Consider the following 48,777-nt stretch of genomic DNA (forward strand, 5'->3'; position numbering starts at 1 on the left):
CAATTAAGTAGTTAGTCGGAACCATTTTTACACCGTATAAAACAGCCACTTCATTCTGCCATCCTTTTAAGTCTGAAACATGCGTCCAAGTTAAACCGTCTTTTTCGATTGCTTTTTCCCAAAGTTTCTTTTTGTCGTCTAGAGAAACTCCCAAAACGTCAAATCCTTTTTCATGATAGGTTTTATAAGCTAAAACTACATTTGGATTTTCTTTTCGGCAAGGACCGCACCAGCTTGCCCAGAAATCTACTAAAACATATTTACCTTTATAGTCTGAAAGTTTTACCACTTTTCCGTTTACATCTGTTTGAGAAAACTCTGGTGCTGTAACACCCACAGCAGTTTTATCATTAAGATCAATCGCCTGTTTGAGCTGTTTTCCGTAAACCGATTTCTGTATTTCTGGAGTTAAAACTCCGTAATACATTTTTACCTGTTCTGGTGTTCCGTACGAAACAATTCGGTCATTAATTACCAAAGCACCAGCTATTTTATCTTTATTTTTTCTGATAAATTTATCCGTTAAATCATCGGCAAAAGATTGAAGATCTTTCCATTTTTTATCCATTGCCGTTTGCTGTTCTGGAGTTAATTTCACTTTTCCGCCTTGTGTCAACGAATCGGATAATTTATAAATTGGACCAGCAATATTTTGTATTTTTTTGAACTCGTTATCGTAAAACGATTTATAAATATCGTTTTGAGTTGCTCCCGTAACTTTAGCTTTGAAAATAGAATCCTTTTTAGCTTCCACTTTTATTTCTTCATTCGATAAAAGAAAATAAGCACCGTATTCTTCCCCTTTTAATTTAATCGTATGCAATAACGGTTCTGAAACTTTTCCTGCTAGAGTAAAAGTTCCGTCTTTTTGTATTTGCGCTGAATCTGCAATTTTTTTATTTCCTTTTTCATCTGTATTTTCCAGATAAACCATTCCTTTATCCAGTCCAGCGATTGTGCCATTGATTGTAAATCCTTCTTCTTTTTTAGAGCAAGAATTCAGCACGGTCAGTAATGCTAACGCCGATAAACCTGATTTTAAGATTGTACTTTTCATGTTGATATTTTTTTATTTGTTATTTAAACTGCGATGTTTTTTTCAACACATAGAAACATAGATTTTGCAAACTTTAAAAAGTCGTTTCACTTATTTAAAATAAACATAGCTTTTCTATGTATGAGAAATAAATTTCTCTTTTAACTTTATTTTATTTTTCATTCGCATAAAAACTATGTTTCTATGTGTTTAAAAAATTGCAATCGATTTAAGATTTCAAAAGCTCTTTTAATTTCGCTTCCAATTCTGCACCTCTTAAATTGTCGCCAATAATTACACCTTTACTATCTACTAAATAAGTTGCCGGAATTGCTTTTACATTGAATGATTTACTCACTTTATCATCGTCCAGAAGATTGTGCCATTGCATGTTTTCTTGTCCAAGTGCTTTATGCCAAGCTTTTTCGTCTTTATCAATCGACACGCTTAAAATTTCAAATCCTTTTGGGGCATATTCAGCATAAGCCGTTTTTAAGTTCGGAATTTCTTTTCGACATGGACCGCACCAAGAAGCCCAAAAATCTACCAAAATATATTTTTTTCCTGCTACAATATCTTTTGCACTATATGCTTTTCCGTCTTTATCTTTTAAACTAAAATTTGCTATACTTGTTCCAATTAAAGATTTAGGATTCAAATCTTTATCTAAAATTTGTCCGTAGTAGCTTTTCTTTGCCACATCAGAAAATTGATCGTAAATTGGCTTTTGTTCTGGAGTAAAATAACTGTAAGAAGTCATCATAAAGAATGGCCCCCACCAAGTTGCTTTATGTTTTGCAATAAGAGCTAATGTTGTTTTTTCGACATTTGTAAAAAATGCTTTTTCATCTGCTTCAAATTTTTTCCAAACTGGAAGATTCTGAAGTGAGTCTACCGCTTTTATATTTTTATCGCGTCTTGCCGCACCGATTAATTTACTTAATTCATCCGAATCTTTTGTGTGATACGCTTTATAGTCTTTATCAAGCTGATCTTTATAAGCAATTTCTTTGGCATAGTAATCATGTGATTTAGAGCCCGTAATTACTACATCTTTAAATGTTATCCACTCTCCTTCTTTATCTGAAACTGTACCAGCTGCTGATACTTTTATTTTTGCATTTTCGACCATTACAGAAATATTTCCTTTGTTTTTACCAAAGACAACATAGAAAAAACGTGGTTCGTTTAATTTTCCTGAAAAAGTAAATTTCCCTTCTTTTAATGTTGTTTCAGCAACTGGCGGTTCAGAAGTATGTGTTGCTCCTGGAATTAATTTTACAGCTGTTCCATCGATTAACCCTGTAATATTTCCTTCAATAGAATAAGACGTTGCTGCAGGAGAAGCTGTTTTTTTCTTTTGTGCCTGACCGTTGTTTGAAATCATAAACAAACAGATACACAATCCTAATATTTTATATTTAATTGTATTCATTTTTGATTGATATTTTAAGAAAAGCTTCCTTTTTGGAGTTCCTAATCAGGAAGCTTTACAGTTATTATTTATCTACGTTTTGTGTTATTGTTCCGTTTCCTGGATTATTTATTGCTCCTTGAGGGAACGGAGACGTCCATAAATGAGAGTCTGAAGAAAGTGTGTATGTTTTACCACCAGCTACTTTTGTGAAACTAACTTTGTAGATTCCTTCTGCATTTAAACGGCGTGCATCTGCATATGGAATAAGTGTCATAATCAGTTCATTGTTTTTTGTTCTATAAATGGCATTCAAAGCTGTTGTTTTATCAGTAGTTGAAATATCTTGATAAGAAGCTGGAAGAATACGTGTTTTACGAACAGTATTTAAAACTCCCAACGCTTCACTAATTTTATTATCGCGAGCCAGACATTCTGCTTTAATTAAATAAACCTCTACGGTTGTGATTCCTCCAAAATTGAAAGCTCCAGTCAAAGTTCTTCTATATGAAGTCTCAGCGCCTACTGTTCTAATTTTCCATCGGGAAATAAATCTTGCATCGCCTGTTTCAAAACGCTGTGCACGTTCTACCGGAATGTCAAATTCTGCTCCTAAATTTGAAGAGCTTCCGTGACGAAACGTATAATTTTCGACATAATTGAATCCCATTGGAGATGGAGTTGTAGTATAAGAATTGGGAACATCGATCACTGCTTTATTGGCATTGTAATATCCAATCCAATCATATAATTTATTATTTTCTGTCAAAGCTAAATCTGCATTTTTTAACGCTTCTGCATAATTATTCATCTGCAGATTAACTCTTGCATTGAAAGCATAACCAGCCCCTAAATTTGGATGCAGCGCCGTCTGAGAAACTTTCGGCAGATAAGGCAGCGCCTCTTTAATATCATTTAAAATAAAATCATATAATTCCTGAATAGTTACTTGTTTGCTTGGCGCATTAATGTTGGCGCTCGTAATTAACGGAACAGATAATTTTGTCGATGCTGTTGAAGCCACATACGTATCTGCGTAAAAATTTACCAGATTAAAATAATTCATGGCACGCAACAATTTTGCTTGAGCCCAAACAACTCTTTGCTCCTGTTCTGTTGCTTTTGTTGTTGTTAAAGCATTTTCGATTATTAAATTAAAAGTAGAAATTCCTTGATAACCTCCATAATAAGTTCCTTCATCTGATGGTTTCAATTCGATACGATTTGCATTTTCATCCCACATATAGTTTGCATTATACAATCTATTGCTTGATAAAGTTGCAGCGTTTACAAACTGATCGTTTAATACGTGCAAAGCAGGTAAAACGTCTACTCTCTGGTTGGTGTATTCATCTCTCAAAAAAGCTTCAAAATCTGCCAAGGTGGTTGGTGTTTTTGATCCTTTAGGAATATCGTCTAGATAATTTTCGCAAGATGCCAAAGTCAATCCTAAAGCTAATAGGCACACTACATTTCTATATATATTTTTCATTGTCTCGTCTTTAAAAATTAAAAGTTAACATTTACACCAAAAACAAAACTTGGAGATTGGAAACCATTCAATAAGAATTTGGCATCTCTGCTTTTTGCTGCAGTAAACACGTTTTCGGCATTTAGATTAAAACGAACTCCATCTAATTTTACTCTCTTCATCAATTCTTTTGGCATTTGATAAGCTAATGAAACGTTGCTCAATCTAATATTTGAAGCGTCTAAAATGTTAATATCTGCGTATGAATAAATAGTTTGTGAATCTGAACTAAAATCGGGTTCATACTCATAAACAACTCTTGGAACATTTGTAAATGCTTCGTCTCCTGGCTGCTGCCAACGATCTCTAATATGATTGTTTACAACCGTAATATCTGTTACATAACCACCCATTGCGCTATTATAATTATTGCTTAGCATTGGCAAGTAGCTATTTCTAATTTTATGTCCTAACTCGTAAACGAAAAGTGCTGAGAGCGAGAAATTTTTGTAATTAGCTGAAGTATGGAATGATCCGCTGTGAGTTGGTACTGTTGAACCATAATCTTTAATAGCATCAAGTTGCCCCGGATTGTATTTTACAGCTGTTCCGTTTGCGTCATAAACCTGCGGCAGTCCTGTACTGCTTAGTCCTGCCCATTTGTAACCGTAAATAGAGTTAAAACTTGTTCCAACTCTCGGAAAAGATTGTGCTTGATCTAACTGTAAATAATAAACTGGTGCTTTTACATTTATAAAATCTACTTTATTTTTATTATTAGCATACAAAATAGCAGCATCCCATGAGAATGAAGGTGTTTTTACGATTGTTCCTCTCAAAGTTACCTCGATTCCTTTATTTGTCATTCCTCCATTGTTGATGGTATAAGTAGAATACCCCCAGCCTTCTGTTGGAATTCCCTGACTGCTTGCCAATAAATCTTCTCCTTTTTTGTTGTAAAGATCTAAGCTTCCGCTTAATCTGCTTTTGAACAATGAAAAATCCAAACCAATGTTGGTTGTTGTTGTTTTTTCCCAAGATAATTCAGGATTTGGTCTTGATCTAACAGTTCCTTGAGTTCCTCCAACATTTGAATTAGAGTTGTAATATGCTGTTAAATAAGGCGCTGTATCTTTAGCAACATTTCCTAAAATACCATAAGAAGCTCGTACTTTAAGCGCATCTACCCACGAAACTTTGAAGAAAGATTCTTTGTCAATATTCCATCCTGCTCCAGCAGACCAAGTTGGTTTATTTTGATATTTACTGTCTGTTCCCCAAAGATTAGAACGATCCATACGTATACTTCCAGAAACGGTGTATCTTCCATCATAGGTATATCCGCCTGTTGAGTAAACAGAGACAAAACGGTTTAGCATTTCTTTTTCTAGTGAAAAATCGTCTTGAATCATGTAACCTCCAAAAACTCCTCCGTAAACTTTAAGTAAATCTGCTTGATTTATTGGCGCAAAACCTAAAGTTTGAGAATCATAACCATAGCGTGTATTATTGCTGAATTCTAATTTTGTATGACGAATTTCCATACCTGCAATGGCAGAAAAATCATGTTTTTCATTAAAAGTCTGATTGAAGTTTAACTGCTGACGGAAATTGTAAGCGTTTGTAAACTGATTGGTTTCTTTTATAATATCGCCATAAGGAAGATTGTAAACCGCTTTATTGTTTACAATAGTAACCAATTCGTTTACTCTCTTTCTTACGTAATAAGAATCTTTGCCAGAAAGCTGTTCTGCACGATCTGCGCCATATTCGTATTGGAACATCGCATTGTATGTAAAGGCTTTGCTGAATTTAACGTTAAACTTTGCGTACGTTCTGTTTAGAAAGTTTTTATTTTCAACAAGATTTCTTCCAAATTCATCCATCGGCGTAATATCCATATTATACAGTCCGTAATTCTGCATAGACTGAAGCGTAAAATTATTGTAGCGAGACGCCGCTGTAGAAACAAAATTACTTCCATCATTATTGACCAATTGATTGTACGCCTGAAATTTAAATCCGGGAGCTGATGCAAAATAACTTTGTGTATCTCCTGTTCCGTAATTTAAATAAGTACCTAAATCTAAAGAAAGCCAGCTGTTAATTTGAGTAGAATTCTTCAGATTAATTCCCACTGACTGATTCTCAGAATACATATCTTCAAGCTGATTGTCTTTGTAAGTAATCGATGCATTAAAAGTATTGTTTTCGCTTGCTTTACCTAAACTAAGGTTGTGCTGCATAAAATACTGATCACGTTTAGCATATTTTGCAATATCATCATAATATTTATATCCCTGTGCACCAAGTGTATTTAAACGATTATTCATTTCTGCCATAGAAATTTTACCTGCATAACCATTTAATAAAGTATTCATTCCTAAACTTGTAAATGCAGCATTATTTAATAATGATTGCGCATAAGTTCCAGCATTTGCTCCTTGCAGATTTGGGTTTCCTGCCGCCCAGCCTTTTTCTAAACCAATAATATCACCAGAATCAGTAAGATTTCCAGTATAATTTCTATAAGGCTTAACGGTTAAATTGCTTGAGAACGAAATATTTGTTTTTCCCGCTTTTGCTTTTTTTGTTGTAATAACTACCACTCCATTTGCTGCACGAGAACCATAAATAGAAGCCGCTGCCGCATCTTTTAAAACTGTAATCGTTTCGATATCCTCTAGATTCAGATTCGGCACATTTTCTTCTATAGTGGCATAAGGCGTTAGTTTTGTACTTTCTACAGGAAATCCGTCAATAACGTATAGAGGATAAACTACACCTCTCATAGTTGTAGTACCACGAATTTTGCCATCCTGATATCCAACAATACGTCCTTCCAAAATTTTATCCATACTGCTCAAACGCTGCTCCTGAAACTCTTTTGCTTTCAGATTGGAGAAAGAACCTGTTATTTTTTCAGCCGAAATATTCTGATATCCAGTTGTTAAAACCAAACCTTCTAATTGCTGCACATCTTCTTTTAAAACAACATTGATAACACTTCTTCCTTCAACTTTTATTTCCTGTCTTACATATCCTAAATAAGAATAAGCCAAAGTCGTTTCGCTACTTACTGCAATAATCTGATATTCTCCATTAAAATCAGTGTTTACACCTCTTCCAGAGCCATTATCAGCAACTGCTGCACCAACTAAAGGCATTCCTTTTTCATCTGTAACCCTACCTTTTACGATAAAATCAGCCACTTCCTTTTTTGTTTCAATCGGTTTTTCGGCAGTCATTTTTTTAGGCGTCAGAATAATATGATTTCCTGATACTTTAAAATCGGTACTGGTATTATTAAAAATTTTGTTTAAAATAACTTCGATCGAAGTTTCGTATGCATTTACGTCGATTACTCTGTTTAAATCTACAGATCTCACATTGTACACAAATCTGTAATCTGTAGTATATTCAAGTCTTTCAATCACTTTGGCAACGGTCATGTTGCTGGCATTAAAAGAAATCTTGTTTTTTTGAGAATAAGTGGTTCCGGCGTGCATTACTGTTAAGGCAGTTAGCAGAAATAATGTGGTCAATTTCATTTTCAAATCAAATTTCAAAAAAGGCTTATCAAACCTGATTCTGTTCAAGAGTTTTTTCATACTTTTAAAATGTTTTTTAATGTTGGTTGGTTAATTAACTGACCGCATATACTCTGCCGGGAAATGTTGGCGCATTTTCCGGTTTTTTTATAACGATCCTTTTCATTTTTGGATTTTGTTACATAGGCTTTTTTTTAATTGTTAATTATGAATTATTAATTGATAATTTATTTTATCGTAATTCTGTCTCGGTCAATATCATAATCAATCTTATAGCTGTCACTGAAATATTTTAAAACCACCTCAATCGGTTCGTTATCAAAACGAGCATTAAAAATTTCTTTCCCAAGCGTTTTATTTTTATTAATGAAAGTCACATTATACTTGCGTTCCAGCTTTTTGATAATATCATCAAAAGAGGCATTTTTAAAAACCAAGCTTCCTTTTAACCAATCAGTATAATAATCTGTATTAACTTGTTCTATTTTTATATCGTCTGCACCTTTCTGATTCGAGCCTTTATAACCTGGCATTAAATAAACCTGATTTTGGTTTGTTTTCTGATTTTTATAAAGCGAAACTTTTCCCTCAACCAAAACCACATCTGTACTACTATTGTTGCTATAAGAATCAACATTGAACTTGGTTCCCAAAACCTCAACATTTACTTCCTGCGCCTTTACCGTAAACGGATGCGCTTTGTCTTTACTTACTTCAAAATAAGCCTCTCCTATTAAGTCCACTTCTCTGCTTTTGTTTTTGACAAACTGCACCGGATATCGTAATGAAGTTCCAGAATTTAAATGCACCACAGTTCCGTCTGATAACTGTACATCAAATTTTTTCCCGTACGGAATTTTCAATGTATTGTAAACCAATTCTCCAGAAGCAAAAGCTTTATTATAAACCAGTCGGTTTTTTTCCTGTTTTCCAATAATATTTCCCTCTTTATCAGTTAGATTTTTTTCTTCAGAAGTATCAATAGTTTCTGAAGATCCGTTGCCAAATTGTAAAACAATTTCATCTACTCGCGGAACAATAACATTTTGTTTAACTTGTTCAGAAACAGAATTTTTATAAAAATAAAATCCACCTAAAGCCACAACCAAAATCGCAGCATATTTATAATAAGACGAAAACCTTCTTTTATAAAACACATTTTTCTCTTTAGCCATTCTATCAGAAAGCTGTTTCCTAACTTCAGTAGAATCAAAAGTGTTCAAAGCAGTATCAATTGCATAATTGGTTTTTATAAAATCCTTGAATACAATTTGATTCTCTTCTTCTTTTAACCACTCTGTAAGCTGCTCAATCTCTTCTTGAGAGGCTTGATTTGTGATAAATTTAACAATTAGTCGCTCTGACTTTTTTACTGTCATTTTAGTCGTTTTTAATATTATTACGAAGCTAAAAAACAAAACCCTAACAATTTGATAAAGTTTTTTTCATTTTGATGATTTTTTTATTTCATGCAAGTGTTTTCTTTCAACAAAACCCTACTAATTAGGTAGAAATTATAAAGTAAAAGATTTATATTTGCATTTTTATTCCTTTTTTATTTGTAATAAATTTCAAATAGAAAAGTAAAAAAGAAGTCGTTTTGAGCAAATTCGGTTTACTTTTTAACCTAAAAAACTATTAATTTATATATTTGTTTTTATGAAGATTGAGGATTACAGCGACAATACTATTTTAATTGAATCTCTAAAAAATGGAGATGAAAGCGCTTATACCTACATTATTGATACTTATCATCATAAACTTTGCGTATATGCCAACAGTCTGGTTAAGAATGTTTACAGCGCCGAAGATATTGTTCAAAATGTTTTTATTAAAGTCTGGGAACAGCGAACGAGATTAAAAGCAGATCATTCTCTAAAAAGCTTTCTTTATAAATTGACTTATAATGAATTTATCGATTTATATCGAAAAAATCAGTCTTTGTTTTCTCTTGAAAAATCATACTACGATGCTTTGAACGGAATTGTTCAGGAAGAAGATTCAGAAGCTTTTCAAAGAGTTTTGAATGCTGTGAATAAAGAAATTCAAAACCTGCCTCCAAAATGTAAAGAGGTTTTTATTCTGAGTAAAAAAGAAGGTTTAACAAATATCGAAATTGCAGAACACCTTGACGTTTCAATAAAAACTGTCGAAGCACAGATTACCAAAGCATTTTCTATTCTGCGTTCTTCTTTGGAAGAAAAAATAAAGAGCGTTTTATTTCTTCTATTTTCTGCCAAAAAAAAATTCAGACTAAATAATTTAATCTGAATTTTCCTTTTATTGTTTTAAAGCTGAAATTGATTGTAAAGCTTTAGGATACGTATTTCATTTTTTCTTCGATAAATTCTAGAATTGGCTCTTTCATATCGTGATAAAAAAGCACTTTCCAGTTTTCATCTTTTGCCTGCTGTTCCCATTTTTTGCGAGATTCCCTAGCGCGTTTTCCGTCAAAATCAGTTTTATAGGCAACATGCATGGACCAATATATTTTTTGTGGTAAATCGTCGGCTCCATAAAAAACAATCTCATCATCGGCTTTAATCCAAAAAACTTGATGAAATTGGGTATGTCCAGCAGAGACTTCATAGAAAATTTCGTTAGTAATTTGTCCGCTGTCAGCATTTAACAATTCCACGTTTGGAAGATTTTCCAACTCATTCAATATTTCAGGAACGTAAGACGGATTATTGATTTGTTCTAAAGCAAAATCTATTTCGCGTTTTTGAATATAAATTGTCGCATTTGGAAAATTCTGAACCAAATTTCCGTTTTCAAAATAACCAATTCCTTCAATATGATCTTTATGTAAATGCGAAACCAAAATTTTTGTTATCTGTTGAGGTTCGATATTGTTTTTTCGTAAAATTTCATAAATAAACGGAACTCCATTATTTACAAATCCTAATCCGAAATCTAATAAAATAACATCATTATCGGTGATAACAACAAAAGGCTGAATGGCCATTTTTAAACCTGGATCGTTTGATCCGTCTGACAAAAGTTTAAATTCTTTTTTAGAATTGGCAACATAATTTCCTTCTTGTAATGCTATAATTTCCATTTTGTTTCTGCTTTAATTTTGCAACATGACAAAGTTCTTAAGAATTTCTATATTTGTAAAACCTTATTTTTCGATAAAATCAATCGATAAAACCGATTTAGAAATGGAACTCCGACAACTAAAATATTTTCTCAAAGCAAAAGAATTACTGAATTTTACTGAAGCCGCTTCGGCACTTTATATTAGCCAAAGCACATTATCGCAGCAAATTAAACAACTGGAAGACGAATTGCAGGTTCCGCTTTTTAACCGAATCGGGAAAAGAATTACGCTTACCGAAGCTGGAGATCTGTTTGCCGTTTATGCCCAACAATCTGTCAACAAAGCTTCTGACGGATTGGAATTACTAAAAGACTTAAATAATCTGGAAACGGGAAAAGTAGCAATTGGCGTAACGTATGCATTACGTCATGTGGTGACAAAAGCTTTAATTTTGTTTAGTTCGGAATATCCTAAAATTCAATTCGAAATTGTGTTTGGAACTTCGCAGGAATTAATTCAGAAACTAAATCATTTTGAACTTGATGTAATCCTGACTTTTGAAGAAATTGCTGCCGAAGCGCACTTTAAATATCTCGAACTGTTTACTTCGCCAATGGCTTTGGTTACAGCATCAGAGACGCCTTTAACTCATAAAAAAAGTATTTCTCTAGATGAGGTGAGTTCTTTGCCGCTTGCACTTCCGTCGAGTGGTTTCAGTACGACACAATTTATCAATAAAGCTTTTGAAAAAAGTAATTTAAACCCAAAAGTTACGATTGAAATAAACGATATTCCAACGTTACTTGAACTAATTAAAACTGGAAAGTGGCATACTATTTTGACCAAAACTACTATTGAAAACGAGAAAGATTTGTACGCTATTCCGATTCAAGGCAAAAATATGACACGAACTGCCATGCTTATTTCTTTGAAGGAAGTATATGAAAAAAAAGCGGTTACGGCATTTTTGAAAATGCTCGTAGAAAATTTGAAGTAATTTTTAAACATCAATATTTTACCGCAAGTCCCAGCGGGACGAAATATTTATAGAAACAATTATTCCCATTTCAAAAAAGCCCCAGCGAGGTAAAATATTGATTACAAACAATTATGGCGCTCCTCTAGAGCTTTTGCCGACAGCGGATTAATTAATCTATAAATATTTCATTCCTCCGGAATTTATCCTGAGAAAAAAATGTTTACGGCAAACTTTGTCAAAGTTTTAAACTTTGACAAAGGTCTCGCTAACTAAATAAATTCTACTTCAACTCTGCTTCAAATGGCGAAGCTGGTAAGTCTTCTTTATTGTATAAATTAGCTTCAGAAGGATTATCTGCCCAAGCGTAACGAACTTTTACAGGATTTGCAACCGAGTCATTCCAAACTACGATTTTATTACCTTCAATAATCGCTTTTGCCCATACAAACTTTCCGTCAGTTCCCGCAATAGCGAATTCTTTTAATTCGTTTTCTTTTTTAATCATGAAGCCAGATCCAATATTGGAAAAACTTAAAACCAATTTGTTTCCATTTTGTTTCATAGATTGAAAAATCGGACCCGAAGCTGTTACGTTTTTATCCCCATAAACCAACTTCTTTGCCTGAAGCGCTAATCTTCTGCCAACATCATATTTATTTAATGGATGAATATCGTTCCATTCGCCTAAATCTATAGTTATAGCCAATCCTGTATTCGGAACTTTCAGCGTATTTAACTGCTGCTGTCTCAAAGCTGCCCAACTGCTTTCTGAAGGCTCTGTTTTTGGATCCATAAAATTTGGAAGCTGCACTAGTAAAAAGGGTAAATTTTCCTGTTTCCATTGTGCTCGCCAATTTGTTATTAGAGATTCCATTAAAGCTCCATATTCCAAAGGCTTTTTGGTATTGGCTTCTCCTTGATACCATAAAACGCCTTTTATTGGGTAATTTTTCAAAGGTGCAATCATCGCATTGTAAAGTCCGACCGGTTTCCAGCGAACGAAAGTCTGTCCAGGAAGCGGTTCCATTTTTGAACCTAATTTGTACTTCCAAACGCCTTTTAAATCAACTGTATTATCGCCAATAATGAGTTCATAAGGTTTATCGGTTACAAAACCTCCTCTCCCTGAATTGTTGATAACGCGAACTGTAATCTCGTTTTTACCTTCTTTTAAAACATTTGCATTAAAAGAATAAATTCTTGGCGGATATTGGTACGAAGTTGTTCCAACAAAATTTCCGTTTACAAAAACCGAATCAGCGTCTACAATTCTTCCTAAAATTAATTTTGCCTGATTTTCTTTTACTTTTTCCAGAACAAAATCTTTTTTAAACCAAACCGAACCGTTTGTTTTTCCAAGTTCTCCATCAGCCCAATAACCTGGAATGTTCATTACTTTCCAATCTGAAGTTTCAACAGAATTCCTCCATTTCTCTTTCAGTCCAAGATCGGTTTCATTCAGTTTTTTATACCATTCTGAACTTACTTTTCGGTCATTTTCGTCGATTTGTTTTTCTAGCTTTCCGTCTTTGAATTTTAAATATTCCTGATAATATTCTGGGAATTTTTTAATGCTCTCTTCGCTAATCCAAGATTCTGCTGGAGAACCGCCCAAAGCGCTGTTGATCAACCCAATTGGAATTTTATACTTTTCGTATATTTCTAAAGCAAAGAAATAGCCAACGCCTGTAAACTGTAAAACGTTTATAGGATTTGATTCAACCCACGAACCAGACGAAAAATCGTTTCTTTCTTTTTCGAAGTAATATTCATCGGGAACCAAAAATTGTCGGATTTGCGGATTTGCAGATTTTGCAATAACATCTTTGTATTTGTCTTTTAAGCGATCCATCGGCAATTCCATATTCGATTGGCCAGAACACAGCCAAACATCACCAAAAAGGATATTTTTCAAGACAATTGTATTGGATGCTTTTAAAGTCATTTCGTAAGGTCCGCCTGCTTTTTGAGACGGAAGCTGAATCGACCATTTTCCATCTTGAGCCGTTGTGGTTTTGTATGTTTTACGATTAAACTCGAGTTCGACTTTTTCGTTTGGCGATGCCCAGCCCCAAATATTAACTTTTGTATCGCGCTGCAATATCATTCCGTCACTTATCAATCGCGGAAGCTTTATTTGTGCGTTGATGCTAACTGTTATTAAAAATGCTAGAAGTATCTTTTTCATTGTATTATGTTTTTTTTGCCACAGATTAAAAGGATTAAAAGGATTTTTTAAAAATAATCTGTGTTAATCTTTTTAATCTGTGGCTAAAATAATTAGTGGAAATTCGTGGCGAATAAAAAACCTATTCGTAACTATATAATTTTATTTTTTGAATTTCGTAATCTCCAACTGAAATTCTTAAATGTCTCCCTTGATGGGTTTGATCTCCGTTAAAATGTCTGATGGTTTTCCATTTTTCATTTTCAAACTTGCCTTGATCGGTTTTTAGAATTCCAGCATTTACATTTCCTTTTAAAGGTTTAAAAGTAACTACAATTCCTGATCCTGAAATGTAAAATTCATCTTTGGCAATTTCTATAATAATGGCGCTTGACATTGGCCATGTTTCAGCTTTTGCTCCATCTGACCAATTTAGCGTATAATCGTGTTTGAAAGTGAATTCGTAATCGCCCATTTTAATGATTTGCGTATTATTTACCTTGTCTAACAAAACACCGTCAATTTTTCCTTGTCCTTTATTGGCTTCAATTGTTGAAGTTAACTGTTGCACTAAATCGTATATTTTTCCTAGAGGTTCTTTTTTGGCATCGGCAACAGATTCTATTGAAAATGGCGAAAAACCAATCGCTTCATAATGCCCAATGGCATATAAACCTTTAAAAGGCGCGGTTTCATCAAAACGGTGTTCTGGAATAAATAACGGATCGCCTTGACGGGTAAATAAATCATTCCATTGTTTGAACGACGGATTGTAAAAATCGGGTGCTAAAAAATCGATCGCATTTCCAGCCGCTTTCCATACATCCATAATATGTGGCAAAGGTCCAGCGCTTGGATATTGTCCCGGTTTTTTTTCTGGTGCATTTAGAGCCGCGTTTACAAACATAGGAAGTGGATAAATATCTTTTCCTGCTTTGGCAATTATGTTGGTGAATTTTGAGAAATACCAAGCCATAAAAATTTCATCGGTATGAAGTCCTTTTCCAAAAACTTCTTCCCAGTTTCCTTTTGTTTTGAATCCGTTTTTCTTCCAGATTTCTGAAAATTCGGGAACAAGTTTTTCTTTATTTTTTTGAAGGTATTGCAGCAATTCTTTTGGAACTTCTTTTTTGAAAGCTTCATTTGCCAATGGATGATAGTCTCTGGCAGTTGGCAGCATTCCGATTTCATTCTCAACCTGAATCATGATTACGGTTTGCTCTTTTTGATCGAAATCTTTAATGTGAGCCATTAATTTTTTGAATGCATTCAAATCGGCTTGAAGATTGTTTTCGCTAAAAGGCGTTAAAATCTCATGACTTTTGTTGGTATCGTCTTTAACTCTTGGATATTTTTTCTGATTGAGTTTTACCCATTCTGGCGCATGACTTGACATACTGTTTTTCCAAGATCCGAACCACAGAAAAACAAGTTTTAAGTTTTCTTTTCTTGCACGAAGAATTAAATCATCTACCAACTGAAAATCAAATTTACCTTCTTCTGGTTCTATCAATTCCCAATAAACAGGCATGAGAACGGTGTTGAGGTTCATGTCTACCAATTTTGGCCAAATGGTTTCCATGCTTTCCATACTTGTGGCAGAAGAGTTTCCAAGTTCTCCTCCACGAATCAAAAATGATTTTTCGTTAACAATTAATTGTGTTTTGTTTCCTTTTTTCTGAAGATGGGGTATGTTTTGACAAAAACCAGACTGGATCGTCAATAAAGCCATTAGAAGGAAACTGTTTTTTATAAAAAAACTGATTCGATTTGTTTTATGAGTAAAAGCCATTTCGATTTGTTTTTTGCTCGTATAGATCTTGAGCTGTAAAAATTAAGAAAATAAATAATCCATAGTACAAACCATTTTTACAGATTTGCACTATGGATAATTACTAATTAAATATTTAAGGTTTTTGTAATTCTCCTGAGAAACCTAAACTCACGTCTTTTCCTGCAAGTCCGTCTGCTGCGCCTTTGTAGGCATGTTTACGAACATAATTTGCATCCCAAAGATTTGGAGATTCGTTTGGAAGCCAGTATTCATGTTCTTTAGAATTATCAGATACTCCCCAAATTGTAATTCCGTATTGTTGCCCTACAGGAATGTATTTTTTGTACATATCAATAACATATTGGTACATTTCTGCCTGAGAAGCCTGTTGTGCAACTGTTGGCGTAGCAGTACCCAATCTAATATCTAACTCAGAAATTTTGATCAATTTTCCTGTAGCTGCCAATTTTTGGAACATTTGAACAATTTTGTCTTTATCAGTTGTCAAGCCAATGTGCATCTGTGTTCCAATTCCGTCTACTTGAGCGCCTTGGCTTTCAATGTATTTTACATATTCGATTAATCCGTCACATTTATCTAATCTAGATTCTAGGTTGTAATCGTTTATGAAAAGTTTGTCGGTTGCATTTCCGTATTGGCGCGCCAATTTGAATGCTTTTACAGCGTAATCTTTTCCTAAATATTTTACCCATGAGAAATAATCTGTTGCTGTATCACCTTCAGTTCCGTTTCTTAATGTTCCATCTTCTTTCATTGGTTCATTTACAACATCCCAAGAGAAAACGCTTGTTTTATAGTGTGTCATCATTTTAGAAATCCAATCTGTCATGGCATCGCCAATAATTTTGGTTTTCTCAGCATCTGTTTTTTCAATTGTTACAGGTGCTGTAGGTCCTCCGCCAGTAGTTGATCCATCAGTTACCAGAACATTATCGATATAATAAGTTCCAGCAGCTCCTCCTAAATCAAAACCAAAACCAGTTTCACCGCCTTTTGCTGTAATTTTCCATTCGATTTGTTTCCATGTAGTTGTAGTAGTCTGATCTCCCTGATAACTTGCTACTCCTGATGGTGTTGTTGAACATCTTACAGAACCATTTGCTTCAGAACGAATCATATAAGAAATAGTATAGCTTTTTCCTGCCACTAATGCAGAAGTAAAAGTGGTCTGAATTTGAGTTTTCCATTGGTTCGAAGCATCAGATGTAGCGTTTACTACTTTCATTGATCCACTTCCTTCATAAACATTTGAAGCTCCTGTTCCTGCACTTAAAGCATCTGCTGCTCCGTTGGCTTTACTCCAGCCTGTAATACCTGAATTAAAATTTCCGTTAGCAATCAGATTAACTGGTCCTGTTGCGGCATCCAAATCAACAACTGCCAAAGTATTGGCGTCGATTAAATACGTTACGTTTGGAAGATATCCTAAATCTAAATTAAACTGAAAACTTGTACTTCCTGATGCAAAATCGCCTGGAGCCAATTTGATTTTTACCTGCTGCCAAGTAGAAGTTGTTGCAAATGCTTCTGTCCATGTTCCTCCTGTTGCAAACCAGTCTTTGTATGGATATTGGTTGGTTAATGAAGCATTGAATGAAATACGCCCTTTACCTGCAACATCAGATTTGATATAAAATGAAATTTCATAATTATGTCCTGAAACAATTGGCACATTTGGCGAAGTAAGCTGCAAATTGTAAGCTGCAGAAGAACTTGCGCTTGATGCTAATTGGATTGCGGCAGAAGTGCTGGTTAGGCCAGAATTCGCAACTGTTGTGATTCCTTTCCCTGGATTATTTCTAGTCCATCCTGTGAAAGTTCCGCTTTTAATAGGTGTTAGATCCAAAACATTTGTGCCGCTTGAACCTGGAATTACTGTTGGGGCAATAATACCGTTTAGATAACTTGCATTTTGGTTGGAATGCCAAACTAAAGTATGTCCAAAAACTTTTAATCCTGCGCTTTTTGTTGCAGCGATAAAAGCATCCACATTGGCAAAATCAATTGCTCCTTTAGCATTTACCATGGCACCGTGTTTCATTTCGTAACCTGGTGTAACTTCGTCAAAGTTTTCGTTTACAATTTTTCTATAAGTGGCATCGCTCATGTATAAACTGATTCCGATTCCGTTTCCTAATGAAAAATCCGAATAGTTTTTTAATGGTTCGTAACGGCTTATTTTCTCTACTAAAGCCAGCGGAAGCTCAGCTCCAGTTACTTCGCCATGTTCTGGGTCTTTTCCCCACTCCATCAAGTTGTCATCGCAAGAAGCGAATAACAACAATGATGAAGCAATTACAGGTAATATCTTTATATATTTCATTTTGGTCATTTTTTAGTTAGGGAAATCATTATAAACTGGTGCGTCTAATGGTACAATTCTCCAGTTGTCTGTGTACACTTTTACAGAAGTTGCTTTTGAAGGGAATTCTACTTCACTTGTGTTTCCTAGCACATCTTTCATTTTTACATCCAAATTTTCGAACCAAATACCAAAGTTTTGATACGTTGCGGCTTCACGATAAGCTAAAACAGTTTCAAATGTTGAGGCTTCTTTAGACCATTGATAAAACTTGTTTAAAGGAATAGTAATCGTTACCCATCCTGTAGTCTGGAAAGCGACGGATTTTCCATCAACTAACCAAGGAATATAATTATACACTCCTCCAGACCATGCTCCTGCGTTGAAATTATTAATTGTACATATTTTTAAATATCCTGAATCTTTCCATGCATCTGGTACATAGATATCAAACTGAAATGCTACTTTATCCAACGGTGTGGTTGCTGGAATAAAAGGAGTAAATTGAGCTCTCCAGTTATCAACACCTGTTCCTCCTGTCCAAACTTCTGTTGCTCTTCCTGTAGCTGCTGCAATTGAAGTAAGACGAGATGGACGATGCGGTACGTATTTACCTTGAGAAAGATTTCCTGCTCCAATTGAAGCTGATTCCAAATCAGTTCCTAAAATCATACCGGTTGCTGGTGGTGTTCCCCAGAAACTATGTTGTCCTCTTCCGTCAAAATCTAAAATAATAGCTCTTTTACAGTTAAAGTACGCTGGAGAATATACTCCTCCATTTGATCCTTGTACGAATATTGAACCTCCATTATCCGAAACTCCATTTGGAACCACGACTGTAAATGATTCTCCATCTTCGTCTGAAACAATTCCAGTTGTAACCTCAACATTGCCTGGGAAAACTACTTTGCTTACTTCTGTTAAGCCACTTCCGTAAACTGTAATTTTTTCTCCTGCATTAGGCATTGTATTTGAAATTCTCGTAATTTCTGGTCTCCCTGCTCTAATTTCAAAAGGAAAAGTAAATTCGTTATTATCATTGACAAAACGGATTGTATTTCTTACTGATGGATCTGCTTCTAAAATCGGGGTATCTGCAGAAACGCTTACCAGCATTGAATTATTAGAAACAAAAACCACATTAAAGTAAGTTGAGTATCCGTTTATGTAAACTTTCTTCAATCCTGAAAATCCAGAACCTTCTATACGCAATAGCTGTCCTAAACGGGCAAAAGTTACTTCTCTGTCTGGTACAGATGAATTTACGTCTTCTAAAAACACTTTTGTAATTGTAATTGTGCTTCCTTCTGAATCATTGTTATCGCAAGAAGTAAATAGCATACCGAAAACCATCATGCTTAACAGTGCAATTGGTGCCCAATACTTTTTAGTTAAAATATATTTCATATTTATGTCTTTTAGTTTTTTATTTCTGAAACTAGAATAAGTCTTTTATTTTCTCTTCTGTAAACTGATACGGAACTGGATTTTCTCTCAATAACGGATTCTGAACCAATTCAGATTCTGGATAAGGAAGTGTGAAAATTGTTGCATCGATTACACCAATTGCTCTCGGACTTGTAGCTTTTGAAGCATCAACCGTAACTGTATTTGTTGCTGTGTCGTATAAAATTGGAGTTATTGTTCCTCTGTTTTGTCCTGTTATATAGTTGATTACTTCTTGTTGTTTGTAGTAAGCTCTTCTAACTAAGTCGTACCAGTATTGTCCTTCCATACACAATTCGACTCTTCTTTCGTGAATAATATCAGCATAAGTCAAAATTGTTTTTGGGTTTAATCCTGCACGTGTACGAAGTCTGTTTACAACCGAAATCGCTGTTGCATCAGCAGTTGATGCATTGTTTCCTAAAGCTGCTTCTGCATAGTTCAAATACACTTCTGCTAGACGTAACATGTAAGTATTTAAAGCAGAATTCATACGGGTAATTTTAGAATTGTCTTTTGTAGAACCTACAACACCTTTTTTAATTGTAAGGAAATCAGCACTGTGATCTACAGTATAACCGCCGTTTGCTTTATTGATTTCAGCATAATGGTCGTTGTCTCCCATAAAAGTTGCTCTACGGCGAAGATCTTTTGATTCATATTCTTGTAAAACATTATAAGAAGCTCTGGTCCAATATCCCCAAGCTGCATCGTCTCCTGTAATATCAGAACCTAATGCAAAATAGGCCTGCTGCGTATTGTTTACTCCATAATCTCCATTAGGAACCCATTGAAGCGCAAACATCGATTCTGTATTATTGTTATTGTCAATCATGAATAAATCTTCATAATTTGCCATTAAACTATAAGGTCCAGAACTCATTACTTTTTCTGCCGCTTTTTTGGCTAAATCAAGATATTCCTGATTGCGCGTTCCGCTGTTTGGATTGTCGCTCACTCCCGAAAATGATAAGTAAACACGAGATAACATTCCGTAAGCGCTGTATTTTGTTAAACGTCCAGCTTGCCCTGCTGTTTCTGGAAGATATTTAGCTGCAAATTCTAAATCACGCATCGAAAATTCGTAAACATCTTTCATTGGATTTTTGTTCACGATTGGATTTTTTACCAATTCGCTCGGGTCAGTAGAAATGATAACATCTCCCCATAACGAAGCCAAATACCAATAAGCGGTTCCTCTCATAAAGCGAGCTTCGGCAATATATTTGTTTTTAACAGTTGCGTTCATTGAACTTCCAGAAATTCCAATAATCACATTATTAGATTGCTGAATCACATTATACAAAGATGCCCAAGCCGAAACCAAAGGTCCTGTTAATCCCGTTTCTGTTAAATCTGTAAACGGATAAACGTAATCTGAGAAAGGTGCGTACATGTTTGCGGCACGTCCATCTCCTAATCCGTAATAGAATTTATCATTAAAATCGAACCAAACTTTGTTGTATAAAGGTCCTGTTGCGGCCTGAAAATCAGATTCCGTTTTATAAAAATTTTCTTTTGTAATTACATCATTTGGTTCAACGTCTAAAATGTCGCTGCAACTCGTCCAAACAAATGGCAATGCAATAATTAAAGCCGTGTAAAATATTTTCTTTGTTTTCATTGTGCGCTTTTTAGAAATTAACTGTTAATCCAAGTGTAGTGATTGTTGGTGAAGGATAACGTCCGTTATCGACACCGTTTAAAAGCTGATTTTGATTTATTGCACCAACTTCTGGATCGTATCCTTTATACTTCGTAAAGGTTAAAATATTCTGCATGTTTGAAGTAACCTTTACATTTGAAATACCGTACTTAGTGTATAAATCTTTAGGAAGATTATATGATATTGAAATGTTTTTAAGTCTTACATAAGAAGCGTCTTCTACAAATCTATTGCTCAAACGATAATTTGATGCTGAAGAAGCCGAAGAAGCTCCAATTCTTGGCATGTAAGGATCTCCGCCTACAATCTGAACGTTACGATAATCGTTTGGTCCATTCGGGTCGATTAATTCTAATTGTGCATATCCCAAAGCAGTTTTTAGCAAGTTGGTATTCTCACGAGGGTTTTCTAACCATCTTCTTTGATAGTTTAAAGCCTCATTTCCATAAGATCCTGTAAATAAAATACTCACATCAAACCCTAAGAAAGAGAAACTATTGTTAAGACCAAAAGTAAAATCTGGATTAGGATTACCAATATAACCAGCATCTTTTTCGTTAATTACACCATCTTTGTTTACGTCTTCAAACATATAATCTCCAATCCAAACACCATTTTCGCCAATTGCCATTCCTTCTGGCAATGCGGTTGGTTTTACCACTCCATTAGCATCTTTATAATAGAAATCTGTTGCTTTTTCAAAACGTCCGATTACTTTATAACCGTAAAATTGTCCTATTTGCTGTCCCACAGCAGTACGAGTTACAACCGTTACATCTGAACCCTGCTGTAAGGTCTGATCGTAAACACCAGATTCTGAATTCAATTTCAATACTTTAGATCGGTTCATCGTCATATTGAAATTTGTTTTCCAAATAAAATCTTTTCTCTGCATGTTGACCGTGTTTATTGTAAACTCCAAACCTTTATTTTCTAGAGAACCGACATTAGCAAAAGGTGGTGATGTAGCTCCCTGGCCTGTTGTACCTACATAAGCTGGAAGCGATAATCTAAGTAATAAATCTTCTGTTTTCTTGTAATAAGCATCGGCTGTAATTTCAATTCTATTATCCAAAAATCCAATGTCTACACCAATATTGGTTTGCTTCGATTTTTCCCATTTCAAATCTGGGTTAGCCGTATTGGTCGCAATTTGCCCACTTCCCCAATTGGTTGCTGAAGTACCATAAACAGAAGTAAAAGCATTATTTGGCACACTTGAATTTCCTGTAACTCCCCATCCTGCACGCAATTTCAGGTTGCTAATAGTTTGGTTTTCTTTTAAAAATGATTCGTTTGAAACTTTCCATGCGAAAGCAGCAGATGGAAACCAATCCCATTTGTTGCCTTCGGCAAATTGTGAAGATCCATCTCTTCTAATTGTACCAGTTAAAATATATTTGTCGTCGAATGTGTAGTTTGCTCTTGCAAAATAAGAACTAAGCGACTTTGTCGAACTTCCATTTGAGTTTCTAGCTGTTGTTGGGTCTCCTGCATTTAAATCTGTAGCTCCGTTTGTTAAATAGCCAGAACGATATCCGTAAAGGCTTTCCCCATTTTGCTCTTGCATTTCTTGCCCTAAAATAGCGTTTACGGCATGTTTCCCAAACGCTTTATTATAAGTCAATAAATTATTCCAAATCCAGTTTTCTCCATTACTTTTTGTTCTTGATCCTTCTCTAACTTCATTTGATAATGCTCCAAAAGTGTAAGATGGATTAAAAGTATAACGGTTTCCAAAACCATAATCAATAGAATAGGTTGTTTTAAACTTTAAATCTTTTGTAAAACCAATTTCTGCGTAAACATTTCCTCTAATTCCGTAGTCTTTTCCGTGATTGTCTTTCAGCATTGCAATTCCTAATGGATTGGTTTGAACGAATTCTGTTGTATCTGGTCCGTCAAAAGTTCCATCAGCATTTCTTGCTGCCACGTTTGGAGTTTGTTTTAAAGCAGTTAAGATTACCGAGTCATCATTAACTGTAGTAACTTGGTTGCTTTTATACGCATTCAAATTAACTCCAACTTTCATCCATTTCTTTACCTGAGAATCAACTACAGCTCGAATTGTCATACGATCGAAAGAAGATCCGATAATAGTCCCATCCTGATCAAAATAAGACATTCCTAATGCGTATGTAGTTGTATCAGATCCGCCTGACGCTGATAAATTATAGCTTTGAATTAAACCTGTTTGAAATAATTCATCTTGCCAATTTGTTCCTTCACCTAATAAATCAGGACGAATAAAGTATGGATCTCTCTGAACGATCCCTAAATCTGCTCTCGTGTTTTTTAACGTCCCATATTCTCTTAAATTTAATACCTGCAATTCTTTAGGCATTTGCTGCCAACCTACATAGCTGTCAAAATTTAAAGTTAAATCTCCTTTTCTACCTGTTTTAGTAGTCACCATAATTACACCATTGGCAGCTCTAGATCCGTAAATTGCAGTTGCAGAAGCATCTTTCAAAATATCGATAGAAGCAATATCGTTAGGGTTAATCCCTGAAAGCGGATTTGTATTTAAAGAACCTGAATTACCATCTATAATCACACCATCAATAACATAAATTGGTTCGTTTGACCCAGTAATAGAACTGATACCGCGAATACGTACCGAAGAACTTCCTCCAGGCGTACCACTATTTTGCTGTACCTGTACCCCAGCTGCGCGCCCCTGCAATACTTGCTCAAAAGTTGAAGAAACAGATTGTGCTATGGCAGCACTAGAAACAGAAGAAATAGCTCCTGTTAAATCTGCTCTTTTTGCGGTTCCGTACCCGATAACAACAACTTCTTTCAAATCATTTAAATCTTCTTCTAGTACAGCATCAATTTTAGTTTTATTGTTCACTGCAACATGATGAGGTTTATATCCAATAAAGCTAAAGACCAAAATACTATTATTGGGAATAGCTTGAAGCGTATACGTTCCGTCAAAATTTGATACCGTACTTGTTTTGGTTCCTTTTACAATAATATTGACACCTGGTATTGGTCCGACACCATCAGTTACAGTACCTGTAACAGTAATTTGTGCATTTACCGTAGCAGAAAATACCATCATCAGGATTAAGAACCCCAGATTCTTAAAGTATTTAGATCTGCTTTTAGTAATTAAAAAGTTAGTCATAAATAATTGGTTTAATGAGTTAATAGTTGGTTTAGTTAGTTTTCGTTTTGATTGACTTTGCTATCCATTTTTATTTTAACATTTCTAACAAATAACAACTTATAGTCAAAACAAATATATGCAAAAAACAACAACACACAATCGGTTGCGTTAATTTTTTTTATCAATTTGAAAAAAAATATACTTAAAAAAAGAATTATACACGCAAATAATTATAAAATATTAAATAATTAATAAAAACAGTGTTTAATATCACGAAAACGTTAGAGATAATAAATCGTTTGATTCAAAATCTTAAAAAAAATATAAAATGTTAAAATATAAGTTTTTTTAAAGAAACACTAAAACGTTGTAGTGACTGTATAAAAATTCCTCCCAAATTAGATCTTTTGTTATCCCTTATAAAATGGGACTTAAAAAATATTATAATCTGAAAGTCAACACACTAGAACCAAAAGCTTATATTTCTTACAAAATAAAAAACAGAGACAATCGGTTGCTTTTATTTCATAAAAAAACTCCCCTCCAAATAGCTGGAAGAGAGTTTAAAAACTATAAAAATGGAAATAAAAAAGATTACAAATTCATTTTTTTTGCGTCTTCTACAAATTGCTTTAAACCAATATCGGTTAAAGGATGTTTCAGCAGCCCTTTTATTGCAGAAAGTGGACCTGTCATAACATCTGATCCTACTTTGGCGCAATTAACAATATGCATGGTATGCCTTACAGAAGCCGAAAGGATTTGAGTCTGATAATTATAATTATCGTAGATTTCTCTGATTTCAGCAATTAAATGCATTCCGTCTGTTGAAACGTCATCTAAACGCCCTAAAAATGGAGAAACGTAAGTCGCTCCAGCTTTTGCTGCCAATAATGCCTGACCAGCAGAAAATACTAAAGTTACATTGGTACGGATTCCTTTTGAAGAAAAATATTTGCAAGCCTTTACACCATCGCCAATCATAGGCAATTTCACTACGATCTGAGGATGTAAGGCGGCTAATTCTTCTCCTTCTCTTATCATTCCTTCAAAATCTGTCGAAATAACCTCAGCCGAAACATCGCCATCTACGATATTACAAATGTCAAGATAATGTTTCAGGATGTTTGATTTTCCTGTAATGCCTTCTTTTGCCATTAAAGACGGATTGGTAGTTACACCATCTAAAACGCCTAAAGCCTGCGCTTCTTCAATATCTTGAAGATTAGCAGTGTCAATAAAAAATTTCATAAGTTTTTTGGTTTAAGTTAAAAGTGGTTTTGCGTAAAAAAACTTTGTCAAAGTTTAAAACTTTGACAAAGTTCTCAGCATCTTGTAATGAGTGAAAAATGTGCATTTCGATTGATTCTGCTCTTCAAAAAACCTTCAATAAAAAAAACTCACTTATTATTTTATCAAACTGACTTTTATTCATTTCAATTTTCAAAAAATAGTAACTAAACCTTCAATCTACTTTTCTTAAATCTCATTGTAAAAAAGCCATAATCTTAATACACATTTTCGAAATTTTTATCTAAAAAAACATTTTTAAACATTTTAACGTCTTACAACTATCATGTTTAAAAATTTAAACTTTTTCTAGATTTTTTGTCTCACTAAATATTTTGGAGAAACCTAACAGACTTTAGAAATCTGTTAGGTAGAATATTTAAAATCTAAATCAATTAAATATATTGATTGATGATATTTTCAAACAATTCTTGCTTACCGCTTTGAAGATTTAATTCTCCATTTTCATGAGCGATAGTATAAAGATCTTTAAGATTTAATTTTCCATCTGCAAAGTCTTTTCCTTTTCCAGAATCGAATGAGCTGTATCTTTCTTTTCTTAATTTTTCGTAAGGAGAAGAAGAAATAATTTTGTCGGCAGTCAGTAAAGCTCTTGCAAAAGTATCAGCTCCACCAATGTGCGCTAAGAAAACATCTTCTAAGTCTGTAGAGTTTCTTCTAATTTTAGCATCAAAATTAACTCCACCACCTTGCAATCCGCCAGCTTTTAAGAAAACCAACATCGCTTCAGTAGTTTCTTGGATGTTGTTTGGAAATTGGTCTGTATCCCATCCGTTTTGGTAATCTCCTCTATTTGCATCGATGCTTCCTAACATTCCTGCTTTTGCAGCAACTTCCAATTCGTGTTGGAAAGTGTGTTGTGCCAATGTAGCGTGGTTAACCTCGATATTGATTTTGAAATCTTTATCTAAACCATAATTTTTCAAGAATCCGATTGCTGTAGCTGAGTCAAAATCGTATTGGTGTTTTGATGGCTCCATTGGTTTTGGCTCGATGAAGAAAGTTCCTTTAAAACCTTGAGCTCTTGCGTAGTCTCTTGACATTGCTAAGAATTGCGCCATGTGGTCTAATTCTCTTCCCATATCTGTATTTAATAAAGACATATAACCTTCTCTACCACCCCAGAACACATAGTTTTCTCCGCCTAAAGCAATTGTTGCATCCAAAGCTAGTTTTACTTGTCCACCAGCTCTTGCTACTACATTAAAATCTGGATTTGTAGCCGCTCCGTTCATAAATCTTGGGTTTGAGAAACAGTTTGAAGTTCCCCAAAGCAATTTAATTCCAGATTCTGCTTTTTTCTGTTTTAAATAATCAGTAATAAAAGCCAAACGTTTTTCTGATTCTGCGAAAGTTGCTCCTTCCGCAATCAAATCGTAATCGTGGAAACAGAAATAATCGAATCCCATTTTGCTGATGAATTCAAAAGCAGCATCTGCCTTGTCTTTCGCAGCTTGATATGGATCTGATGAAGCATCCCAAGCAAATTGCTGTGTCCCTGGCCCGAATGGGTCGCTTCCTTGTCCGCAGAAAGTATGCCAGTAAGCGATCGCAAATTTAAAGTGCTCACGCATTGTTTTTCCAGCTACAACTTGGTCTGGATTGTAATATTTAAATGCCAACGGATTATCAGATTCCTTTCCTTCAAATTTAATTTGGCCGATACCTTTGTAGTATTCTTTATCTCCTAAAACTATCATTTGATTTTTTTATTTATTTGTTAATATTAATTCTAATTCTTGTTTCCATTTTTTATAAGCCGTTTCATATGGCTCCTTGTTGTGCAATGGTAAAAACGTCATTACGTGATCGTTGTCGCTAACATTAGCTCCAAATTTGCTGTAATCACCATCTTTTAAACCAACTGCTCTTGCCGCACCAACCGCTCCTGTTGTATTGTAAATTTCGATTTCGTGACCAATTAAAGTCGCCACAGTATTTGAGAAAATTTCCGAACGGAAAAGATTATCATTTCCAGCTCTAATGACATTAATTGTCGCATTATCATCTTTCAAACATTCCATTCCGTACACAAACGAAAACGCAATTCCTTCAAGAGACGCTCTAAACAAATGCGCGCTGTTGTGAATATTTAAATTCAGATTTAAAAAGTGAGTTCCGATAGTTTTATTATTGAACATACGCTCAGCGCCATTTCCAAACGGAATTACAACAACGCCTTCAGATCCAACTTCAACATTCGAAGCTTTTTCATTCATTACCTCGTAACTTTCATTCCCCATATTATTGCGAAGCCATCTGTACTGAATTCCTGCTCCATTAATATTTAAAAGTTTACCTACTCTTGGCGTTTCCAGTTCATAGTTTACGTGAACAAAATTGTTTACTCTTGTGCTTTTTCCAGAAGACATTTCACTTACTGCATAAAATACACCCGAAGTTCCGCCTGTAGCCGCAACTTCTCCAGGATTCAATACATTTAATGACAATGCATTATTTGGTTGATCTCCCGCTCTGTACACAATCGGAATTCCTGCTGGAAGACCTGATTCTGCCGAAGCTTTTTCAGTAACAACTCCTTGATTTGTAAAATTTTCGACGATTTTAGGCGTCAATGATTGGTCGATTCCGTAGTAATCCAAAAGCCAATCGGCTACTTTATTTTCTTTATAATCCCAAATCATTCCTTCAGACAAACCGTTTTTAGTAGTCGTTACTTCGCCTGTCAACTTCAAAGCGATATAATCTCCTGGAAGCATGTATTTAGCTATTTTATTGTAAACTTCTGGTTCGTTTTCCTTAACCCATTTCAGTTTCGAAGCCGTGAAATTCCCTGGCGAATTCAATAAATGCGACATGCATTTTTCTTCTCCAATTTCGGCAAAAGCCTTGTTTCCAATTTCAACCGCTCGGCTGTCGCACCAAATAATTGAATTTCGAAGCGCTTTTCCGGCATTATCTACAATCACCAATCCGTGCATTTGGTACGAAATTCCAATTCCCTGAATTTTAGATGCATCGATATTTGATTCTTTAATTGCTCTTTTGGTTGCTGTGCAAATGTGTTGCCACCAAATTTCCGGATCTTGTTCTGCCCAGTCTGGGTGAATTGACAAGATTTCCATTTCGTTTTGAGGTTCATTCAAAACGATTACTTTTTTGCCTGTTTCAGCTTCTACCAAGGCCGCCTTGACAGAAGAACTTCCAATATCATATCCGATATAATACATACTATAGTGATTCTCTTATTATTAATTTTGTCGGCACATAACACTTCGTTTCTTCGTCATGCGTAATAAATGCCGCTGCTTTGGTTCCCATTTCTTTAAAATCAGTTGAAACAACCGAAATTCCTTTATATATGAACTTTTTCATTGGGGTTTCGTTGTAGGACAAAAATCCAACGTCTTTCCCAGGTTCAAAATCCTTTTCTTTGCACTGTTCTAAAAAGTGCCCCAAAATCCTGTCGCTTACACTGATATAAGCAATTCCTTTTTCAATATTGAACTTTTTTGGATCGGTAATAACCTCGTATTCAAAACCAAAATCGGCACAGAATTTCTTAAAATATTCCACCGTTTCCCACGGATGATTTGTAAAATCTGGATATACAAACTGTATCTTTTTATATTTTTTAAACAAATCGGCTGCTTCTGTCAATGACTCGTAAAACGCTTTTCCAAAATCCTGAAAAATATAATTATTTGTCTTTTTTGCCTGAATATTCCAGTCAATCAAAAGCAATTTATCTTTTGAAATTGCAGACAAAGCCAGAGCGATATCCTTGTGATCAAAATTCATCACTACATACTTATAATACTTTCCTATTCCGTTATTAATAATTGTTTTAAAAACATCAATATTATAATGGTGAAACTGTACATCTGTAATCACATTATCTGGCAAATTATTCACAAACGAATGGTACAAAACTTCTTTATATGCCTTAAACGTATCCAAAACCAAAAGCACTTTTCTCGTTTCGCCTGCCACATAATAGCCTTTATTGGGTACAGAATCAATTGTATTCTGATCTTTTAAAATCGTATAAGCCTTAAAAACCGTGTCTCTCGAAAGCTGATAGGTCTTGCAGATCACATTCACCGACGGAAGCAAATCTCCCTTCTGCAAAATATTCTCAGCAATAGCATTTGTAATTCCGTCAACCAACTGCTGGTACTTCGGAATATCACTATCGTGATTAATTATAAACTCAAATTTTTCTTCTTCTTTTAGCATACCGTTCTGTTCCGTTCTGTTATGCTAAAGTAGCTAAAAATATTTTATAAAAAATTATTTTTCAAATGAATTATGTTATTTTTTTAAAGCTCTGGAAGAGCGGAATATTTATAGAAAATTCTAATCGCTCCAGATTAAAAGCTCCAGCGGAGCGACACATTTGTCATAATAATATATCGCCCCGCTGGGGCTTTTGTAAATCTGCAAAACAAACCTTCTATAAATATTTCGTCCCTCTGGGACTTCGCAAGCAACTCCATAACGGGAATCCACACAATCTTGTCATTTCGACGAAGGAGACCCGAGCGATAGCGAACAGGCAAAGCAAATCTTCGCAAGTAACTCCGTAACGAAAATCCAATCTTTCGAATCCCGCGTGTGATCCTTCCTTCGTCAGGATGACAAACTAAGCGTAAAAAACTTAACCTAAAACTATTGCTTAAAATGCTCACTCGAAGCATACATTCCCAAATACGTTCCTACAAACCCACCTGCTTCTTTTGTACTCAGAATAACCCCATCAACATCTTTTATTAATAAAATCCAATCTTGTTTTTCTATCATTTTATAATAAAAGCTGTACCATCTTCCGTTTCCTTCAATCTTCACAAACAATGGTTTATCAGAATCTAAAAGTTCTTTTTTCGCAATAATTTCCGATTTTCCATTATTAATTTTACTTGCGGTTCTTTCAACAAAAACTTCTAATTTATGATCAGCATTCATTCGTTTTCCAACCAACAAATAATGTTTTTCGTTTTGAAAAGCGGTTAAACCTGCCACCTGTAAATTATCTTTTGGATTGAATTCGAACTTCACTGAAGCTTCAAATTTTAAATGTTGCTGTCTTCTTCCAATAAAAGAAAAATTCGTTTCGGTATGAATCGATTCTGGTCTTGGTTTAATTAATAATTTTCCATTAATCAAATCATACCATTTTTCCTTTGGCGTCCTAATAAAACTCCATTTAAGATCTAATTTATTCGAGTCAAAATCGTCTTTCGAAACGAAGTTTCCATTCAATGGCTCTATTTTTTCTTTAGAAAGTGGAAGATTCGGACGTTTATGAATCATCGGAATGGGGTCGTTTCCGCCTACAATTTCTGGCCAATCGTTTTTCCATTCTACAGGCATCATAAAGGTTTCTCTTCCCATATTGTAAAAATCTCCTTCATAAGGTCGGCATCCCAGAAAAACTGACCACCAATCGCCATTTGGAAGTTCAACAAAATCGGCATGACCAGTTGTCGAAACCAAATTTTTACGTTTCGGATCTAAATGCAACTGTGTCAAAATCGGATTGTTAGCATAGCTTTCATAAGGACCATAAATGTTTTTACTTCTAAAAATTACTTCAGAATGATTAAAACCTGTTCCTCCTTGCGCGCAAAGCAGATAATAAAATCCATTTTTTTTAAGCACATGCGGACCTTCTATCCATACTGGTTTCTTAGACTTATCGGTTCCGCCGTTAATAACCAATTTGGGGCTTGTTGTGGTTTTTTGTTTTTCCAAATCGTATTCCAGCATATAAATGGCGCGATGTCCATCATGAAGCGAAATATTATTTGGCGGAGGTCCGTTATGCGTAATATAAACTTTTCCATCTTCATCAAAGAAAATATCAGGATCGATTCCGTTAACATCTGGAAGCACAATTGGGTTCGACCAAGGTCCTGCAGGATTTTTAGCGGTAACAATAAAATTACCAACTCCGCTCACATTGGTGCAAATCACATAAAATGTTCCTTTGTTATAGCGAATTGTTGGCGCGTACATTCCGCCCGACAAACGAGAGTTTCCAAAATCGGCTTGTTGGGGGCGATCGATAATATTTCCAATTTGTTTCCAATGCACTAAATCGATGCTTTCAAAAATGGGTAATCCCGGAAAATAGCAGAAAGAAGAATTGACGAGATAAAACTTATCCTCAACTCTGCAAATCGTAGGATCAGGATAAAAACCAGCTAAAACAGGATTTAAATAATCGCCATCAGATTTTGTTAGATTTTGATACGCATCGTCATTTCCTCTGTAATCAAACCAATCAAAAGAAGCATAATCGGAGTACACAACCGATTGTGATTTTTGCGAAATTTTTTTACACGAAGAAAACGCACTCATCAAAATGACTGCTGCAACAATTTTAAAGCCTGTTTTTCTTTTCATAACTTAATCAAATAATCTTCTTATGCCGTAAGGATCTATTGTGATAATCGAACCATCTTCTAAATAATCAATTTTGGTAACTTTCATGCTTCGCAAATGCGTTACTCCTTTTGACAAACTCGAATCGTGATAAAACAAATACCATTCACCTTCTACTTCGCAAATTGAATGATGCGACGTCCAGCCCACAACAGGATTCAGAATTCTTCCCTGATAGGTAAACGGTCCATAAGGATTATCGCCAATACCATAACAGATAAAATGGGTATCTCCCGTTGAATAAGAGAAATAATATTTTCCTTTATACTTATGAACCCATGAAGCTTCAAAAAAACGACGGTCGTTATCGCCTGCAAGAATCTCATTTCCGTTTTCATCCAAAATTCTAATCTCTTTTGGTTCTTCGGCAAATTCAAGCATATCATCTCTTAACAAAGCTACGATTGGTCCTAAAGCTTTTTCTGCTGCCAAAGGTTCTTCGTTATTTTGATCGTATTGATTATTACGGTACTTCTGAAGTTGTCCGCCCCATATTCCTCCAAAATAAATATAATGTTTACCATCTTCATCTTCAAAAACGGCTGGATCAATGCTGTAACTTCCTTTTATTGCTTCTTTTTCAGGAACAAAAGGGCCAACGGGCGAATCTGAAATGGCAACTCCTATCTGGAAAATTCCGTTAGCCCGTTTAGCTGGGAAATACAAATAATATTTTCCGTTTTTATGAGCCGCATCAGGTGCCCACATTTGCTTTTCAGCCCAAGCAACGTCATTTACATGCAATGCAACACCATTATCAACTACTTCTGATGAAATATCTTCCATAGAAAAAACATGGTAATCTTCCATTCCGAAATGATCTCCGTTGTCGTTAAACGGAATTCCGGCATCAATGTCATGAGATGGGTAAATGTAAATTTTTCCGTTGAATACATGCGCCGAAGGATCGGCTGTATACATATGGGACACTAAAGGCTTTGAAATCGCCAGGTCATTAATTTCCTCAAAATTAATGTGTTCAATGCTATCTTCAGGCATAGTTATATTTTGTTTAAATAATTAAGTTCTTCTTTCTTTTAGTTCTGTTTCGATTTGCACTTCCATTTCTTTATTGATTTTATAGAAAAACAGCAATCCAGCTCCAATTAAAAAAGGGATTGCAGGGAAAATACTCACTAGTAATTTAATTCCGTTTATGGCAGTTTGAGATTGTTCAGGCGCATTTGGAACGTAGTGGAAATAACCTAAAAACAAAGTGGTCAAAGCACCTCCAACACTTAATCCCGTTTTTAGCCCAACCATCATTGCCGAGAATATAATAGCAGTTGCACGGCGGTTATTTAACCATTCTGAATAATCGGCTACATCGGCAATCATTGCCCAAAGAATCGGGATTGTGATTCCGTAGAAAAATCCATGAAGGATTTGAGAGAAAAACATCAGACTAATTGATGTTGGCGGATAAAAATAGAATGCAATAATGAATAAAGTCGAGATGAATAAAAACACCCCAAAAACATTTCGTTTTCCGTATTTGTCTGCCAGATTTTTAGAAAGTGTAATGCCAACAATCATAAAGATAATTCCGCCGGCGTTAAATAAACCGAAACCTGCAGAAACAGGATCATTCCCAAAATGATTCAATCCGATATTGGATAAAGTATCGAGAATAGGCTGAATAAAAATGGCTAATTGCTCCTTATCTACATAATTCTCAAAATAATACACATAAGAACCACCTTTCATTGCCAAAGTCACAAAAACCAAAGTCGTCAGCGAAAGCATAATTACCCAAGGTCTGTTTTTGATTAAATCGCTTAAATCTTCTTTTACGCTCGACTTTTGTTCTGGTTTCGGAATGATTCTTTCTTTCGTAGTTAAAAAGGTAATTAAAAGCATGATAGTTCCAATAATCGCCAATGCAGTCATTACTTTTTCGATTCCGATAGCTTTATCTCCATTTCCCGCACTTTTGATAATGCCAAGCATAAAAACCTGAACAAAAAACTGAGCAAACATAACTGCCACAAAACGATAGGACGACATACTGTTTCGTTCTTTCATATCGCCCGTAATGACACCGCTTAAGGCAGAATACGGTAGATTGTTTCCGGCATAAAAAAGCAGCAGCAAAGTATAGGTGATAACCGCATAAATTACTTTTCCTTTGTATGAGAAATCAGGTGTTGAAAATGCTAATAGCGCGACTATTCCGAGCGGAATTGCAGTTAATAAAATCCAAGGCCTAAATTTTCCCCATTTGGTATTCGTTCTGTCTGCCAAAACCCCAATGATCGGATTAAAAATAAAAGCTGCTATTAATCCAACAATCAGCATAATGATCGACGAATCTGTTGGTGATAATCCGTAAATGTCGGTGTAGAAATACGCTAGATACGTCATCAAAGTCTGAAAAACGAGATTGGCAGCAAGATCTCCTAAACTGTATCCAATTTTTTCTTTAATGGATAGTTTTTGTGAAATTTTAGTCATTGGTGGGTTTGTGGTCATTTTGTTGGTTAGTTAGTTTTTACTCCTGCAAGGTTTTCATAACCTTGTAGGTTTCCTATTGATTAAAACTGCTCTTCAATTTTATACCTGCAAGGTTATGAAAACCTTGCAGGAAAGCGAACTATATTTTAAACAATCGGTTGTGTAAAATTAGACAAAAAAACATATTATGCAAATTTAGTTTACTTTATTTAAGTAATTTTTCATATCACAACCGATTGTTGATCATTTTCTCAAAACCTACTCTTTTTTAGTATTTATTCTTTAGTTTCTTTCAACTTTAAAATACTGTCGTAAGCTGGTTTATGTTTTAAATCTTTGTCAAACGGAAGCGGATAATTGGTTCTTCCTTTTATTGGCCAGTCATTTAACCAGGATTGTCCATCATGAACTCCCCAAAAAGTCACACGGCTGATTTTGTCTTTATGTTTTAAAAATAGCTTAAAAATCGATTCATAACGTTCTGCGAGCTTGTTTTGAATAGAATCTGGCAATTTTTCTGGATATGGATTCATTTTGGCATTTCCTTCAAATTTCTGATTTACGTCTGCTCCTTTTAAATCCCACGGGTTTGGTAAAACCGTAATATCCAATTCTGTAAAAGCTACTTTGATTCCTAATGCTGAATATTCCAAAATGCTTTTTTCAATTTCTTCAATTGACGGACTTTGCAATCTCCAGTGTCCTTGAATCCCAACGCCGTCTACTTTTCCGCCTTCTGCTTTTATTTTTTTGATTAAGGCAATCGCTCCCGCTCTTTTTGCGGGTTCTTCAATATTATAATCGTTGTAATACAATTCTGCTTTAGGATCTGCTTTTGCAGCTAATTTAAAAGCATCCACCAGATATTTCTCTCCAAGTGTTTTAAAAAAAACAGATTGTCTCAAAGTTCCATCCTCATTCAACGCCTCGTTTACAACATCCCAAGAATTGATCCTGCCTTTGTATTTAGAAACTATCGTCGTAATATGATCTTGCATAAACGCTTTCATTTCTGTACTGTCGGCAATCTTCTCCATCCAAGGTGCCAATTGACTGTGCCAAATCAAAGTATGTCCGTGAATAAACATTTTATTCTTTTCTCCATACGCCACAAATTTATCAGACAAAGTAAAATCATATTTGTCCTTTTGCGGATGCGTAAACATAGATTTCATGATGTTTTCTGCCGTAATTGCATTAAATTCTTTTCGAATCAAAGAATCTTCTTTTTTGTCTTTTTGTTCGATTTGATTCGCGCTTAAAGCTGTTCCAATGTAAAAATCATCTTTGTAAGCATCTTTTAATGAAGCAGTTTCTTTTTGCGACGTACAGCTGACAGTCAGCAAAACCGTGACGGCAAATAAATAAGGTTTAATACATTTCATATCTTTTGGTTTAAATAGTTAATCGTTTTTTATTCGTTTAGTTTTGTCATTCCTTCCTAAAACTCTCTTGCGGTCCCAAATACGACTGCAAAACTTTTCCTTCTTCAGTTTCAATTACAATTTTTTGAAGCACCAAAGCTGGATCAATTGCATAGATTTTCAAAACATGACTTCCTGCTTTTTCGATTTCATGCGTGGAGCTTATAACCTTAATATTATTCGCAACCGATTCTGCCCATGCCCTTTCTGAAGAATCTGCATTGAGGTTCATTATTTGCGGTTTCTCATCGTCAAAGCCAATTCCATATTTCAAACCATCTCCTTTTTTAAAATTGATTGTTGGCGAAAAATAGGCATTTACCTTTATCTTTCCTTTATTAAATAAATAAACGTTATATTCTAATCTTGGAGACTTTCCCGAGATCTCAATTGTTTTACTATTCGAAGGTTTTAAGGTTACTCCTGATGATGTTTTTCCAATATTAGGGATTAGAGTCCATTTTAATGAATCAGCATTTACTGCTTTCGAATAACTTTGAGCTTCAAATGCCACAAAACCTTCACTCTCCACAAAACCCTTTGCATTCTTTAAATCATTATTTTCCGCTTTTACAATAACCTCAATTTTTTGTTTTCCAATTGTGACAATAAGCTTCGATCTAATTTTACCTTTTGGCGCTTTTTCTCCATTAATTACAACAAAAATCCTTTCGTCTTTATCAATTTTTCCCTCTGATTTTGAAACCTCTAACCAATTGTTTTTTGAAGTAATCTTAAAATCAAAAGCTTTATTTCCTCTCTTAAACAAATCTAGATATGTAATTTTACTTCCTTCAAATGAATTTAAAGTTGTCATTACAATTTCTTCTTTATCATCAATCCAATATTTTGAAGAACCTTCAATAGAAATTCCAGCTTCTGCTTTATTCGGGATTTCGATAGTTGTTGTTTTCGGAATCACATTTTTTTCAGGCTGTTGCCAATTGTCATAACCAATATGCGTTTGTGACATCATGTGATTCCACTTTCCATATGCTAATTGGGTATGATAATAATTCGTGAGTTCGGCATCTTTTTCAAATAACTCTTTTACTTTTTTAGCATAATCATTTGCTGATGCTCTTCCCTGTTCTGCATATAATTGATTTTTAGCGGTTGCGGCATATAATTCATTTAAATTCGAACTTGCCAAAACAGGAAATAAAACCAGCTGATAAAAAGCATCTTTATATTCTGGTTTTAATTTTTCATTTATTGAATTGGCTTTTTCAACCAATTTTTGGTAATCTGCTACAACTCGATCTGCTTCGTTATAATTAGTTATGCTGTACGTTTTAGCATCTAGCAATTCTGGTTTTCTACGTGAATTATATTTAGTGTATAACTTTAAAATTTCAGCAATTTCTCCCGCAAACTGATTGTCAAAATTCTCTTTAGCCCAATCCACATAATATTGCTCCAAATTTCCAGCATTGAAATTTTCAGGATTCCAAGCCATATCTAAGAAAAACTCAATCGGAAATTCCATTGGTTTGATATCGCCGACATTTACAATCCAGATTTTATCGACACCGTATTGATATGCCAAATCCATTTGTTCCCAAGTTCGCTCGATTTGATTCGTGTTGATCCATTTATAATTTCTTGGCCCACCAACATAATCGTAATGAAAGTAAATTCCGTAACCGCCTTTTCTTGATTTTGCATCAAGTTCAGGAAGTTTTCGAATATTTCCCCAATTATCATCACACAATAAAAGTGTTACATCGTCTGGAACAGTCATTCCTTTGTCGTAATAATCTTGAACTTCTTTATAAAGCGCCCACATTTGTGGCGTTTCTTCAGCAGGTTTTTTCGTAACTTCTGCAATAATATTTCTTTGAGTTTTTACGATATTTTCTAATAATTCAATCGCAGTTCCTTCGGTCATAGGTTCGTCGCCATCGCCACGCATTCCGATTGTAACGATAGTTTCTTTGTCTCCCATTCGTTTAATTCCGTCTTTCCAGAAATTAATCAAAGCATCCGAATTGGAATTAAAATCCCATTTCCCATTTGATTTTCCCCATTCGGCGTGTGCTCTCGTTAATGGTTCGTGATGCGAAGTTCCCATTACAATTCCATATTCATCAGCCAAAACAGCATTCTGCGGATCTTCAACATAAAACATTCTGCCCCACATTGCTGGCCATAAATAGTTGCCTTTCATTCGTAGAATCAATTCAAAAACTTTATCGTAGAATTTTGAATTGAATCCGCCAAATTTCTCAAATGCCCAGCCAGTTAAAGCAGGCGCTTCATCATTTATAAAAATCCCTCTGTATTTTACTTTTGGCTCTCCCTGCGAATGAATTCCAGATAAAACATGCAATTCTGATTGTTTTTTAACTGGAACATCTGCCCAATAATACCAAGGTGAAATTCCAATTTGGCTAGATAAATCGTAGATTCCGTAAATGGTTCCTCGTTTATCTGAACCTGCAATTATCAACGCTTTTTTGATTCCTTTAAACGGATTTTCGACAATTTGGGTTGTAAATTTCTCCCATTTTCCTTGAAGTTCTCTAGCATCTATTTTGCCTTCTTTCGCTAATTGATCGATAATTTTACTTTTCCCTAATGTTCCAATTATAACAACAAAATCTTCTGCTTCAGAAACCTTTTTAATTCTTTTCGGATGTAAATCGGAGACCTGAAAAATGTCATTTTCTAAATGTCCTGTTACTTTTAAAACTCCTGAATAATCTTTATCATCAACTAAAATCGAAGCCGTTTTTCCTTTGCTTACTAAAGGAAAGTTTTCAGCAGAAGCCTGATTGACTACATATTTATCAGGATTTATAGCGTACGAATTTGTACTTAATCCGATTAGGAGAAGTAATAGAATTAGATATGAAGTTTTAATTTTTAAAAACATAGAATAATAGATTTTCTTGGTCTGCAAAAGGCATTTCATTTGTTTAAACAAACATAGTTTCTGCTCTCTTAAATCTGACAGGTTTAAATTCATTACAATTAGCACCAGTTTTGTCATTTCGACGTAAGGAGAAATCTTCATTAGTAGCTCCGTAACGTAAACCCAATCTTTGTAGAGTTTCTTGCGAAGATTTCTCCTTACGTCGAAATGACAAAACAGTACGTTTATAATCTTAAACCTAACAGGTTAAAAAAATGTTAGGATACTTAACTTTATTTATAAACCCAATTTATAACCAATTCCCATTTCCAAACCTCTTAACTCAGCCAAGCCTTTCAGTCTTCCCGTTAAAGAGTAACCTGGATAAGTTTCCGTTTCTTCATCAACTCTATGCAGAAAACCGTGATCTGGTCGCATTGGGAGACTTGTTTTCGCTTTATTCATTAATAAAAGTAATTTTTCTATAATCACTTCCATTTTAACATCGCCGTTTAAATGTTCTGATTCCCTGAAAATAGTTTCGCTTTCGCGGATAGTATTTCTCAGATGCAAAAAGTGAATTCTGTCTCCAAAATCGTCTATTATTTTTTCAAGATTATTTTTTGGATCGGCACTTAAAGAACCTGTACAATAACACAATCCATTTGCTGTTGAAGGAACGGCACTAAAAATAGCTTTCAAGTCGGCTTCTGTCGAAACAATTCTTGGAAGTCCTAAAACCGAAAATGGCGGATCGTCTGGGTGAATGGCTAATTTTTGCCCGTTTTTCTCAGCAATTGGAGTTACCTCAGATAAAAAATAAATCAGGTTTTCTCGTAACTTTTGATTGTCGATTTGGGCATAGTTTTCTAAAAGAGACAAAATCTGTTCTGCTGTAAAATTGATTTTACTTCCAGGAAGTCCTAATAAAACATTTTTAAACAAAAGTGCTTTTTCATCTTCAGCCAATTGATTTCCAAACTGCAAAGCTTTCTCTTTTTCAGTTTCTGAATAATCATTTTCTGAGTTTGGCCTTTTTAAAAGAAAAACATCAAAATAAGTAAATGCATCCTGATTGTACAGTAAAGCTCTGCTGCCATCTTCATTTATAAAATTATGATTGGTTCTTACCCAATCCAAAATCGGCATAAAATTGTAGGTAATAATTTTGATTCCGCATTCGGCCAGATTCTGCAAACTAATTTTATAATTTTCTATGTATTGCAGATAATTTCCCGAAGCACGTTTGATTTCTTCATGAACAGGAAGACTTTCAACCACAGTCCATTCCAAACCATAATTGCGAATGATTTCTTGTCTTTCTTTTATTGCTTCAATTGTCCAAACATCACCAACAGCAATTTGATGCAATGCAGTTACAATTCCTGTTGCGCCAGCTTGTCGAATGTCAATCAGCTTGACATTATCACTTGGACCGAACCATCTCATGGTTTGTTGCATTTTTATCATACTTCTTTTTTTTAAATGCCACGAAGGCGCTAAGACGCAAAGTTTTGTTTCCAGCTCCCGATAGCTATCGAGATCGCAGATTAAGCTGATTTTAATCTTTTTAATCCTTTAAAACCTTTGAGCCTCTGCCTCTCAGAAACTTTAAATTAGAACCCAATACTATTTCCACCATCAACTGGCAACACTGTACCAGTAGTATATTTTGATTCGCTTAGAGCGAAATAATAAACTGCATCTGCAATGTCTGACGGTTCTCCTAAATATCCCATTGGCGTTCTGCCCAGCACTTTATTTTTTCTTTCAGGATCATTGTCTAAAGCTGTCGATGACATTTTAGTTTTGATAAATCCCGGAGCAATACAATTGGCACGAATGCCAAACTGAGCCAATTCAACCGCCATAGCACGAGTCATAGCTTCAATTGCGCCTTTGCTTGACGAATACGCAATTACTTTTGGAATTCCATATTGTGATGCCATTGAGCTAATATTAACAATACTTCCGCCTCCGTTTTTTTTCATGTTTTTTACGACTTCTCTACTCACCGCAAAAACACTCAAAAGATTCGTGTGAATAATTGAAAGAAAATCTTCATCAGTTACATCTGTAAACTCTTTTTTCATATTAATTCCGGCATTGTTTACCAAAATATCGATTGGGTTTTCTTTTGTGATACTTTCAATCATTGCAGGAATTCCTTTTAGATCGTTTAAATCAAAAATTACCGGAATGGCATTTTCTCCTATCTCTTTGCACGCATCTTCTGTTTTTTCTTTTGATCTTCCGATGATGTAGGTTGTGATGCCGTTGTCACATAATTTCTTTGCTGTCGCAAATCCTAAACCTGAATTTCCTCCGGTTACTATTGCTGTTTTTTTACTCATAATTTTCTATAAAATATATTTTTTTGTACACAGATGAAACGGATTCGCTATCGCGAAATCGCTGATTTACGCTGGTTTTTTTCTTAATTTTATTAAAAAAATCCGTCTTTTTCCGTGTCTTTGCGATAGCAAATCCGTTTTATCCGCGTTACAATTACTCAAATTTATTATCCATTCCCTGGCGCAAAAGGAAATTTTAATGATTCAAAATGCTCTAAAGTTTGTGTTGGTTTTTCAACTCCTTCAGGAAGTTCTTTTCCCGAAAACTGCTGAAAATATAGCAAACATGCATCGCGCCACCATTTTGCTTCTTTATACTGAATTTCCAATAACATTTTCACTTCATCAAAACGTTCGCTGTCAACATATTTTTCTGCCTTATTCCAAACATCTTGCATTGCTGCAACCTGATTTACACCTTCCTGATATTTCAACGCCATACCGTTCCAAAGCGTCTGACCATTTTTCAATTTATAATCCCACGAAACATGATGAAACCATAATAGATCTTTCTCTGGGCAGGTTTCTAAATTATCAAAAACATTTGCCACTTCTGGTGCATATTGCGAAACGGCATTTGTGCCAGATTTTGAGCGGTCAAAACCAATTCCGTTTTTATCTGCTTTATGATAGTAGGTAGGATTCCATTCTGGTCTTGATAAATTAGAAACCCAAGGCCCAGGTCCATAATGATGTCCCGTATCCATAATATGATGCAAACCAAGTGGTGTCATATAATTAACAACCGCTTCACGCGATTTGATCATCATATCTTTTACAGGTTTAATGAAGTTTTCATCATTAGAAAAAGTACTTCTTAACCATTCATCAGCAATAGTTTCCGAATCTAAATACGGATTCCAAGCCAATCGCCCAAAACCATACCAATTCGCCTGTGCAAAAGGATGGCCTGTCCAATTTAAATCATTTCCAATATTGGCAACACCAGCAATTCCTGTTAATTTATTTTGATATAAAGTGCCATCAATAACTTTAGCAACAGTTGAACCTTTTCCTTTTTGATATGTATCAGATTCTAAAACTTCCTGAAATAATTTTGGCAAAAAAACCAAATGTGTGCTGAAACCTAAATATTCCTGTGTGATTTGAAATTCCATCATTAAAGGCGTTTTAGGCATTGCGCCAAACAACGGATGAAAAGGCTCTCTTGGCTGAAAATCTATTGCTCCATTTTTAACCTGAACGATTACATTTTCTTTGAATTTTCCATCATACGGTTGGAATTCAGTGTACGCCTGTTTGGCACGATCATTCGCATCATGCTCTGAGTAGACAAACGCTCTCCACATAATTACTCCACCAAAAGGAGCAACAGCATCTGCAAGCATATTAGCGCCATCGACATGATCTCGTCCATAATTTTGTGGACCAGGCTGACCCTCTGAATTGGCTTTTACCAAAAATCCTCCAAAATCTGGGATTCGTTTATAAATTTCAGCTGATTTATCTTTCCACCAAGTAATCACTTCAGGATCTTTTGGATCGGCAGTTTTTAGTTTTCCAATTTCAATAGGAGCCGAAAATCTTGCAGTTAAATAAACTTTTATACCGTAAGGTCTAAAAACATTGGCTAAGGCTTCAACTTTTTCTAAATATTGAGGAGTCAGAATTAAAGCATTGGCGTTTACGTTGGTCAAAACCGTTCCGTTGATTCCGATTGAGGCATTCGCTCTAGCGTAATCAATATAGCGGTGATCAATAAAATCAGGCAATTTCTGCCAGTCCCAAAGCGAAAATCCAGCATAACCTCTTTCAACTGTTCGGTCCAAATTATCCCAATGATTCAGGATTCTAATATTGGTTTTGGGAGAATCAGTACTATTTAAATTCTTAACAGATTTATTGGTTTGCAATATTCTCAGAAAATTAAAAACTCCATATAAAACCGCAACATCATTTTTTCCTGTGATAATAATTTGTTTTTTGTTTTTAATCGAAATAGATTTAATGATAAATCCTTCGCTATTTATTTTATCAAAATCAGACTTTAAGTCGTTTTTGATTTCGGTATTTAAATTCGGTTCTGAACCAACAATAAGATTATTTTCTCCTTTTATATCTGGATTGATTTGAGGAATATTTCCTAACATATCCGAAAATCCAGTTTTGAGTTCTTTTCCTGCAATTTTTATGGTTTCGGAATTTCCTAAAAGAACAATTCCTTTAAAAGTGTTTTTATATTCTGCAGCTATTGTAGAATTAGCTACTGTATTATACTGAAGCCACAATTTATAATCCTTTTGTGCTAAAGCCGAAAAGGAAACCAGAAAAAACAATACAACAAATCTTAATAAGGTCATTGGCTTAAATTTAATTCTTCAAACATCTTTTCGAAAGAATCAATATTTTATTTCCGTTTAAAAGTATTTGACAAAAATTTAATTCAAAAAATACATTATTCTAAATAAAACAACAATTGCAATCGGTTGCGTAAAAATATAAGATTGTTATTTAAGAAAAAAATTTTAGTCGTCTTTTTTTCAAAAAAATAATTTATATAACAAATAAAAGCAGGATAATTATAAAAACTATCCTGCTTTAACTGGGTGGATTTAGAGTTTAAATCCTTTCTTTTTGACTCTATTTCTGCGAAGATTCTCTTGCCAATACTTCTGTATTTAAGAATGTAATTTCTTTGGCATCATCATCATTTTTAGATGATTTCAAATTTTTTATAATAATATCTGCTGCTGCTTTTCCCATCTTTTCGGCAGGATGCGTAATAGTCGATAAATTCGGATCTATTATCTGCGAAATCGGGTCGTTATTAAAACCAATTACTTTGAATTCCTCTGGCACTTTAATGCCACGTTTTTTAGCAGTCTGAATGGCACTCACGGCCAAAATATCTCCAGGTGCAAATAAACCGTCTGGAATTGGATCTAAATCAAACAAAGCGTTACTAGCTTTTACTCCATCTTCGTAAGTAACAGAATTTAAACTGATGATCAATTCTTCTTCTACCTCGATGTTATGATCTTTTAGGGCCTCTATATAACCTCTTTTTCTTTCGTTATATAAATTACCTAATTCTGAACCAGCCGTTAAATGGGCAATACGAATGCAACCCTGTTCAATAAGGTGTTTTGTCGCTTTGTAACCTGCTGTATAATTATCAATTACAACCCTAAAAGTATTGTAATCTTTCGGAACCCTGTCAACAAAAACTAATGGAATATTATTGTTTGAAAACTGCTGAAAATGCGCTGTATCTCTAGTTTCCATTGCCAAAGAACAGATTACACCACTCACACGATTGGAATACAAAGATTTAGCCATATTTACTTCTTCTTCATACGAGTCATGCGATTGCATAATGATCACGGTATAATCAGATTTTTGAGCTGTGATCTCGATTCCGCTAATTAAAGAAGACAAAAAGGGCTGCGTAACAGTGGGAATTAAAACACCAATGGTTCTTGTTTTATTTCCACGCAAACCTGCTGCTAAAGTATTTGGTACAAATCCCATTTCTTCAGCAGTTTTTTTCACTTTTTTAATCGTCTTATCGCTTATAGTGTGATGGTCTTTTAAAGCTCGTGAAATAGTAGATGTTGCCAGATTAAGTCTCTCGGCAATATCGTAAATCGTTACATGTTTATTTTCTTCCATGAAATAAAAAATAGAAATGTAAATATAAACTATTTTCTTTCACGTTACTATTTACAAAAAAATCGGCTACAAATTAAGATGTCTTGATTTAAACATGAAAGCGAAAACAAACTAGACATTTTAGAATAAATTAAAAAAATTAATCATTCTTCTTGTCTTTTAAAATCTTACCATCCTTAGTAAATTCCAAATCAATATTATTAGTCAAATCGACATCCAAATCTTTATGTCCATAGTCGATGTGCGTTATTTTTTCATTCGGGTGATTTTTGGCTACATAAGCTTTTATATTTTCCGGAATAAAAGCGGTCGGAATTGGATTGTCTCCACCGTCCACTTCTCGATATGATCCATCTTTCCAGAACTCTACTTCCGTGCCGTCTTTCAGTTTCACTTCGTACCCCTTTTCTCCATGCTCTGCGTCTTTTTTAGCAATTTCAACAGTTGTATGGCTAAAATACTTCTTTAAAAAATCTTGCGCTGGTTTTGGCAGTTCTGTCACTTCGATTTTCTTTTGTGCGCTAGCCGAGATTGATAATACTAACAATCCTATGACTAAAAATATTCTCTTTTTCATGATTCATTCGTTTAAATATTGTCTCACTAATTTACTGTAAGAAAATTTACATTCAATTTTATTTAAGAAACATTTATCCTTTTCAAGAATCATAACAAACTGATTTACAATAAACTTAAATCAGTTTATACAATTTTTCGTTTCACAACTTCCTTCAAAAATTTTATTTTTTTGAATATTTTTTCGATTGTTTTGTAGTACTTTTACTTATCTCTCAAGAGAAGCAGTCCTTAAACCCCAAGTTTACAAAACTTTAAAATTTATTCTAATACCATTAGAGTATAAACCAAAAACGTATGGCAATCTGGTCGCAAAGGTTTTATTTAATGATATTCGTCTTTTTATCATTCAGTCTCCAAGCACAGATTGAAAATAAAAAGAAGACTTTTGCTGTCAAAAAATCATTAAATACTAAGCAGAATTCTCAAATTCTGAGTCTTTATGATTTGTATAATAACGGCGAAGAAAAAAAAGCATTCAGAAAAGCGCATTTGCTTTTAAAATCGAAAATAGATAACCGATCAATTGCGAGTACAAATCTTCTTCTTGCTTACTACTTCAATAAAAGAGCAATAATCGATTCTTCTATTTATTATACCAATCAAGCTTTTAAATACAATACAACTCCAAATGATTCTCTAAAAAGCCGACTTTTTTCGTTAGGTTTTAATCTTTTAGCAATTAATTACAATAAAAAAGGCCTATTTAATGAAAGTAAAAAATGGCATCTAAAAGGTATCGAGGCTTCTCAAAAATACAATGAAAAAAATCTTTTTTATACTCATACACACGGTTTAGCACAAACGTATACAGAGCTAGGCGATTATCAAAATGCTTTAAAATTATTCAAGCAGTGTTTGGAATATAAAGATGATTCAGAAATAATTCTCGGAAGCTATATCAATATTGGCGACCTTTATTCAAGACTGAAAGATTATGATAACGCAATTATCTATTATAAAAAAGGAAAAATACTCTGCGAAAAAACCAATAACTTTCAAGGAAAAGCCATTATTCTACTTGGTTTAGGCGAAAACTATCAATTGCAGAACAAATATGATCGAGCATTAAAAATGTATCAAAAAGCAGTTATTATTGCCGATGAAAATGAACTAAACCAATTGGCTATTATTTCAAGATGCACCATTGCCAACTGTTATATTTCTGAGAAAAAATATAATGAGGCAAAATTAATTCTTTCTGAAGCACTACAAAAATCAGCCAGCTTCGGATTACTTCAAAATCAAATAGATATCTATGATGAGTTGCGAAAAATTGCCATCAAACAAGATGATTTTAAAAATGCTTATTTGTTTTTTGAAAAATCAACACATCTAAAAGATTCTATTTCAAAAATGGAACGAATTAAAGAAATCAATGAATTGGAAATCAAATATAAAACGGCTCAAAAACAAAAAGAAATTGAATCTTTAAAATTTGAAAATGAAGCAAAAAAACTAGCCCTAGCAAGTCAGGAAGAAGCAATTAAGAACATGCTTCTTAAGGAGGAAATATCGAAAAAAAACAACGAAAACACCATTCTGGCATATCAGAATTCATCAAGCAAAAAACGAAATGAAATATCACTTCTAAAAAAAGATCAGCAATTAAAAACGCTAGAAATCAATCAGCAAAAAAGAATTAAATTATTTACCATTAATGCCTTCCTCATTTTATTGATTCCAATAATTGCACTTTTATTTCAATTTTACAAACGATTTAAGGTACAACATTTATTAAATATTAAGCAGGCCGAAATTAGTTCTCAAAAAATAAACAGTATTTTGAAAGAACAGGAATTAGAATTAATCAAAGCTTCAATCAGTGGCCAAGACAAAGAAAGACAGCGTATTTCACAAGAACTTCACGACAGTATCGGTGGAAATTTGGCAGCCATTAAATTACAAGTAAATCATTTAAATCCTTCAAATTTTTCTAATATTCAAAACATTACCTATCAGTTGGACGAAACATATCAGCAGGTACGAAATTTATCTCATACATTACTTCCGAAAAAATTCAACCAAAACAAATTTCTAGAAGTTTTAGAATCTTATTTAAGAAATATAAGCGATGCAAGTAAAATTAAGATTTCTTACATTCCTTATCCGAAAAAAGAGATTAATGAATTGCATGAAAATATTCAGGTTGAAATTTTTAAAATTATACAAGAACTTTTGACAAACACAGTTAAACATGCTAAAGCTTCTGAAATAGAGATTCAGCTGAATTATATCGAAAATATATTAAATCTATTATTTGAAGATAATGGAGTTGGTTTTGAAACCCAAAATGATATAAAAGGAATTGGTTTAACTAATATCGAAAATCGAATTAATAAACTAAATGGGGCATTTATAATTGATTCAAAATTAAAACGAGGCACCATTATTAATATAGAAATTCCAATATTGAAAACGAAACACAAAACGAAAATAAAAGGAATTGACTTAAAAAATCAGCTTGACGAACTGAAAAGTAACTAACATTTTTATTGAATGAATAAAATTAAACTACTTATTGCCGATGACCATACGATGTTTCTTCAAGGAATTATTTCTTTGTTAGAACAAGAACCAAATATTAATGTTATTGATAAAGCCGTAAATGGAATAGAAGCATTAGAAATTATTAAAAGAGGAGTTGTTGATTTTATAATTCTTGACATTAGTATGCCAAAAATGGATGGAATTGAATTGAGTAAGATTCTCAAAAAACAATATCCTCATGTTAAAATCCTAATTGTAAGCACACACAGCAACGTTATGATAGTTTCGAGATTAATTAGAATAGGTGTAAATGGCTACTTATTGAAAAATGCTGAAAAAGAAGAGCTATTAAAAGCCATCAATACCATTGCTTCTGGAAAAAATTATTTAACCGAAGAATTAGAAGAAAAACATTTTAACAATAGTAAAAAAATTGAAAAACAAGTTTCTGCTCTAACTGAACTAAGTTCAAGAGAAAAAGAAATCTTAGTACTAATTGCCCAAGAATACAATACAGCCGAAATCGCCGAAAAAACTTTTATAAGTCTAAATACAGTAAATACACACCGACGTAATTTATTGTCAAAATTAAATGCTAAAAATACAGCGGGTTTAGTAAAATATGCAGTAGAAAATGGTCTAGTAGACTAATTACCGTAAAATTTATTACTAGCTCGAATAAAAGAGTAAAGCTCCCCAATGCTTTACTAATTATTCGAGCAGGTAATAAGACCATTATATTGTCTTTGAAAAAATGTCAATCTTATTGGTATAATAAAGTTTCAATGATATAATAACATCTTAACTTCAACCCAAAGCTACTATTCTATTTTATTTTTCATATCACTATAAATAGTGATTTTACCTTTTTAGTTGCTTAGATTTAATACCCTTTTTAATGTTTACACCCTTTAGAGCCATTTTGCAGTTTTCCTGAAGAAATGCTTTAGATACTTTAAAAGCTAGGTTTTAGCAATTTCTAAGAAAAAGCATAAACAAAAAAACCCTATCCGATCCGGATAGGGCTTTTCAAAAGAAAGGCGACGACATACTCTCCCACAATGATGCAGTACCATCTGCGCAGGCGGGCTTAACTTCTCTGTTCGGGATGGGAAGAGGTGAGCCCCGCCGCAATAACCACCTTAAGAAGTTACAATTGCTTTGGGCAATCTTTTAATTATTAATTATCAATTATGAATTGCTAATTATCAATTAAATAATATTTTAACATACTGAGATAAAGAAAAGAAGAATATTTTAGAAAGTTCCTTCCTCCCGA

The 48,777-nt window shown here is 34.2% G+C and carries 30 protein-coding genes and 1 rRNA gene (1 of these 31 cut by a window edge); 4 read left to right on the forward strand and 27 right to left on the reverse strand.

All coding sequences use genetic code 11. From position 1 onward, the window contains the following. The 5 genes from AAYQ05_RS08370 to AAYQ05_RS08390 form a co-directional block, all read right to left on the reverse strand. A protein-coding gene (locus tag AAYQ05_RS08370) for a redoxin domain-containing protein (protein WP_343542584.1) crosses the window boundary here: on the reverse strand, positions 1 to 1,057 show its 5' portion. The gene continues 83 nt to the left of window position 1, outside the view; 1,057 of the gene's 1,140 nt are visible here — the first part of the coding sequence; it begins with the start codon at positions 1,055 to 1,057; the stop codon falls past the left edge of the window. Between the two features lie 208 nt (positions 1,058 to 1,265). Beyond that, positions 1,266 to 2,471, reverse strand: coding sequence for a redoxin domain-containing protein (locus AAYQ05_RS08375; RefSeq protein ID WP_343542586.1), 1,206 nt, complete (start codon positions 2,469 to 2,471; stop codon positions 1,266 to 1,268). Positions 2,472 to 2,535: 64 nt separating this feature from the next. After that, the gene (locus AAYQ05_RS08380; RefSeq protein WP_343542589.1) at positions 2,536 to 3,942 is read right to left on the reverse strand and encodes a RagB/SusD family nutrient uptake outer membrane protein; all 1,407 of its coding nucleotides are present in this window, start codon (positions 3,940 to 3,942) and stop codon (positions 2,536 to 2,538) included. A 17-nt stretch (positions 3,943 to 3,959) separates the two neighbouring features. After that, positions 3,960 to 7,532 carry a SusC/RagA family TonB-linked outer membrane protein gene (locus tag AAYQ05_RS08385; RefSeq protein WP_343542591.1) on the reverse strand — a complete coding sequence of 1,191 codons (3,573 nt, stop codon included), beginning with the start codon at positions 7,530 to 7,532 and terminating at the stop codon, positions 3,960 to 3,962. A 167-nt stretch (positions 7,533 to 7,699) separates the two neighbouring features. Continuing rightward, positions 7,700 to 8,851, reverse strand: coding sequence for a FecR family protein (locus AAYQ05_RS08390; RefSeq protein WP_343542594.1), 1,152 nt, complete (start codon positions 8,849 to 8,851; stop codon positions 7,700 to 7,702). 280 nt (positions 8,852 to 9,131) lie between these two features. Between AAYQ05_RS08390 and AAYQ05_RS08395 the strand changes: the two genes are divergently transcribed. Further along, positions 9,132 to 9,743: an RNA polymerase sigma factor gene (locus AAYQ05_RS08395; protein ID WP_343542596.1), complete on the forward strand. Its 612-nt coding sequence runs from the start codon at positions 9,132 to 9,134 to the stop codon at positions 9,741 to 9,743. Between the two features lie 43 nt (positions 9,744 to 9,786). Here the strand turns inward: AAYQ05_RS08395 and AAYQ05_RS08400 are convergent, their stop codons facing one another. Then, complete coding sequence (locus tag AAYQ05_RS08400; protein ID WP_343542598.1) at positions 9,787 to 10,536, reverse strand: MBL fold metallo-hydrolase; 750 nt, start codon at positions 10,534 to 10,536, stop codon at positions 9,787 to 9,789. 25 nt (positions 10,537 to 10,561) lie between these two features. Between AAYQ05_RS08400 and AAYQ05_RS08405 the strand changes: the two genes are divergently transcribed. Further along, positions 10,562 to 11,515 (forward strand): LysR substrate-binding domain-containing protein, encoded by a 954-nt coding sequence (locus AAYQ05_RS08405; protein ID WP_343542599.1) that lies wholly within the window; start codon positions 10,562 to 10,564, stop codon positions 11,513 to 11,515. Between the two features lie 262 nt (positions 11,516 to 11,777). Here AAYQ05_RS08405 and AAYQ05_RS08410 read toward each other — a convergent pair whose 3' ends face one another. The 20 genes from AAYQ05_RS08410 to AAYQ05_RS08505 all read right to left on the reverse strand — a co-directional run bounded on the left by AAYQ05_RS08410 (position 11,778) and on the right by AAYQ05_RS08505 (position 45,009). Further along, positions 11,778 to 13,685 carry a sialate O-acetylesterase gene (locus AAYQ05_RS08410; protein ID WP_343542601.1) on the reverse strand — a complete coding sequence of 636 codons (1,908 nt, stop codon included), beginning with the start codon at positions 13,683 to 13,685 and terminating at the stop codon, positions 11,778 to 11,780. A 121-nt stretch (positions 13,686 to 13,806) separates the two neighbouring features. Next, positions 13,807 to 15,456 carry a GH35 family beta-galactosidase gene (locus tag AAYQ05_RS08415; RefSeq protein ID WP_343542603.1) on the reverse strand — a complete coding sequence of 550 codons (1,650 nt, stop codon included), beginning with the start codon at positions 15,454 to 15,456 and terminating at the stop codon, positions 13,807 to 13,809. A 115-nt stretch (positions 15,457 to 15,571) separates the two neighbouring features. Then, positions 15,572 to 17,782: an endo-1,4-beta-xylanase gene (locus AAYQ05_RS08420; RefSeq protein ID WP_343542604.1), complete on the reverse strand. Its 2,211-nt coding sequence runs from the start codon at positions 17,780 to 17,782 to the stop codon at positions 15,572 to 15,574. Between the two features lie 12 nt (positions 17,783 to 17,794). Beyond that, complete coding sequence (locus AAYQ05_RS08425) at positions 17,795 to 19,168, reverse strand: glycan-binding surface protein (protein ID WP_343542607.1); 1,374 nt, start codon at positions 19,166 to 19,168, stop codon at positions 17,795 to 17,797. Positions 19,169 to 19,199: 31 nt separating this feature from the next. Further along, positions 19,200 to 20,831, reverse strand: a complete 1,632-nt coding sequence (locus AAYQ05_RS08430) for a RagB/SusD family nutrient uptake outer membrane protein (RefSeq protein WP_343542608.1) — start codon at positions 20,829 to 20,831, stop codon at positions 19,200 to 19,202. A 10-nt stretch (positions 20,832 to 20,841) separates the two neighbouring features. Further along, complete coding sequence (locus AAYQ05_RS08435) at positions 20,842 to 24,009, reverse strand: SusC/RagA family TonB-linked outer membrane protein (RefSeq protein WP_343542610.1); 3,168 nt, start codon at positions 24,007 to 24,009, stop codon at positions 20,842 to 20,844. A 576-nt stretch (positions 24,010 to 24,585) separates the two neighbouring features. After that, positions 24,586 to 25,242: a fructose-6-phosphate aldolase gene (gene fsa / locus AAYQ05_RS08440; protein WP_343542611.1), complete on the reverse strand. Its 657-nt coding sequence runs from the start codon at positions 25,240 to 25,242 to the stop codon at positions 24,586 to 24,588. Positions 25,243 to 25,676: 434 nt separating this feature from the next. Next, on the reverse strand, positions 25,677 to 27,002 hold the full coding sequence (xylA, locus tag AAYQ05_RS08445; RefSeq protein WP_343542612.1) for a xylose isomerase: 1,326 nt from the start codon (positions 27,000 to 27,002) through the stop codon (positions 25,677 to 25,679). A 9-nt stretch (positions 27,003 to 27,011) separates the two neighbouring features. Continuing rightward, complete coding sequence (locus AAYQ05_RS08450; protein WP_343542613.1) at positions 27,012 to 28,493, reverse strand: xylulokinase; 1,482 nt, start codon at positions 28,491 to 28,493, stop codon at positions 27,012 to 27,014. A gap of 1 nt (position 28,494) precedes the next feature. Further along, positions 28,495 to 29,502: a GntR family transcriptional regulator gene (locus AAYQ05_RS08455; protein ID WP_343542615.1), complete on the reverse strand. Its 1,008-nt coding sequence runs from the start codon at positions 29,500 to 29,502 to the stop codon at positions 28,495 to 28,497. A 432-nt stretch (positions 29,503 to 29,934) separates the two neighbouring features. Further along, positions 29,935 to 31,671: a glycoside hydrolase family 43 protein gene (locus AAYQ05_RS08460; RefSeq protein ID WP_343542616.1), complete on the reverse strand. Its 1,737-nt coding sequence runs from the start codon at positions 31,669 to 31,671 to the stop codon at positions 29,935 to 29,937. A 3-nt stretch (positions 31,672 to 31,674) separates the two neighbouring features. Further along, a complete protein-coding gene (locus AAYQ05_RS08465) occupies positions 31,675 to 32,709 on the reverse strand; it encodes a glycoside hydrolase family 43 protein (protein ID WP_343542617.1) in 1,035 nt (344 codons plus the stop codon). Between the two features lie 21 nt (positions 32,710 to 32,730). Continuing rightward, on the reverse strand, positions 32,731 to 34,164 hold the full coding sequence (locus AAYQ05_RS08470; protein ID WP_343542640.1) for an MFS transporter: 1,434 nt from the start codon (positions 34,162 to 34,164) through the stop codon (positions 32,731 to 32,733). 275 nt (positions 34,165 to 34,439) lie between these two features. Further along, positions 34,440 to 35,549 (reverse strand): endo-1,4-beta-xylanase, encoded by a 1,110-nt coding sequence (locus tag AAYQ05_RS08475; protein WP_281631425.1) that lies wholly within the window; start codon positions 35,547 to 35,549, stop codon positions 34,440 to 34,442. Positions 35,550 to 35,595: 46 nt separating this feature from the next. Then, positions 35,596 to 38,559 carry a glycosyl hydrolase 115 family protein gene (locus AAYQ05_RS08480; RefSeq protein WP_343542620.1) on the reverse strand — a complete coding sequence of 988 codons (2,964 nt, stop codon included), beginning with the start codon at positions 38,557 to 38,559 and terminating at the stop codon, positions 35,596 to 35,598. A 183-nt stretch (positions 38,560 to 38,742) separates the two neighbouring features. Next, positions 38,743 to 39,906, reverse strand: a complete 1,164-nt coding sequence (gene uxuA / locus AAYQ05_RS08485) for a mannonate dehydratase (RefSeq protein ID WP_343542641.1) — start codon at positions 39,904 to 39,906, stop codon at positions 38,743 to 38,745. A gap of 155 nt (positions 39,907 to 40,061) precedes the next feature. Continuing rightward, positions 40,062 to 40,799 carry an SDR family NAD(P)-dependent oxidoreductase gene (locus tag AAYQ05_RS08490; RefSeq protein WP_343542623.1) on the reverse strand — a complete coding sequence of 246 codons (738 nt, stop codon included), beginning with the start codon at positions 40,797 to 40,799 and terminating at the stop codon, positions 40,062 to 40,064. Positions 40,800 to 40,966: 167 nt separating this feature from the next. Then, positions 40,967 to 43,120, reverse strand: coding sequence for an alpha-glucuronidase family glycosyl hydrolase (locus AAYQ05_RS08495; RefSeq protein ID WP_343542625.1), 2,154 nt, complete (start codon positions 43,118 to 43,120; stop codon positions 40,967 to 40,969). Between the two features lie 280 nt (positions 43,121 to 43,400). Continuing rightward, positions 43,401 to 44,432 carry a LacI family DNA-binding transcriptional regulator gene (locus AAYQ05_RS08500; RefSeq protein WP_177210597.1) on the reverse strand — a complete coding sequence of 344 codons (1,032 nt, stop codon included), beginning with the start codon at positions 44,430 to 44,432 and terminating at the stop codon, positions 43,401 to 43,403. Between the two features lie 139 nt (positions 44,433 to 44,571). Next, positions 44,572 to 45,009: a PepSY-like domain-containing protein gene (locus tag AAYQ05_RS08505; protein WP_343542627.1), complete on the reverse strand. Its 438-nt coding sequence runs from the start codon at positions 45,007 to 45,009 to the stop codon at positions 44,572 to 44,574. A gap of 296 nt (positions 45,010 to 45,305) precedes the next feature. Between AAYQ05_RS08505 and AAYQ05_RS08510 the strand changes: the two genes are divergently transcribed. After that, positions 45,306 to 47,495 (forward strand): tetratricopeptide repeat-containing sensor histidine kinase, encoded by a 2,190-nt coding sequence (locus tag AAYQ05_RS08510; RefSeq protein ID WP_343542629.1) that lies wholly within the window; start codon positions 45,306 to 45,308, stop codon positions 47,493 to 47,495. 12 nt (positions 47,496 to 47,507) lie between these two features. After that, positions 47,508 to 48,149 (forward strand): response regulator, encoded by a 642-nt coding sequence (locus AAYQ05_RS08515; protein WP_343542631.1) that lies wholly within the window; start codon positions 47,508 to 47,510, stop codon positions 48,147 to 48,149. A 384-nt stretch (positions 48,150 to 48,533) separates the two neighbouring features. Here the strand turns inward: AAYQ05_RS08515 and rrf are convergent. Further along, positions 48,534 to 48,643: ribosomal RNA gene (gene rrf, locus AAYQ05_RS08520) — 5S ribosomal RNA — on the reverse strand. Positions 48,644 to 48,777: the final 134 nt, after the last annotated feature.

Origin of the sequence: Flavobacterium movens, from assembly GCF_039581425.1 — a bacterium.
Lineage (GTDB): Bacteria > Bacteroidota > Bacteroidia > Flavobacteriales > Flavobacteriaceae > Flavobacterium > Flavobacterium luteolum.

Bases quoted from the DNA above. Each gene is read 5' to 3' on its own strand.
- AAYQ05_RS08375 (WP_343542586.1), bottom strand. From the start codon at position 2,471: ATGAATACAATTAAATATAAAATATTAGGATTGTGTATCTGTTTGTTT.
- AAYQ05_RS08380 (WP_343542589.1), bottom strand. From the start codon at position 3,942: ATGAAAAATATATATAGAAATGTAGTGTGCCTATTAGCTTTAGGATTG.
- AAYQ05_RS08385 (WP_343542591.1), bottom strand. From the start codon at position 7,532: ATGAAAAAACTCTTGAACAGAATCAGGTTTGATAAGCCTTTTTTGAAA.
- AAYQ05_RS08390 (WP_343542594.1), bottom strand. From the start codon at position 8,851: ATGACAGTAAAAAAGTCAGAGCGACTAATTGTTAAATTTATCACAAAT.
- AAYQ05_RS08395 (WP_343542596.1), top strand. From the start codon at position 9,132: ATGAAGATTGAGGATTACAGCGACAATACTATTTTAATTGAATCTCTA.
- AAYQ05_RS08400 (WP_343542598.1), bottom strand. From the start codon at position 10,536: ATGGAAATTATAGCATTACAAGAAGGAAATTATGTTGCCAATTCTAAA.
- AAYQ05_RS08405 (WP_343542599.1), top strand. From the start codon at position 10,562: ATGACAAAGTTCTTAAGAATTTCTATATTTGTAAAACCTTATTTTTCG.
- AAYQ05_RS08410 (WP_343542601.1), bottom strand. From the start codon at position 13,685: ATGAAAAAGATACTTCTAGCATTTTTAATAACAGTTAGCATCAACGCA.
- AAYQ05_RS08415 (WP_343542603.1), bottom strand. From the start codon at position 15,456: ATGGCTTTTACTCATAAAACAAATCGAATCAGTTTTTTTATAAAAAAC.
- AAYQ05_RS08420 (WP_343542604.1), bottom strand. From the start codon at position 17,782: ATGAAATATATAAAGATATTACCTGTAATTGCTTCATCATTGTTGTTA.
- AAYQ05_RS08425 (WP_343542607.1), bottom strand. From the start codon at position 19,168: ATGAAATATATTTTAACTAAAAAGTATTGGGCACCAATTGCACTGTTA.
- AAYQ05_RS08430 (WP_343542608.1), bottom strand. From the start codon at position 20,831: ATGAAAACAAAGAAAATATTTTACACGGCTTTAATTATTGCATTGCCA.
- AAYQ05_RS08435 (WP_343542610.1), bottom strand. From the start codon at position 24,009: ATGACTAACTTTTTAATTACTAAAAGCAGATCTAAATACTTTAAGAAT.
- fsa (WP_343542611.1), bottom strand. From the start codon at position 25,242: ATGAAATTTTTTATTGACACTGCTAATCTTCAAGATATTGAAGAAGCG.
- xylA (WP_343542612.1), bottom strand. From the start codon at position 27,002: ATGATAGTTTTAGGAGATAAAGAATACTACAAAGGTATCGGCCAAATT.
- AAYQ05_RS08450 (WP_343542613.1), bottom strand. From the start codon at position 28,493: ATGTATTATATCGGATATGATATTGGAAGTTCTTCTGTCAAGGCGGCC.
- AAYQ05_RS08455 (WP_343542615.1), bottom strand. From the start codon at position 29,502: ATGCTAAAAGAAGAAGAAAAATTTGAGTTTATAATTAATCACGATAGT.
- AAYQ05_RS08460 (WP_343542616.1), bottom strand. From the start codon at position 31,671: ATGAAAAGAAAAACAGGCTTTAAAATTGTTGCAGCAGTCATTTTGATG.
- AAYQ05_RS08465 (WP_343542617.1), bottom strand. From the start codon at position 32,709: ATGCCTGAAGATAGCATTGAACACATTAATTTTGAGGAAATTAATGAC.
- AAYQ05_RS08470 (WP_343542640.1), bottom strand. From the start codon at position 34,164: ATGACTAAAATTTCACAAAAACTATCCATTAAAGAAAAAATTGGATAC.
- AAYQ05_RS08475 (WP_281631425.1), bottom strand. From the start codon at position 35,549: ATGAAATGTATTAAACCTTATTTATTTGCCGTCACGGTTTTGCTGACT.
- AAYQ05_RS08480 (WP_343542620.1), bottom strand. From the start codon at position 38,559: ATGAATTTAAACCTGTCAGATTTAAGAGAGCAGAAACTATGTTTGTTT.
- uxuA (WP_343542641.1), bottom strand. From the start codon at position 39,906: ATGCAACAAACCATGAGATGGTTCGGTCCAAGTGATAATGTCAAGCTG.
- AAYQ05_RS08490 (WP_343542623.1), bottom strand. From the start codon at position 40,799: ATGAGTAAAAAAACAGCAATAGTAACCGGAGGAAATTCAGGTTTAGGA.
- AAYQ05_RS08495 (WP_343542625.1), bottom strand. From the start codon at position 43,120: ATGACCTTATTAAGATTTGTTGTATTGTTTTTTCTGGTTTCCTTTTCG.
- AAYQ05_RS08500 (WP_177210597.1), bottom strand. From the start codon at position 44,432: ATGGAAGAAAATAAACATGTAACGATTTACGATATTGCCGAGAGACTT.
- AAYQ05_RS08505 (WP_343542627.1), bottom strand. From the start codon at position 45,009: ATGAAAAAGAGAATATTTTTAGTCATAGGATTGTTAGTATTATCAATC.
- AAYQ05_RS08510 (WP_343542629.1), top strand. From the start codon at position 45,306: ATGGCAATCTGGTCGCAAAGGTTTTATTTAATGATATTCGTCTTTTTA.
- AAYQ05_RS08515 (WP_343542631.1), top strand. From the start codon at position 47,508: ATGAATAAAATTAAACTACTTATTGCCGATGACCATACGATGTTTCTT.